This is a genomic window from Mycobacterium sp. 1165196.3 (assembly GCF_001673415.1).
GTDB classification, from domain to species: Bacteria; Actinomycetota; Actinomycetes; order Mycobacteriales; family Mycobacteriaceae; genus Mycobacterium; species Mycobacterium europaeum_A.
Map to the genome: position 1 here is coordinate 1 of NZ_LZLU01000167.1, position 55,675 is coordinate 55,675.

A 55,675-nucleotide genomic window follows, 5' to 3' on the forward strand; every position below is an offset into this window, starting at 1 on the left:
AATTCATAAAGAACGAACCAGGTGTGCGACGACCGCTCGCCGATGCGGCAGTAGGCGATCGTTTCCTTCTCCCCGTCCAGGCCGGCGTCGGCGTAGAGCTTGGCCAGCTCCTCGTCGGACTTGAAGGTGCCGTCCTCGTTCGCGGCCTTGCTCCACGGCACGTTGATGGCGCCGGGAATGTGGCCGGGCCGCTGGCTTTGCTCCTGCGGCAGGTGCGCGGGCGCCAGGATCTTGCCGGAGAACTCGTCCGGGGAGCGCACGTCGACCAGGTTCTTGACGTTGATGGCCGCGATGACGTCGTCGCGGAACGCCCGGATGCTGTTGTCCGGCGCGGCGGCCGTGTACGACGTCGCCGGCCTGCTGACGGGCTCGTTGGTCAGCGCGCGACCGTCGAGCTCCCACTTCTTGCGGCCGCCGTCGAGCAGCTTGACCTTGTCGTGCCCGTACAGCTTGAAATACCAGTAGGCGTAGGCGGCGAACCAGTTGTTGTTGCCGCCGTAGAGGATCACCGTGTCGTCATTGGAGATGCCGCGCTCGCTGAGCAGCTTGGAGAACTGCTGGGCGTCGACGAAGTCGCGTTTGACCGGGTCCTGCAGATCGGAACGCCAGTCCAGCTTGATCGCGCCGGGGATGTGGCCGGCGTCGTAAGCGCTGGTGTCTTCGTCGACTTCGACGAAGACGACGCCTGAGGCGTCGAGATTGCTCTCAGCCCAGTCGGTGGAGACCAGGACGTCGGAGCGTGCCATGGAGTGGATCCTTTCAATCGCTTGTGTTACAGCAGGTCAGGTGGGACGCGCGGGGCGCCGGAGGCGGGCGACCAGCGGGTAGAGCTGGCAGCCCAGGCAGATGCCGAAGGCCGCGTTGAGGAACGCGGCGGCCAGAGCGGCCGCGGTGGCGATGACGCCGACCGGGACGGCGCCGGCGGCGAATCCGGCGACGCCCAGCACGGCGAAGATCAGGCCGACGAGTTGGGCGAACTTCAGCGGTGAGGTCGGTTCGCGGTCCTGCACCGGCCCCAGCCGGGGCGCGACGACGGAGGCGAAGATCCGGCCGTATGGATGCTTGCGCGGCCCCCCGACCGCGCCGATCGCGAAGATGACGGCCTGAACGGCCAGGATCACCGCCGCGGCCGCAGCGCTGGCCGCCGAGACGGCGAGCGCCAGTACCAGGACTGCGGTGGTGACCCAAGCGGCGAATCGTGGTCCGCGCACGTCGACCAGGTCGGGCTGCGCGGTGGTGTTGCTGCTCGGCAAGGTAGGAACTCCTCGATACCCCTATTGCTGACGGAAACGAATGGAGACGTGCCACGGTGTGTATCCCGGGCCGCTCCGAGTGCTACGCAGAACGCGGCTACTCAGCAGCAACAGCAACAACAACAGCCCGCGGTGCGGCACAGTTCAACTGCGCGACGCTGGATGAGCATGGGCTCGAGGCGGGCTGACACGTCGGTCAGCTTACCCAATGACACCGCGGTCAAGCCAACAGCGGTTTCAGCGCGGACCGCAGGTCCGCGGCGTTGGGCACTCCGGAGGTGCGGTAGCGCTGCCGGCCCTCAGCGTCGAAGATCAACGTCGTGGGCAGGGACAGGACCGAATAGCGGCGTGCGGTCTCGGGGTTTGCATCCAGGTCGATCTCGACGTGGGCCACGCCGTCCAGGTCGCCGCAGACCTGCTCCACGACCCGGCGGACCCGATCGCACGGCCCGCACCACGGCGCGCTGAAATGCACCACGGTCGGGTCGCTGCGGGATAGCCCCAGCGCCGCGATGTCGGCGTCGGCGTCGGCGTCCGGCTTGGCGTCGATTTCCCGGATGGTTCCGGAGCGACGGGTCAGCAACCAGCCGGTGAGGCTTGCCGCCGCGAGCACCGCGACGATCACGACAACTGCGGTCATGACTGTTTAAACCCCGCGAGGGTCACGGTTACTCCGCGGGTGATGCCCTCGATGATGACGTCGGATCCGCGGGCCCCCTCGGTGGTCGGCGCGACGCCGAAGGGCAGCCGCTGATCGGGCAGCCGGCCGCTGAACGCATGCAGCACCGCGTCCCGCTTGTCCGCCGGCACCGTCTGGTTGGCGGTGTCGGATCCGGTCAGCACGCCGGTCGGGGTGAAGACCAGCGTCGCCGGGTCGTCCGGGGCGATGGAGAGGTCGACTGAGACGCTGACGCGCCGATCGAAGCCCGCCGATTTGGGTGTCCCGGTGAACACCAGACCGTGGCTGTCGGAGATGCCCGACGCGGTGACGCCGCCGGTGGAGGTGTTGGTCTCCTTGGGCGGCGCCTCCACCATCAGGTCGCTGATGCCCATGAACCGGCCCAGGTGCGTCGAGTCGACGATGATGCGGCTCTCCAGCTTGCCCACCGCGAGCTTCGCGTCCGGGCCGATCAGCCACGACGCCTGCGCCAGGTCCACCGAGTACATCGTGGCTTCCAGCGTGGCCCGGCCGGTCATCGTGTGGTCGATGGCGTTGGCCTTGATCTCCACCTGGCTGTAGTTGCCGCGCATCGCCTGGGGAAGGAAGGGAAACGCCACGATGGCCACGAACGGGTCGGTGCCCAGCCTGGCCGCCTTGCGGACGCTGGACGACAGCCGGTATTCGGCGTAGATGCTGGTCCCGTAATCGACGCCGATCGCGCCGAGGGCGACTACCGCGACCAGGATCGCCGTCGCGGTCAGAGCAATCAGCACCTTGCGCACCCGCATATTGTGGCGCAACGCCCCCGAGCGGGTGGCCGGCGGACCGGTCGTGGCGGGGCTCACACTGGCCCATCTACCACGCGAAAAAAGCAGGTGACACGTTATCGTTAGATGACCTGGTAACTAACGCTTAATGGCGTTGTGAATTTGGGAGATGCCGTTCCCCCGAGCTGGAGGGGCTAGTTGGAGCTACTACTGCTGACCGCGGAGCTGCATCCCGACCCGGTCCTGCCGTCGTTGTCCCTGCTTCCGCACACCGTCCGGACGGCGCCGCCAGAGCCCTCTTCGTTGCTCGAGGCCGGGACCGCGGATGCGGTGATCGTCGACGCGCGCACGGACCTGTCGTCGGCGCGCGGGCTGTGCCGCTTGCTGAGCACGGCCGGCCGGTCGGTTCCGGTGCTGGCCGTGGTCACCGAGGGCGGGCTGGTGGCGGTCAGCTCCGATTGGGGTCTGGACGAGATCCTGCTGCCCACCACCGGGCCGGCCGAGGTCGACGCGCGGCTGCGGCTGGTGGTCGGCCGTCGCGGCGGGCTCGCGGACCAGGAGAGCGCCGGCAAGGTCAGCCTCGGCGAGTTGGTGATCGACGAAGGCACCTACACCGCCCGGCTGCGGGGCCGCCCGCTGGATCTGACCTACAAAGAATTCGAACTGCTCAAGTACCTGGCGCAGCATGCCGGGCGGGTGTTCACCCGCGCGCAGCTGCTGCACGAGGTGTGGGGCTACGACTTCTTCGGCGGCACCCGCACCGTCGATGTGCACGTGCGTCGCCTGCGGGCCAAACTCGGCCCCGAGTACGAGGCGCTGATCGGCACCGTGCGCAACGTGGGTTACAAGGCCGTCCGCCCGGCGCGCGGCCGCACGCCGGTCGCCGAGCCCGAGGACGCCGACGGCGCCGAATCCGAAGCCGAATCGCAGGACGTCCAAGATCCGCTGGTCGATCCGTTGCATACGCCGCAGTGACCTCGCCCGACTGGCGTCGCACGCTGACCGTCGAAGAGCAGCAGGGTGTGCGCGAACTCGTCAGCGCGGCAACGGAATACGACGGAGTTGCGCCCGTGGGCGAACAGGTGCTACGCGAGCTCGGGCATGACCGCACCGAGCATCTGCTGATCAGTGGATCCGCCGACGCGATCGTCGGCTATCTCAACCTGAGCCCGGCGCGCGACGGAGAAACCGGCATGGCCGAACTCGTGGTGCACCCGCAGGCGCGCCGGCGCGGTATCGGGTCCACGCTGGTGCGCGCGGCATTGGCCAAAACCGGTGCGGGCAACCGGTTCTGGGCGCATGGCACGCTGGAACCGGCCCGCGCGACCGCATCCGCGCTCGGCCTGACCCCGGTGCGGGAACTGATGCAGATGCGGCGCTCGTTGCGCGATCTGCCCGACACCGTGCCGGCGGTGCCCGGGGTGGAAATCCGCTCCTACGCGGGCCCCTCGGATGACGCCGAGCTGCTGCGGGTCAACAACGCCGCGTTCGCCTATCACCCCGAGCAGGGCGGCTGGACCGACGTCGAGCTGGCAGAGCGGCGCGACGAACCGTGGTTCGACCCGGCGGGCCTTTTTCTCGCGTTCGGCGACGCCCGAAGTGATCGGCCCGGCACGCTGCTGGGCTTCCACTGGACGAAGGTGCACCTCGATCGGCCCGGCCTGGGCGAGGTGTACGTCGTGGGCGTCGATCCGTCGGCACAGGGCCGCGGACTGGGCCAGGCGCTGACCTCCGTCGGCATCGAATGGCTGGCGCGGCGCCTGGCCGACACGGAAAGTTCAGCCGACCCCACCGTGATGCTGTACGTGGAGTCGGACAACGTCGCCGCGGTGCGCACGTATGAGCGCTTGGGCTTCACCACCCATAGCGTCGACACCGCATACGCGGCCGTACCGGCGGCCAACTGACCGCGGGTACGAGCGCCGACGGCCCGGATCGTTAATCTGGTCCTGGTTGCCCAGACGTTGCTGTGGCCGGCGTCGGCGCATAGTTTGGCCGTCGCCTGGCAACCTCACATAAGAATGGCCAGCGACACCCACGTGCGCCCGCAACGCATCAAGAAAGCGAGATCGGTGAGGCTCGACAGGCAGGGCAGGGCGCTGGCCGCCGTGGCGCTGGCGACGGCGCTCGGTGCCGGAGCGCTGACCGCCTGCGGTAGCGATGAGAACCGCCGCGGTGCCACCCCGCCCAGCGTCTCCGGCGTCACCGGAACGCCGCCGTGCGATGGAAAGAACAAGCTGACGGCGGAGGGCTCGACCGCCCAAGAGAACGCGATCACGGTGTTCAACCAGGTCTGGGGCCAGTACTGCCCGGGCAAGGCCCTGGCCTACAACCCGACCGGATCCGGTGCGGGCCGTGAGCAATTCATCGCCGGGCACGTCGACTTCGCGGGCGCGGATTCACCCTTGGTCGCCGACCAGATCGGCCCGGCCGCGAAACGCTGCGACGGGAATCCGGCGTGGGATCTGCCGCTGGTCTTCGGTCCGATCGGGATCGTCTACAACCTGCCCGGAAATCCGGGGCTGGTGATCAACAGTGACGCGCTGGCCAAGATCTTCACCGGCAGGATCACCAGCTGGAACGACCCGATCCTGGTGGCCCTCAATCCGGGCACGGCGCTGCCCGACACCAAGATCACGCCGATCTACCGGACCGACTCGTCGGGAACCACGGACAACGTTCAGAAGTATCTGACCGCGGCCGCGCCGCAGAGCTGGTCCAAAGGGGTCGGCACCGAATTCCAGGGCGGGGTCGGGGAGGGCGCCGCGAAGTCGGCCGGCGTCATCCAGGCGGTGCGGGCCACCCCGGGCGCCATCGGATACGTCGAGAAGGGCTTCGCCGACCAGGCCCGCATGCCCTACGCCAAAATCGCCACCCGCGGCGGCGTCATTCCGCTGACCAACGACACGGCGGGAAACGCCGTCAAGGCGGCCAAATTCCTCGCCGAGGGCCATGACCTGGTGCTCGACCTCAACGCCATGTACGGCTCCGAGGAGCCGGGTGTCTATCCGTTGCTGCTGGTCACCTACGAGATCGTCTGCTCGAAGGGCTACGACCCCCAGACCTCCGCGGCCATCAAATCGTTCCTCGCCATCGCCGCCGGTAGCGGACAGGGCGAACTGGCGAGGGCCGGGTACGTGCCGCTGCCCGATAAGGTCAGGGAACGACTGGTTACGGCGATCGATGCGCTGCAGTAGCCAAGTGGATCGGGTTTCGAGGAGCGACAGCAGGACTGTGACGGGATCACAGTGACGGGGTTTTCCGGGGTGAATCCCAATGACGCGGGTTCGGGTGCGGTCGTCGCCGCGCCGTTTCCGGAGTCGCAGGCGACGCCGATCAGCCCCTGGGGCGAGGGCCGGCCCCACGTGGGGGACCGGATTTTCCGCTGGCTGGCGCAGTCGTCGGGCGTGCTCATCATCGTGGTCATCGCCGCGATCGCGGCCTTTTTGCTCGGGCGCGCGATACCGGCGCTGCACCGCAATCGGGAGAACTTCTTCAGCTACGGCGGCACCTGGTCCACCACGGACACCTCGGCGATGCACTTCGGCATCGCCAGCCTGGTGCCGGTCACGGTGTTCGTCTCGCTGTTCGCGTTGATCCTGGCCATGCCGGTCGCGCTGGGCGTGGCCATCTTCATCACGCAGTACGCGCCGCGGCGGGTCGCCACCCCGCTGGCCTACTCGGTCGACCTGCTGGCCGCGGTCCCGTCGATCATCTACGGCGCGTGGGGTCTGTACGTGTTGGCGCCGCAGCTGCGCCCCCTCGCCACCTGGCTCAATCGCTCGCTGGGTTGGTGTTTTCTGTTCGCCAACGGCAACGCGTCGCCGGCCGGTGGTGGCACCATCTTCACCGGCGGGATCGTCCTGGCGGTGATGATCCTGCCGATCATCACCGCGGTCACGCGCGAGGTGTTCGTCCAGACGCCGCAAGACCAGATCGAGGCCGCGCTGGCGCTCGGTGCCACCCGTTGGGAGGTGATCAAGACGGTCACGCTGCCGTTCGGGCGGTCGGGCTATGTCAGTGGCTCGATGCTGGGACTGGGCCGCGCCCTGGGTGAGACCGTGGCGCTGCTGATCATCCTGCGCGGCACCCAGTCGGCGTTCGGCTGGTCGCTGTTCGACGGCGGCTCCACCTTCGCGACCAAGATCGCCGGCGCGGCGGCCGAATTCGACGACCGATACAAGGCCGGCGCGTACATCGCCGCGGGCCTGACCCTATTCGTGCTCACCTTCGTGGTCGACGCCCTGGCGCGGGGCACCGTCGCCGGGGCGGCGCGAAAGGGGGCGCAATGACCTCGATGTTGGACCGCCCGCTCAAACCGCGGACCTTCTCGCCGGTCAGCCGGCGCCGCCGTATCGCGAATACCATTGCGACGCTTCTGGTTTCACTGTCGCTGCTGGTGGCCGTGACCCCGCTGGTGATGGTGTTGTGGTCGGTGGTCGCCAAGGGGCTCAAGACCATTGCGTCGACCACGTGGTGGTCGCACTCGCAAGCGGGGATGACGGCATTCGTCTCCGGTGGCGGCGCCTACCACGCGCTGGTCGGCACCGTGCTGCAGGGATTGATCTGCGCCGCCATCTCAGTCCCGATCGGGTTGATGGTCGCGATCTATCTCGTCGAGTACGGCGGCGGGACCCCGCTGGGAAGATTGGCCTCGTTCATGGTGGACATCCTCAGCGGTGTGCCGTCAATCGTTGCCGCGCTGTTCATCTACGCGTTGTGCGTGGCGACACTGGGGATGTCGCGGTCGGAGTTCGCGGTGTCGCTGGCGCTGGTCTTGCTGATGCTCCCGGTGATCGTGCGCGCCACCGAGGAGATGCTGCGGATCGTACCGGTGGATCTCCGCGAGGCCAGTTACGCGCTGGGCATCACCAAGTGGAAAACCATTGCCCGGGTGGTCATCCCCACCGGGCTGTCGGGCATCGTCACCGGGATACTGCTGGCGATGGCCAGGGTGATGGGGGAGACGGCGCCGCTGCTTATCCTCGTGGGGTACGCGCAGTCGATGAACTTCGACATATTCAGCGGGTTCATGGGGACATTGCCCGGCATGATGTTCAACCAGACGTCGGCCGGTGCGGGCCTGAACCCCATCCCCACGGATCGGTTGTGGGGCGCCGCATTAACCCTCATCCTGGTGATCGCCATCATCAATATCGCGGCCCGAGTGATAGCGAAATTCCTGGGCGCCAGGAAGTCATAGGCAGGAGCACTAAGTGGCCAAACGGTTGGACCTCAAGGGCGTCAACATCTATTACGGATCGTTTCACGCGGTCTCGGATGTGACGCTGTCGGTTCTGCCCCGCAGCGTGACCGCGTTCATCGGGCCCTCGGGGTGCGGCAAGACGACGGTGTTGCGCACGCTCAACCGCATGCACGAGGTGGTGCCCGGTGGACGGGTCGAGGGCAGCGTGCTGCTCGACGACGAAGACATCTACGGCGCCGGCGTCGACCCGGTCGGCGTACGCCGGGCCATCGGGATGGTGTTCCAGCGGCCAAACCCGTTCCCCGCTATGTCGATTCGCGACAACGTGGTCGCCGGCCTGCGGCTGCAGGGGGTCCGCAACCGCAAGGTGCTCGATGAGACGGCCGAGTATTCGCTACGCGGGGCGAACCTGTGGGACGAGGTCAAGAACCGGTTGGACAGGCCAGGAGGAGGACTGTCGGGCGGGCAGCAGCAGCGCCTGTGCATCGCGCGGGCCATCGCCGTGCAACCCGACGTGCTGCTGATGGACGAGCCGTGTTCGGCGCTGGACCCCATCTCGACGATGGCCATCGAAGAGCTGATCAGCGAACTGAAGCAGGACTACACCATCGTCATCGTCACCCACAACATGCAGCAGGCGGCGCGGGTCAGTGACTACACGGCGTTCTTCAACCTGGAAGCGGTCGGAAAACCGGGGCGGCTGATCGAAGTCGACGACACCGAGAAGATCTTCTCCAACCCGAGCCAGAAGGCCACCGAGGACTACATCTCGGGCCGCTTCGGCTAGCCCGATCGTTACTGCGACGCGGATTTCGCTTCTTCCTCGGGCAGCCTGCCGGTCGCCTGGAAGATGACCCGCCGGGCCACCTCGACGGCGTGGTCGGCGAAGCGCTCGTAGAACCTGCCCAGCAGCGTCACGTCGACGGCCGCGGCGACGCCGTGTTTCCATTCACGGTCCATCAGCACCGAGAACAGGTGCCGGTGCAGATCGTCCATGGCGTCGTCTTCTTCGCGGATCCGGGCGGCCTTCTCCGGGTCGCGGGACAACACCACCTCCTGGGCGCTGTTGCCCAATTCGACTGCGATGCTGCCCATTTCGGCGAAGTAGCCGTTGACCTCCTCGGGCAGGGCGTGCTGGGGATGGCGACGACGGGCGATCTTGGCGACGTGCAGCGCCAGCGCGCCCATCCGGTCGATGTCCGCCACCATCTGAATGGCACTCACGATGGCCCTCAGGTCACCGGCGACCGGTGCCTGTAATGCCAGGAGTACGAAGGCGCTTTCCTCGGCGCGCGCGCTGAGCGCGGCGATGGCTTCGTGATCGGAGATGACTTGTTCGGCTAGCACCAAGTCGGCCTGCAGCAGAGCCTGGGTGGCCCGCTCCATGGCGATTCCTGCCAAGCCGCACATCTCGCCGAGGCGCTCGGATAACTCCGAGAGTTGCTCGTGGTAGGCGGTCCGCATATCAACAAGGGTACGGTCTGTCCGCCCGAAACGGGCAGCGCAGCGCCGTCAAAAGCGGTTACTCGCAGGTGGTGTCGGCCGCGTTGGTGACGGTCAGGTCCTCGGGCAGCTTGGCCGGAGCATTGCTCGAGCCGCGTTCGATTTGCAGATTCATCGACGAGCCGCTGGGCGACGGAGTGCTGACCGACTTGAAGTCGGGGCCCAGCACCACCTGCACCACCTGCCCGTAGCCGGAGACCCGCTGCACCTTCGCGTTGGTCAACGAGGACGCGACGGTGGCGGCGGCCTCCTCGTTGCCGGGCGAGAACAGCACCGTCGTCGCGCTCACCGAACTCGGGTAATCGTCGGGTGACATCACGTTGAAGCCGTCCCGCTTGAGCTGGGTGGTCGCGGTGGCGGCCAGACCGCTCTGCGTGGTCGCGTTGGACACCCGCACCGTCACGCCGCTGGGCGAGGTCGTGGTGATCAGCTCGTGTTGGGCCTCGGGCGCCGGCGCCGGCGACTTCTTGGTGGTGGGCGCCTTCGAGGGCCCCGTCGTCGGGGAGGCGCTCAAATTCTGTGCGTTCTGGTCGTTTTCTTCGGGCAGCGGATCATCGTTGATGATGGCATCGAACAGTGCCCGCATGTCGGCGATCCGCGGCGGCTCGTCGCCGTTCTGGTCGGTGACACCGGTCGGGACGGTGACGAAGGTGACGTGCCCGGCCGCGATGCCCTGCAGCGACTGCCCCAGTTGGACCAGGTCCTTGGACTGGACGTTGTCGACGACGGTGTTGCCGATGATCATGTTGACCACGTTGTTGAGCTTGTTGAGGTCGAGCAGGGTGTCCGCGGAGATCAGCGACCGCAGCAGCGACGACACGAACAGTTGCTGGCGTTTGATGCGGCCATAGTCGCCGTTGACTTCGGTGGTGACCTGGCGGGCGCGCACGTAGTTCAACGCGGTCGAACCGTCGAGAACCTGCCGGCCACCGTGTTCGAGGACGGTGCCGAGCTCGTAGTCGTGCAGCGGGGTGCTCGAGCAGACCTCGACGCCGCCCAGGGCATCGACCATTTTCGCGAAACCGGCGAAATCGACGGCGATGAAGTGGTTGATGCTCAAGCCGGACAGTTTCTGGATCTCCTTGACCAGGCACTTGGGGCCGCCGAAGGCGAAGGCGGAGTTCAGTTTGGTCTCGGTGTAGATCGTCTTCGGCCCGTAGGTCTTGGTCTTCGGGTCGTAGAGGGGGCCGTACTTGCCGGTGTCGGGATTCCACGCCTCGCACTGCATCGGGGTGATGGCCAGGTCGCGGGGGAACGACACGGCCACCACGCGTTTCCGGTTGGCCGGAATGTTGACCAGCATCACCGAGTCCGACCGTTCTCCGTCAGCGTCGTCGGTGGTGCCGGCGCCCATGTTGCCGTTGTCACCCGTGCGGGAGTCGAGGCCGACGATCAAGAAGTCCTCGTCGCCGTACTGGCCGCCCGGGTCGCGGATGTCGCTGGAGTTCCGGTCGAGCGCGGCGACGTTGTTGAGCCGGGCGTTCTTCGACGCGCTCCATTGCCACGCCCCACCGGTCATGGCCAGCACCAGCACGGCGGCCAGGGCCGCCGTCGACCGCGCCGCCAGCAACAGCGGACGGCGCCGCCGCCTGGGCTCCGCGGTCTCGATGAATTCTGGGGCGTCGCTGTCGTCCGCGTCGTCGTCGTTGGGATAGTCGGCGGCCTCGAGGGCTCGAAGCTCGGCGACCGCGTCCAGGGAGTAGGCCAGGTCGTCGATCACCTGCGTTGTCTGCAGCTCGATCGGCAGGCCCGGCTGGTCCCCGCTCGGCTCGGGCTCCGGATCCTCGGGAGCGGCGCGGTGGTGAACGGGCCGGTCGGGGGCGCCGATCTTGGCGATCAGGTCCGCGACGCTGACGCCGCCCCCGGCGTGAGATCCACCCCCGTCGGTGTCGTCCACGGGCGCCTCGACGGGCTCGATGCCGGTGTCGGGCTGCCACCGGTGCAGGCTGTCGTCGGCCGGTGGTTGGAAGAATCGCTCCCAGGGCGCGGCGCCCAACGGCGCCGGGTCCGGCGCGATCGGGCGGGCGTGCGCCCCGCCCGGGCCATGCCGACCATTACGAGTGGCGTCGTTCTCGGCGTCACTCATGTCCTACCGGCCTCCGAAGCTCTGATGCAGACGTCAGCGTGTGCGTGCGTAGTGTCAGCGCAGCGCCGCGTTGTGAGCGCTGCTGCTGGTGCCAACCATTTTTTGCCGCCCTCGTGCAGTGGCACGAACCCATCCGCTACCCGAGCGCATGCAACAAAGCCCACATGCTACTGAGTTATCGGTCCGGACGCGATCTCGAGTCGGTCGATTCAGCCCCCGGAGTGCATGACGTCGGCGCCCGCCGGGACCGTGCAGTCGTCCGGGTCGGTCAGCCACCCTTCCGGCAGCACTACCCGCGCCGGTGAGCCCTGCCGGCCGCGCGGGCCCGTCGCCTCGTCCGGGAACGGCACCGTGCCGTCCAGCCGGTCGAGCAGACGGTCCAGCTCGTCGAGCGTCTTGACCATCGCTAGCGCCCGGCGCAGCTCGGAGCCGGCCGGGAAGCCGTGTAAATACCAGCCGATGTGCTTGCGGATGTCGCGCATGCCCTTGTCCTCGCCGAAGTGCGCGGCCAGCAGCTGCCCGTGCCGTCGCACGATGTCGGCGACCTCGCCCAGCGTGGGCGGCGTGGGCGGCGCGCTGCCGGTGAAGGCGGCCGACAGCTCGGCGAAAAGCCACGGCCGGCCCAGGCAGCCGCGGCCGATGACGACGCCGTCGCAGCCGGTGCTGGCCATCATCGTCAGCGCGTCGCTGGCGTCATAAATGTCGCCGTTGCCGAGCACCGGGATCGTCTGCACATGCTGTTTGAGCCGGGCGATCTCGTCCCAGTCGGCGGTCCCGGAGTAACGCTGCGCCGCCGTGCGGGCATGCAGCGCGACGGCGGCCGCCCCTTCGGCTTCCGCGATGCGGCCGGCATCGAGGTGCGTGTGGTGCTCATCGTCGATGCCGATGCGGAACTTGACGGTCACCGGTATGTCGGTGCCCTCGGTGCCGCGCACCGCCGCGGCGACGATCTGGCCGAACAGTCGCCGCTTGTACGGCAGCGCCGATCCGCCGCCGCGCTTGGTCACCTTGGGCACCGGGCAGCCGAAATTCATGTCGATGTGATCGGCCAAGCCCTCGTCGGCGATCATCTTGGCGGCGGCGTAGGTGGTGGCGGGGTCGACGGTGTAGAGCTGCAGCGACCGCGGCGACTCGTCGGGGGCGAACGTGGTCATGTGCAGCGTGGCGGGATGACGCTCCACAAGCGCACGCGCCGTGACCATTTCGCAGACGTAGAGCCCGCTGACGGTGCCGACCTTGGCAAGCTCTAGTTCGCGACACAGCGTCCGGAAAGCGACGTTGGTCACGCCCGCCATCGGAGCCAGAACCACCGGGCTGGCGAGCGCGATGGATCCGATGCGCACCGCTTGGTTACCGCCGGCTCATGGTCAGCGTGCCCGCGGTCTTGTGCAGCTCGAACGCGGTGGTCCGCTTGCCCGTGCGGGCTTCCCGCTCGAGCTGACGTTGCTTGGAAATCTCGAACTTCTCGCAGGTCGCCTCGAGTTCCTTGATCAGCAGCGCGAGATCGTCGCGCATGGCGGCCGCCTCGCCGGTGAAGTCCTCGCGCTCGAAGATGCGCCATTTCTTCAGCACCGGCATGACCACGTCGTCGAGGTGGATGCGCGGGTCGTACACGCCGCCGACGGCGATGGCGACGGCCTTGCGGCGGAACTCGGGCACCTGGTAGCCGGGCATCTGGAAGTTGCGCAGCACCTTGTGCAGCGACCTCATCGCCTGGTTGGGCGCGGCGGCGAACCCGGCGTCGCTGACGTCCCGGTAGAAGATCATGTGCAGGTTCTCGTCGGCCGAGATCTTGGCCAGCAACTGATCGGCGATGGTCTCGTTGCAGGCCCTGCCCGTGTTGCGGTGCGAGATCCGGGTGGCCAGCTCCTGGAACGTCACGTAGATGACCGAGTCGAAGAGGCTCTCGGCAAACAGATCGGCGCGAACCTGGTGGTTCTGGCCGGGGCTGAAGCCGCGGTTCACCACCTCGATGCGCAGCTTCTCCAGTTCGACGGGGTCGACCGCGCGGGTCACCACCAGGTAGTCGCGCAGCGCGATGCCGTGCCGGTTCTCCTCGGCGGTCCAGCGGTTGACCCACTGGCCCCACGCGTTGTCCAGGCCGAAGTTCATCGCGATCTCGCGGTGATAGGACGGCAGGTTGTCTTCGGTCATCAGGTTCTGCACCATCGCGATCTGGGCGACGTCTGACAACTTCGACTGACCGGGCTCCCAATCCTGCCCACCGAGCGCGTAGTAGTTCTTACCGTCCGACCACGGGATGTAGTCGTGCGGGTTCCAGTTCTTGTGCATGCTCTCGTGCCGGTTCAGGTATTTCTCGACGAACGGCTCGAGCTCGTGCAGCAGCTGTAGGTTTGTCAGCTCCGCTGACATAGGGCCTCCAGTTATCTGTGTCGATGGGTAGCAGTCAATATATCTGTGTACTTCAGTAGCATCAAGTTCCTCGTCCGGCGCGCCAGGTGACGTTTTGATGCCGGTTTCGAGGGTCCGGTTCGGTAGGTCTAGTTGTACGGCTTGCCGATGCGGCGGAATTGAAAACGCGTCACTGCGACTTGCCGAGCTCGTTGGCCGGGACGTAGGGCGCGGCGCTGATATAGAGCATGTTGATGCAGTAATCGATGAACTGCGTGCGGCTGGCACCCAGCTGCCCATGCAGGTAGGCGGTGAACAGGCTCGACAGCCCGCCCACCAGGCTGGTCGCGATCATCTTCTGCAGCACGGCGTCGCCGATGCGGGACAGCTTGCGCTGCAGCAGGTCGATGAAATTGGGCATCCACTCGGCCCCGGAGCGGGTGAGCACCGGCTCGACCGCCGGCGCCAGCAACAGCACGCGTCCGCGGACCGGGTCGTCGACCATCAGCTCGACGAATCGCTCGACGGCCTCGCGCGGGGTCGTCGCCGAGGTCAGTGTGTCCATCGCGCGCCTGCACACATCGTCGTAGACCGCGCGCACGAATTCGTCACGGTCGGCGAAGCTTTCGTAGAAGTAGCGCTCAGTCAGCGCGGCCGCGCGGCAAACCGCGCGCACGGTCAGCGCCGGCCCACCGGGGCTGCCCAGCAACTGCACCCCGGCGCTGATGAGGTTGTCGCGGCGAAGCGCGAGACGGCTCTCCAAGGGGACGCCGGTCCAGCGTCCCCGTCGTTGACCCGTCTGCACATCGCTCCTAAGCTCTAAATTGACAACGGTTGTAGTCAGATTTTCACGATACCTACAGGGATCCAATAGTGACTCAAGATACGTCCGCATCGCGCCCTCTGACCAGCGACGAAGCGCGCAGCGACGGGACCGGTACCGCTGAGCAGTCGGTTTCGAGCGACTCGCCCGACGGCGTCGGCGGGGGCTGCCCGGTATCGCCGGCGGGATACGACGCGCCACCCGCACCGCTGGGACCCGATTCGCTGACCTGGCGGTACTTCGGTGACTGGCGGGGCATGCTGCAGGGACCCTGGGCGGGATCGATGCAGAACATGCACCCGCAACTGGGCGCGGCGGTCATCGACCACTCCACCTTCTTTCGCGAGCGCTGGCCGCGCCTGCTGCGCTCGCTCTATCCCATCGGGGGTGTCGTCTTCGACGGGGACCGCGCGCCGGTCACCGGCGCCGAGGTCCGCGACTATCACACCGACATCAAGGGGGTCGACGAACAGGGCCGGCGCTACCACGCGTTGAACCCCGACGTCTTCTATTGGGCGCACTCCACCTTCTTCATGGGCACCATTCACGTCGCCGAGCGATTCTGCGGCGGAATCACCGAGGAGCAGAAGCGCCAGCTGTTCGACGAACACGTCGAGTGGTACCGCATGTACGGCATGAGCATGCGGCCGGTGCCTAAGTCGTGGGAAGAGTTCCAGGTCTATTGGGACCACATGTGCCGCAACGTGCTGGAGAGCAACTGGGCGGCGCGGGCCGTGCTCGACCTGACCGAGTTGCCGAAACCCCCCTTCGCGCAATGGATTCCGGACGCGCTATGGGCGGCCCAGCGCAAACTGCTGGCGCCGTTTTTCGTCTGGGTGACGGTCGGCCTGTACGACCCGCCGGTGCGCGAGCTGATGGGCTACCGGTGGTCGGCCCGCGACGAATGGTTGCACCGGCGCTTCGGTGACCTCGTTCGCGGGGTGTTTGCCCTGGTGCCGAGCAGGTATCGCAAGCACCCACGGGCGCGCGCCGGTCTGGACCGCGCCAGCGGGCGGATCCCCCTCGATACGCCGCTGGTGCAGACGCCGGCGCGCAATCTGCCGCCCGAAGACGAGCGCAGCAACCCCAAGCACTACTGCCCGATGGTCTCCTGAGCCGCTTGGGCGACGGACGCGCTACGCGTGGGCGTGACCGTGGACCTCTTCCAGGCCCGCCTGGTGCACGTGCGCGTGGGTGTGTTCGGTCCCGTCGGCGTGAGCGTGTGAGTGTTCGTGCTCGACGTGCTCGTGCTCGTGGGTGGTGTGCGCGTGGGCGTGGGTGACGTCGCCGTGCTGGTGTTCGTGCGCGTGCGGCGCGTCGTGAGTGTGCTGTTCGCTCATCGCTGTTCCCTCCTTGGGTCAAATGCCTTGTGGCTGCTGCCCGCTCAGCGTGCGGCGCTGTGCCGCCGGTTCGGCGGACGGGACGGCTCGGCGACGGCCGTCAGTCCGCCGTCGCCGCGGTGGTGACCGGGGACGCCGGGGCCGGCGTGCTCGGCGTTGAACACCGCATCGATGACGAGTTGACGGACGTGGTCGTTTTCCAGGCTGTAAAAAATCGTCGTGCCCTCCCGGCGGGTGCGGACCAGGCGGGCCATCCGCAGCTTCGCGAGGTGCTGGGAAACCGACGGCGCCGGCTTGCCCACGTGCTCGGCGAGTTCGTTGACCGACATCTCGTGGTCGGTCAACGACCAGAGCACCTGCACGCGCGTGGCATCGGCGAGCATCCGGAAAACCTCGACGACCAGGCTGGCCTGGTCGTCCGGCAGCCGGCCTTTGCCATTATCTGCATGCATACGCAAATACTAGCGAAGCCCGGTCGGGCTGCCAAGGACACGGTTCAGCAGGACGGGACGACCGTCGCCCGCCGTCCGCCGTTGCGCTCGTTCCAGAACCGGTAGACCTCGACGGCGTCGTCGTTGGGCTCGTAGCGCATCGGCAGGCGGCGCCGGTCCCATTGCTTCGCGAATTCGTCGTAGAACGTGGACAATTCGAAATACTTGCGGTCGTCCACGTAGTACTGCTCGTAGGTCTCACGGGTGGTCAGGAAAACCACTTCTTTGGGTGAGCAGTAATACAGCGAGCCCAGGCACATCGGGCACGGATGGGCGAGCACGTAGATGGTGGCATCGACGAGGTGCTCGGTGCCCATCTTCATGCACGCCTCGCGGATGGCGAGGATTTCCGCATGCGCGGTGGGGTCGTTGGTCTGGGCCACCTTGTTGGCGCTCTCGGCGAGCACGTCGCCGTCCTGGACGATCACCGTCGCGAAGGGGCGGCCCCCGTCTGCCACGTTTCGGCGCGCCAGGTCGATCGTCCGCTGTGCGAAATCGGTCACGGGCCCTCCTGAAACGGGAGCAGATAACTCGCAGAGTAGCCCCGCACGGCGGAACCCGAGCTTGTGATACTAACTAGATTGTCTATCTTTTTCCGGACCCGGTTTCAAAGGGGGCACCATGGCGCGCGCCGAACGTGATCGATGGGATCTGGCGACCAGTGTCGGGGCGACGGCGACCATGGTGGCCGCCCAGCGGGCCCTGTCCTCGGACGCGAAGTTGATCGACGACCCCTACGCCGCGCCGCTGGTTCGGGCGGTCGGTATCGACGTCTATGTCCGGTTGGTGAACGGCGAAATCGCGCCCGGCGGCAACACGGAGTTCGATCCGCAGCGAATGGCGCGCGGGATGGCCTGCCGGACCCGGTTCTACGACCAATTCTTTCTGGACGCCACCCGCAGCGGCATCGGCCAGGTGGTGATCCTCGCGTCGGGGCTAGATTCCCGGGCCTACCGGCTGCCCTGGCCGACGGGCACCGTCGTCTACGAGGTCGACATGCCGGAGGTGATCGAGTTCAAGACCCTGACGCTGGGTGACCTGGGGGCCGAGCCGACGGCCGAGCGTCGCACCGTGGGCATCGACCTGCGCGACGACTGGGCCTCGGCCCTGCAGACGGCCGGATTCGATCCGCAGGCGCCCTCGGCATGGAGCGCCGAGGGTCTGGTGGTCTACCTGCCCGACGACGCCCAGGACGCGTTGTTCGACAACGTCACCGACCTGAGTGCCCCCGGCAGCCGCCTCGCCTTCGAATTCGTGCCTGACACTGCGGTTTTCGCGGACCCGCGGTGGCGCGCGCACCACGACCGGATGAGCGAACTCGGGTTCGAAATCGACTTCAACGATCTCGTGTACCACGGCCAGCGCAGCCACATCGTCGACCACCTGGGCCGGCGCGGCTGGCAGACCACGTCACAGACCATCGCGGAGTTGCATGCGGCCAACGGGTTTGTCTACGCCGACGACGACGTCGCCGCGGCCTTCGCCGATGTCACCTACAGCAGCGCGGTGCTCGGGCGATGATTACGGTGCGCGCAGCGGCACCGCGCGCAGTGTGGTGCCCCCACCAGGGCTCGAACCTGGGACCTGCGGATTAAAAGTCCGTAGCTCTACCAACTGAGCTATAGGGGCCGCGAAGATTCAGGATACTTGGACCGAAAACGAGGCTCGTTTGAGGATTGGGCACACCGTGACCTAAGCTGACGTGGCTCCCAACGAAACCACGTTGCGAGTACCCCGGAGTGATTCGGTTCTGGCCCCCATCGTCTAGTGGCCTAGGACGCCGCCCTTTCACGGCGGTAGCACGGGTTCGAATCCCGTTGGGGGTACGCGACGCGGTGACGCGGAGCAGCAGCAAGGCCCTGTGGCGCAGTTGGTTAGCGCGCCGCCCTGTCACGGCGGAGGTCGCGGGTTCGAGTCCCGTCAGGGTCGCCAAGCGCGGCGAGGCACTCGCTGCCTTCCGGCCAGGTAGCTCAGTCGGTACGAGCGTCCGCCTGAAAAGCGGAAGGTCGGCGGTTCGATCCCGCCCCTGGCCACCACGGATATGCGACTTCTCGATGTTGCGCGGCGTCAAACCACGTAGGGCGCAATCAGAGTGGTCGCGCCCAACACCACCAGCCCGATCAGGAACGCCACGATCGTGAACCCCATTACCTGACGGACATTCAGTTTCGCGATCGCGAGCAGCGGCAGCAACCAGAACGGCTGGATCATGTTCGCCACCCCCTCGCCGACGGCGACCGCCATGGACATCAGCCCGAGGTAGGCCGGCGAAGTCTGACCGACCGCCCGCGCCGAATCCACCGCGATCGGGCCCTGCACGGCCCAGTGCCCGCCGCCGGACGGCACGAACAGGCTGATGATCAGCGAGCCGATGAAGGTCAGGAACGGCAGCGTGTACTGCGTCGCGCCGCTCACCAGCCCGTGGGCCAGCAGCGTCTGCAGGGGCACGGCCTTGCCGCCGGCGTGCGCGGGCGCATACCCGAGCAGAGCAACCAGACCCCCGTAGAGCGGGTACTGCAGCAACAGCGGACCGGACACCTTGGCTGCGCCCGTGAAGGCCCGGATGAACCGGATCGGCGTGCGGTGCAGCAACGCACTGGTGATCGTGAACAACATGATCATCGACGAGATGTTCAGCGCAAAACCGCTGAGGCAGAAGTAGGCAACGCCCGCGGCGAACACGAGGACGTTGAGAATCCACTGGTTTTCCAGCCATTCGGCGAACGATCGCATGCCCTCGGCCTTGGCCTCGGACCGGGCCTCCGAGCCGCCCTCCTCCTCGAACACCGCGGGATCGGGCGCCAGGCGCTGCGTTGGCTGCATGCGCCAGATCGCAAGCGCGAGCAGCGCCAGCACGACGAGCACCGACAGCCAGCTGTAGGGCTCGAAGATCGTCAGCTTGAGCGGCACCGTGGCCCCAGTCATCTTGTGAATGACGTTGATTGGGCTGCCGTCGTCCGTGTTCGCCAGCGCGATCGACGACGACAGTCCCTGCGTCCAGACGATGAAGCCCATGAACGCCCCCGCGATGAGGTAGCCGAAATGTGTGTCGGTGCAGCGCTTCGCGACCTGGCGGGCGATCAGCGCGCCCGCGACCAGCCCGAGCCCCCAGTTCAGCAGCGACAGTGCGGCGCTCACGCCGAAACAGAGCAGGGCGCCCTGCACCTGGTTGCGCGGCTTGCTCGCGATGTGGACGATGGCCCGCTTCAGCACCGGCGCCTCGGCGAGCGTGTAGCCGGTCACCAGGATCAGGACCATCTGGAAGGCGAAGGTGAAGATGTTCTGCGATCCCCACACGCCGCCGTACCACGCCCTGAGCATGCCGCCCGCCGAGGCGCCCTTGACCAAGAGCGCCACCAGCGCGGCGACGATGACGGTGAGGATGACCGCGAACAGGTAGGGGTCGGGCATCAGCCGTTCGACGTATCGGACACAGAGCGCGGTGAAAGCCTGGATGACGCCGCGTCGTCCGGGTTCGGGTTCTTCTCCTGACGCCGTTGGCCGTTCGGCCTCGGGCGTCTCGGTCGCGGCCTTGGGTTCTTCGCTCGTCGTCATCGACCTGCCCTCGCGTTCTCTGGCCAGCTCGCGTTCGACCGCGCGCATTGGCTGATCGTAATGGCGGAACCGATGAGGTCTGAACCTGACGGCAGATGTCGTGGCTATGAACTGTCCGTGGCCACCACGTTGCGATCCGGGGCGACGGCGTGCCCGGGCCGCCGGCCGCCGGCGCCTGCGGCTACTTGAGCATGCTTCCGGCGTCGACGGTGACGGGAAGCCCTGTGATGTACCGTGATTCGTCGGATGCCAGGAACAGCACGGCGTTGCTGATGTCCACCGGCTCGACCCAGCCGACCGGCAGTACGTGCATGAACTGCGCGGCGACCTTGAGGTCGTCCGGGCCGGGGTTCTCCAGATCGGGCCGAAACAGCTTCATCGTCCCCTCGTTCATGAACATCGGCGTGTTCACGTTGGTCGGGTGAACGGAGTTCACCCGGATGAAGTGCTGGCCGAGTTCCACGGCGAAGGCTCGCATCAAGCCGACGACGCCGTGTTTTGCGGCGATGTAGTGGCCGGTGTGCGGGTAGGCCTTCAGGCCGCCGACCGAGCTGGTCAGAATGATCGACCCGCCCTTGCCCTGCGAAATCAGATGCGGCACACCAGTTTTGACGGTCTTCCAGACGCCGGAGAGGTTGACGTCGATCATGTCTCGCCAGTCGTCTTCACTGGTCTTGTCCAAAGTCTGTCCGCCGTTGCCGATTCCGGCGTTCGCGCAGATGATGTCCAGGCGGCCGAGCTGTTCGACTCCGCTGTCCACCACGGCCTTCAGGGCGTCGTAGTCGCGCACGTCGACCTCGGCGGTCACGATGCGCCGGTCGAGGCCCTTGATCAGGTCGGCGGTCTCGGCCAGGTCGTCGGGCGTCGAGGGTGGGATCTCGCTGCTGCTGCTGATCGGTGCGCAGATGTCGACGGCGATGATGTCGGCGCCCTCCTGCGCCAGCCGCACCGCGTGGCTGCGGCCCTGGCCCCGAGCGGCGCCGGTGATCAACGCGACCTTGCCCTCAACTCTTCCGCCCATGACTGCACCTCACTGATCCGGGAGCCCGGGACGACGTGGCCCGGCGCGTACCTGTCCGTCGACTTTCGATTTAGTCGATCGATCAGGAAGGGTGGCACCATTTGGCCGCAGTGTCAACACTCGCGGGTGCGACCGTGGGATCGGGTGTCACGCCACGGACGCGGTCGGTGCCGCTGTGGCGGAAGCGTCGGGCAGTCCTAGCGAGTCGGCGCCGCGGGCGCTTTGAGCAAGCGCATCCGGCGTTCGACGAAGGCGCGTAACTCGTCGTGGCCCTGGGTGACGCCGACGGCATTCTCATTGCACAGGCTGCGCGCCACCTGCGCGATCAGCATCGAAATCGCCACCGGGGGATATTCCTCGAGGTCGATCTGGTTGGCGCGCAGCACCATCGTCACAGCGGCCGTCTCGATGTCGCGGACCCGCTCGGCATAGGCCTTGAGTTCGGCGCCAATTGCCTTGCGGTGGTTGGCCAATGCCATGAACTCGGCGTTCAGCGTGGTGACCGCGGAGTCGCTGTTCATCACCCACAGCGCTCGCAGTGGGTCGTCCTCGGTCAGCAGGGCCCGCATGCGCGTCAGTGCGGTCTCGGCACCGGCGCGCAGCACCTCGACGAACAGATCGTCCATCGTCGGGAAGTAGTAGTAGACCAGCGCCTGCTTGACGCCGGCCTCCGCCGCCACCCGCCGCGACGTCGCCGCGGCATAGCCCTCCTCGCGCATGATTCGGGCCGTGGCCTCGATCAGCTTGCCGCGCGCCCCCGCGTCGGCCCCCCTCCTGTTTTGGCGACTCGCCGCCGGGTTGGGCGCGGCCGATTTGCTTGACCGGCCTGGTCGATCCGTGGTAGGCATACCGCATCCTAACAATTTGGTCGATCGATCAGTTTGGATGATCGCAAGCACGAGTCAATCGGGAGGCAGCGGCCGATGACGACCGCACACCTGCGTGTCCGGGTGGATTCCCGGCTCTGTGAGGCGCACGCCCTGTGTGTGGAGATCGCCCCCGAGGTTTTCGACCTCGGCGACGATGTCGCAACCTGCGAGGAGGAACCCGGTGAAGCGTTGCGCCACAGCGTCGAAGCCGCCGTGGCCGCCTGCCCGCGCCAGGCCATCAGCGTGGTCGCAGAGGACGCGTGACGCGCGGCTTTCTAGCCCGGAAAAGGAATCGAAATCATGACTGACCTCGCCGACGTCGATTACTTCACCGACGCCGACATCGCGCAAGATCCGTATGCCTACTGGGACTACCTGCGTGGCCAGGGGCCGGTGTTCCGCGAGCCCCACTACGGGGTCGTGGCCGTCACCGGGTACCAGGAGGTCCAGGCCGCCTTCAAAGACGTCGCCTCGTTCTCCGCCGTCAACGCGATCGGCGGCCCGTTCCCGCCGCTGCCGTTCACCCCGGAAGGCGACGACATCAGCGAGCTGATCGAAGCCCATCGCCACGAATTCCCCATCTTCGAGCACATGGTCGTCATGGACCCGCCCGAGCACGAGAAGGCGCGCTCCCTGCTCGGCCGGCTGCTCACCCCGCGCCGGCTGCAGGAAAATAAGGACTACATCTGGCAGTTGGCCGACCGGCAGTTCGACGAGTTCATCGCCAACGGCCAGTGCGAGTTCCTCGGCGAGTACGCCAAGCCGTTCGCGACGCTGGCGATCGCCGATCTGCTGGGCGTTCCCGACGAGGACCGTGCCGAGATTCGCCGCAATCTCGGGGCCGGTAACGCGCCGGGCGCCAGGGTGGGCGCGCTCGATCACGAACCCGTGGGCAGTAACCCGCTGCAGTACCTCGACGACCTGTTCAGTGCCTACATCGCCGACCGGCGAGAACGACCCCGCGAAGACGTGCTGACCGGCCTGGCGACCGCCACGTATCCCGACGGCTCGACCCCGCCGCTACTGGAGGTGGTGCGACCGGCCACCTTCCTGTTCGCGGCCGGCCAGGAGACCGTGACCAAGCTGCTGAGCGCGGCGGTACAGGTGCTCGGTGATCAGCCCGAGCTTCAGGCACGGCTGCGTGCGGATCGGAGCCTGATCGGCTCGTTCATCGAAGAGGCGTTGCGCATGCAGAGCCCGACCAAGGTCGACTTCCGGCTGGCCCGCAAGACCACCACCCTGGGCGGGGTGCACATCCCGGCCGGCACGGTCCTCATGCTGTGCCTGGGAGCGGCCAACCGTGATCCGCGAAAATTCGAGAATCCCAACGAGTTTCAGGTTGACCGGAAGAATGTCCGCGAGCACATCGCCTTCGGTCGCGGAATCCACACCTGCGCTGGCGCACCGCTTGCGCGGGTGGAAGGTCAGATCACCATCAACCGGCTCCTGGACCGCACCAGCGATTTCAGGATCAGCGAGGCCAAGCACGGGCTGCCCGCCAACCGGCAGTACCTCTACGAGTCGACGTTCTTGCTGCGCGGGCTCAAGGAACTGCACATCGAGTTCACCCGGGCCGACTGACGCTGGGTGTCGCCTACTAGCCGGAGGAACGTCCGCATTGTTGTAATGCGGCGCGCAGGATCGCGTCGGCGAGTATGAACGCGGGCTTGGCGCGGTCGGCACCCTCCACGGGCAGGTTTGCCGCGCGCCGCAGCACCATGAGGGCCAACCCGCTGTGCGTGGCGTAGGAGACGATCAGCAGGTTGGCGCACGCGTGCGCCCCCTGCACCGTCATCACGTGCTGGCGTTTGCCTTCCCACCCGGGCCAGTTGAAATCGGGCGGTCGCTGCAGCGATGACCAGTTCACGTTGATGGAGGTGACATCGCCGAGCAGAGGCGTCAGTACCGCAACGAGCTCGGGCAATTCATTGGTGATGCGATCCGCGCGCGGCCACCACGCGCCGTCGATATCCCGGCCGAGTTCGCGAGCCACCGAGAGCCGGATGGGAGTGGATTGGCGCCGGGTCCTGACCGCGAAGCTCATCGGAGATACCGCAGCCGGCAGATTGCGCACCTGGTCGCGGCGCCGCCGCGGGCCGCAACGGTCGCAAAATTGTCGTGTCGTGTCCTGGCCGGGCTTGCACAACCCATGGGCGGTTCCTTCGCGCTCGGCGTCGTCGGGCCACGGACGCAGACCGACGGAGGAATCACATTGCCCGTGGGGTGTCGCCCGCGGCGATCGTGCGGTAGACCACCGCTGACAACGAACGGCTCGATTTCGACGCTACGCCACCCTTGGCCCACCCGGACGATCGGGTGATCGGCGCCAGCGCGCAAGCACGACACGGCCTTGGCCGGCCAACTCTGGGGAATTCGCCCGGCGGATGACTTTGTCATTGCCGCTGGCACGAAATCCCTTGCGGTGCAAGGGATGAGAAAACAGTGCTGCCATCCGCCCCGGTAGGGCGGGATGACGGGTAGGCTGGTGGCAACTGCGAGGATGGGTTACATGGCAATAGAGAACTGGTGCGACGCGGTCGAGATCCACCCATCGCAGATCCGGGTCGGTGACGTTATCGGCACGCGGCGCCCCACCGAATTGCGGCTGACGGTCAAGATGATCAGTGCTCCGCAGAGTGGTCCGGGGCAGTGGACGTTTTTCAGCCGAGACGACAACGGTCAACAGCGGACCAGTACGTTCGGAGAAGGCGAATTGGTCCGCAGGTACGCCAAAGCATCTTGACGTCCACGCACCCCACCGCCGATCAGCGACGTTGAGTGGTGGAGCCGTCGGTGTCGGGCCGATCGGAAAACGTCGGGTGCTCCACCGGTTTTGCGGAGCTTTCGCCCGAGGCGACATGCTTCGGTGCCTCGGGGTGGGAAAACAGGTTCGACTGGTCCATGGGCTGTCCTTCCGAATGAAAAGTTCGGCCGATACGCACTGTTACTGGCGTCGGACGACGATCGAATCGCACGGCGACCTCATTCGTGGTTCGTTCGCGATTCGCGGTGACCGCAAGAACGCGGTTCCTCTCCACTGTACAGGCAGCGGGCGAGTACACGCCGTGTTCAGGTGAAATGCGGCCTGGGCGCCGCTTCCGCCGGTCGCGGGGTGCCATCTTCGGGGTCGATATGCAGATGAAATAGCAAGCGCCACAACTAGTTTCGAAATGGCGCAGGTTCGTGCTACCCTGGGCAGGCATGGGTGTGTTTGGTACATCCGCATTTGATGAGAGAAGTAAGTAAATGACACAGGGAACTGTGAAATGGTTCAACGGTGAAAAGGGCTTCGGCTTCATCACCCCTGACGACGGCACGAAGGATCTCTTCGTCCACTACTCCGAGATCCAGGGCAACGGCTACCGCTCACTCGACGAAAACCAGCGTGTTCAGTTCGAGGTGGAGCAAGGTGCCAAGGGACCCCAGGCGGTAGGAGTCAGCGCCGTCTGAAATTCACATACGTCACGGTGGGCTGGTGCGAATACCTTCGTACCAGCCCACTGCTTTTCTGACGTCTGGACGCCGGTAGCGACGACATCTGGCGCCTCACCCGATCCGGGCCGGCCGACCGGGATAATGACCGCATGCGTCTCACCTGGGTGCTGCGATCGACCATTGCGGTGTCGCTGGTCTGGGTGGGCGCCGCACTAACGCCACCGGCCTCGGGCGATCCCGATATCCCGCCGGTCGGCGACGCCGCGCGAGCGGCCGGTTTCGTGGACATCCGCAGCGTCGTTCCCGATGCGGTCCTCGATCTGCGCTACGCAACGACGAACAATTTCACCCACACGCAGTTGTATCCCTCCGACGCCAGATGCCTTGTGCACCAATCGATGGCGCCCGGCCTTGCCGCCGCGGCCGGCGCCCTGCGCCCGCAGGGCCACCTGCTGGTGTTCTGGGACTGCTATCGCCCGCACGAGGTTCAGGTCAAGATGTTCCACCTGGTTCCCAACCCCGCGTGGGTGGCACGCCCGGGTCCGTACGCGCACAGCCACGAGTCGGGGCGCTCGGTGGACGTGACGTTCACGACGGCTCAGCAGCCGTGCTCGTCCGGGCTGCATGCCGGCGGGCTCTGCCTGGCCGACATGGGCACCGACTTCGACGACTTCACCTCTCGGGCAACCGCTTTCAATACCCAAGGCATCAGTGCCGACGCGGTGGCGAACCGAGCCGCGCTACGGAACGCGATGAACTACGGCGGGTTGAAGGTGTATTCGGGGGAGTGGTGGCATTTCGACGGCCCGGGCGCCGGTGTCGACCAACCGATTCTCGACGTGCCCGTCGACTGATCTGTCTCAATAGATGAGACAGAAATACCATATTATGGGCGGTACGCGTAGTCTTCCAGGCGAGCCACGCAGGCAAGGAAGGCCACCATGGACGACGAACACCGAGCGGCCTACACGCACGGACACCACGAGTCGGTGCTGCGCTCCCACCAGCGACGCACCGCCGAGGACTCCGCGGCCTACCTGCTGGCGCACCTGAAACCGGGGCTGTCGGTGCTCGACGTTGGTTGCGGGCCCGGTACCATCACCGCCGACCTGGCCGCGCGGGTCGCGCCCGGTCCGGTCATTGCCGTCGATCAGGTCCCCGATGTGCTCGGCGTGGCCCGCGCCGAGGTCGAGCAACGGAAGCTGTCCAACGTCTCGTTCGGGACCGCCGACGTGCACAAGCTCGAATTTCCCAACGGCACTTTCGATGTCGTGCACGCGCATCAGGTGCTGCAGCACGTGGCCGATCCGGTGGCGGCGCTGCGAGAGATGCGACGGGTGTGCGCGCCGGGCGGCATCGTGGCGGCCCGGGATGCCGACTACTCGGGTTTCGTCTGGTATCCCGAGCTGCCGGCGCTCGACCTGTGGCGCGACCTCTACCAGCGCGTCGCGCGCGCCAACCGTGGCGAACCGGACGCGGGGCGGCGTCTGCTGTCGTGGGCGCAGCAGGCGGGATTCACCGACATCACGCCCACCGGCAGCCTGTGGTGCTATGCCACGCCCGCGACTCGCGACTGGTGGGGCGGAATGTGGGCCGACCGAATCCTGCACTCCACCGTGGCCCGCGACCTGGTACGCCTCGAGCTGGCCACCGGTGCGCAGCTCGAAGAGATCTCCGCCGCGTGGCGCGAATGGGCCGCCGCCCAAGACGGTTGGATCGCCATACCGCACGGCGAAATCCTTTGCCGCGCGTAGGACTCAGTCGAGGAACAGGTCCGGAATCGGTTGGTCGCCGCCGCCGTAGCGGGACAGGTCCGCGACTCCGGCGGAGTGCAGAACATCGGCGTCGATGTAGCAGTTGCCGGTGGCCTCCCGGCTGGGGCGAGAGACGATCTCGACGGCCGCGTCGGCCATGATCTCCGGGCTGCGCGACGACTCGGCCAGCTTGTCTCCGTCGGCCATATTCGCCACCGCGGCGGTGGCGATATAGGTCTGCGGCCAAAGGCAATTCACGCCGATCCCGGCGTCGCCGAATTCCGCAGCCCAGCCCAGCGACAGCAGCGTCATCCCGTACTTGGACAGCGTGTAAGCGGGGTGGGCCCCCAGCCAGCGCGGGTTCATGTTCACCGGCGGCGAGATGGTCAGCACGTGCGGGTTGGCCGATTTCTCCAGATGCGGCACGCACGCCTTGGTCAGCAGGAAGGTGCCCCGCAGGTTGATCTCCTGCATCAGGTCGTACTTCTTGGCCGGCAACGTGGCGGTCGGTTCCACCGCGATGGCGCTGGCGTTGTTGACACAGACGTCGACGCCGCCGAAGCGCTGCACCGCCGCATCCACCACCCGCTGCACGTCCTCTTCGCGGCGGACGTCGCCGACGACGGCCAGCGCCTTGCCGCCGGCGGCCTCGACCTCGGCGGCTGCCGTGTGAACGGTGCCGGGCAGGCGGGGATGCGGGGTGTCGGTCTTGGCGAGCAGCACCACGTTGGCGCCCTGCCGGGCCGCACCGATTCCGATCGCCAGCCCGATTCCGCGGCTGCCGCCGGAGATGACGACGGTGCGATCGACGAGCGAACCGTTGGGCATGGAGTCTCCTTTTACCTGGTCAACCGTATGGTATTGGCATTCTCTTTTTTTGCAAGTACGTTATTCACCGATGGATAATACGGCCCACACTCCGTCTGGTATCCCGCTGCAGCCCGTCTACGGGCCGGGGGACGTGCACGCGGAGCCTCCGCAGCCGGGGGAGTTCCCCTTCACCCGGGGTAACTTCGCGTCCGGCTACCGCGGCAAGCTCTGGACCTTCCGGCAGTACTCCGGCTTCGGCACCGCCGAGGAATCCAACCGCCGCTACCGCTACCTGCTGGAGCAGGGCGGGACGGGGCTGTCGGTGGCGCTCGACCTGCCCACCCAGTGCGGGTACGACTCCGACGACCCGGAGTTCGGCGAGGAGGTCGGCCGCGTCGGCGTCGCGGTGGACACCCTGGCCGACTTCGAGATCCTGTTCGACGGCATCCCGCTGGACAAGCTCAGCACGAGCATGACGATCAACGGAACCGCGGCGATCCTGCTGGCGTTCTACGTCGCCGCCGCCGAGAAGAAGGGAATCCCGCGGGCCAAGCTCACCGGCACCATCCAGAACGACATCCTCAAGGAGTACGCCTCGCGCGGTACCTGGATCTGGCCGCCGGAGCCGTCCCTGCGGCTGATCGCCGACACCATCGAGTTCTGCGCGGCCGAAGTTCCGCGGTTCAACGCGATTTCGGTGGCGGGGGCGCATTTCCGCGATGCCGGGGCCAACGCGGTGCAGGAGATGGCGTTCACCCTGGCCGACGGGGTGACCTATTGCGACACCGTGGTCGAGCGCGGCCGCATGACGATCGACCAGTTCGCGCCGCAGATCTCGTTCTTCTTCTACACCCACGGCGACTTCTTCGAGGAGATCGCCAAATACCGTGCGGGGCGGCGACGTTGGGCGACGATCGTGCAGGAGCGCTACGGGGCGAAAACGGCCAAGGCGGCGATGTTCCGCTTCGGTTGCGTCTGCGGCGGCGCCTCGCTGTACGCGCCGCAGGCCCACAACAACATCGTCCGGGTCGCCTACGAGGCGATGGCCGCGGTGCTGGGCGGTGTCCAGTCGATGTTCACCGCGGCCTGGGACGAACCGTTCGCACTACCCACCGAGGAAACCACGACCCTGGCGCTGCGCACCCAGCAGATCCTGGCGCACGAGACCGGGGTGGCCAGCGTCGCCGACCCGCTCGGCGGCTCCTACTTCGTCGAGGCGCTGACCGATGCCACCGAGGAGCGCATCATCGAGATCATGTCCGACCTCGAGCGGCACGGCGGGATGGTCCAGGCCATCGAGGACGGTTACCTGCAGGGCCTGATCGCCGACGAGGCGTTCAAGCTGCACCAGGACGTCGAAGCCGGCACCCGGCCGGTCGTCGGGGTCAACCGGTTCGTGACCGAGGAGCCCGAGCACGACGTGGTCACCTACGAACTCGACGCGGAGGGCCGCGACCTGCAACTCAAGCGGCTGTCCAAGGTCAAGGCCGAAAGGGATTCGGCCGCAGTGGAATCCACGTTGGCCGCGCTGTCGCGGTCGGCCGAGGGAGACGACAACCTGATGCACAAGCTGATCGATTGCGCCAACGCGTACTGCACGGTCGGGGAAATGGTGTCCGCGCTCAAGGCGGTCTGGGGCGAATTCCAGCAACCGGTGGTGTTTTAGATGACGGCCCGCATTCTCGTCGCCAAACCCGGCCTGGACGGGCACGACCGCGGCGCCAAGATCGTCGCCCGCACCCTGCGTGACGCCGGTTTCGAGGTCATCTACACCGGCATCCGGCAGCGCATCGAAGACATCGCGTCCATCGCCGTCCAGGAGGACGTCGCCGTCGTCGGCCTGAGCATCCTGTCGGGTGCGCACCTGGCGCTGACCGCCCGGACCATCGAAGCGCTGCGCGCCGCCGATGCGGCCGACATCGCCGTCGTCGTCGGCGGGACGATCCCGCACGCGGACGTACCCAAGCTGCTATCGGCCGGTGCGGCAGCGGTATTCCCCACCGGGACACCCCTGGAGAACCTGGTGCGCGAGATCCGCAAACTGACCGACACCCCCGAGCCAGCCCTGGAGGAACCGTGCGCGTCGGAGTAATGATCGGCGCCGAGCGTGGCGATATGGCCCGCAAGGTGGACAGGCTGGTCTCCGACATCGAATGGGCCGAATCCGCGGGCCTGGACACGGCGTGGATGCCGCAGGTACCCAACGACTTCGACTGCCTGACCATGGTGTCGCTGATGGCCGCCCACAGCTCACGCATCGAGCTGGGCACCGCCGTGGTGCCGCTGCAGGCCCAGCACCCCATCGCACTTGCCCGCCAGGCCCTCTCGACACACGCGGTGGCCGGCGGCCGGCTTGCCCTTGGTGTCGGGCCGTCGCACCACTGGATCGTCCGCGACATGCTCGGCCTGCCGTACGAGAAGCCGGCCGCCTACACCCGCGACTATCTGCAGGTGCTCAACGCCGCCATCGCCGGACCGGGAGACGTTGACGTCGAGAATGATTCGTTCACCGTGCACAACCCGCTGGCGATCGGGGCCGACACCCCGATGCCGGTGCTCGTCGCCGCGTTGGGGCCGGTGATGCTTCAGATCGCCGGTGAACTGGCGGACGGCACCGTGCTGTGGATGGCCGACGAGCGCGCGATCGGCGATCACATCGCACCGAAGATCACCAAGGCCGCCGCCGACGCCGGCCGTCCGGCGCCGCGCATTATCGCGGGCATCCCGGTATGCCTTTGCGAGCCTTCGCGAGTCGACGAGGCCAGGGAGCGGGCCAACCGCATCCTGGGCGAGGCGGAGGTGTCGCCCAACTATCAGCGCCTGCTGGACCGCGGCGACGCCCGCGACGTCGGTGACCTGTGCGCGGCCGGTGACGAGGAACTGATCCTGGGCCGGATGCGCCGGTTCGCCGACGCCGGCGTGACCGATCTGTCGGTGCGGCTGCTGCCGATCGGCGACAATCGCGACGAGCTGGTCGCCTCCAAGCGGCGCACCCGCGAAATGATCGCCTCACTCGCCGCGGAATTGCGTTGACCGCAAACCACTCCGGGCCGCTGGCGGGGGTCCGTATCCTCGAGGTCGGCACCATGCTGGCGGGACCGTACGCCACCATGCTGCTCGCCGACCTCGGCGCCGACGTCACCAAGATCGAACCCGCCGGCGGCGAGATCTCCCGCAGCGTCGGCGCCACCTACTTCGCCAGCCTCAACCGCAACAAATCCAGCATCACGCTGGACCTCAATTCCGATGCGGGGCAGCAGCGGTTGGGTGAACTGGTCGCGGACTCGCACGCGCTGCTGGTGAACCTGAAACCCTCAGCCATCCGCAGGCTGGGCCTGACCTACGACTCGCTGCGCCGGCACAACGAGAAGATCGTCTGCGTGGCGATCACCGGCTTCGGGCTCTACGGCGGCGACGACCCGGCGTTCGACTACGTGGTGCAGGCGGGCGTCGGCACCGCCGCCCTGACCGGCGACCCGGACGGTCCGCCGGCGCTGCCCGGCTACTCGTCGGCCGATAACTCCACCGGAATGACCGCGGCCCTGGGGCTGTTGGCCAAGATCATCTCGGGCACCGGCGGCCAGGTGGATGTGTCGCTGCGCGACGTCATGCTGTCCCAGCTGAACTACCACGCGTCGGCCTATCTCAACGGCGGCGTCGTACCGCAGCGCCGCCCCTACGGGGCGCATTCGTATTATGTTCCGGCTCAGCTCTTTCCGACCGCTGACGGGTATCTGGCGCTGTTCATCACCCACGACGGCTTTTGGAAGTCTTTCGCCGCGGAAGCCGGCATCGGCGGCTTCGAGACCATGGCCGAGCGAGTCGCGCGCCGCGACGAAGTGCTGGCCGTCGTCACGGCGATGCTCGCCACCGACAGCGCGATCGGCTGGGAGGGGCGACTGCGCCCGCTGGGGGTTCCCGCCGCCGCGGTCCGGAGCCTGCCTGAAGCGCTCGAGGCCACGCCGGAAGTGATTGTCACGGCGGGTGAATTCCGGTTGGTGGGCAGCCCGATCCACGTCTCGGGGTATGAGCCCGAGTACCGTCCGCCGCCGGAGTTGAGCCAATAGGCCCCTCCGCCGAGCGTCGAATGTGAAGCCAGTTTCACGTTCGGGTCCGAGCGTGAAACCAACTTCACGTTCGGCGTCAGGCGCCCGGCCCGGTGAGGGGCTCGGCCGGCCCAGACCCTGCACGCCGCGACGGCCCAACTCGCCCAGGCTTATCCGGACAGAATCGTGCTGGGGTTAGGCGTCGGCTATCCGGAGCAGGCGGCCAGCGTCGGCCGCGACTACGGGAGCCCGGTGGCCACCATGCGTGACTATCTGCAGGCGATGGACGATCCCACAGTGGTGCTGCTTGGGCCCATTGGCGGTGAATTCGGCGCAGGCATTGACCAATTCGAAGAGTTGGCTCCGGCGCTTCACGCGCTCGGGCGCGTCACCTGATGCGCCCTTGTGTCCGAAAGGCCGACCCGCCTCCGGGCTGACCCCCGGGCTACGTCAGCTACGCGAGCTGCTTCTCCGCGTACAGGCGCGCCCACTCGGCACGCGACCGGATCGACACGTCGACGTCACTTCCCTTGGCGCGCAGGGCCTGCACGGTGGCCTGCTCACGGGGGGTCCGGGCGAACGGATCCCAGCCGAAGAACCGGCAGGCGTTGCCCCAGGTGATCTTGTTGATGTCGGCGTCGTCGGCGCCGGCGGCGTTGAGCTCGGCAAGCACCTGCTCGGGCGCGTCCGGCCAGAAGCAGTCCGAGTGCGGGTAGTCGCACTCCCAGGCGATGATGTCGATGCCGATCTCGTGGCGCAGCTTCAGTGACGTCTTGTCGGTGACATAGCAGGCCAGCGAGTGTTCACGGAAGACGTCGCTGGGCAGCTTGTCGCCGAAGTCACGGCGCAGCCATTTCTGGTTGGTGTAGTGACGGTCGCTGCGATCCAGATAGAACGGGATCCAGCCGATACCGCCTTCGGAGAAGGCGAATTTCAGGTCGGGATAGTTGCGCATGGCCGGGCCCCACAGCAGATCTTGGGCGCACATCGCCGAGACCTGGGTGGCCAGAATGATCAGGTTGTCGATCGGCGCATTCGGTGCCATGCTGATCGCCCCGAACCCGGTGCCGATGTGCAGGCACATCACCACGTTCTCCTCGGACAGCGTGCGGAACACCGGACCCCAGTAGTCCTCGTCGTGGTAGCTCGGAAGTCCTTCCAGGTGCGGCAATTCCGGCATCGTCACCGCGCGGCAACCCTTCGCCGCGACGCGGCGGATCTCGGCGCACATGCCCTCGGGAGTCCAGGTCGGCAGGATCGCGATCGGGATGAAGCGGTCCGGATAGGAGCCGGCCCATTCGTCGATGTGCCAGTCGTTGTACGCCGACACCATCACCAGGGTGACGTCCTCGCGGGTCATGTTGAGGTGGCGGGCCGAAAAGCCGGTGAACGTCGGGAAGCACATCGATGCGAGGATGCCGTTGCGGTTCATGTCGCGGACGCGTTCGTGGACGTCATAGACGCCGGGGCGCATCTCGGCGAAGCCGGCGGGATCGCGGCCCCATTCCTCGGCGGGCCACGACACCACGGCGTTCAGACCGCTGACGCCCTGCGGCCTGCCCTGGTACATCCATTGGTCGACGCCCTTGTCGTCGGTGACGACGACGGGTGCCTCTTCCTTGTACTTGGCGGGAACGTGCCGCAGGAACATGTCGGGCGGTTCGACCACGTGGTCGTCGATGCTCACCAAGATCAGGTCGTCGACCTTCATCAAGCAGTCCTCTCTGGCACAGCGATTCGAGCCGAAGTCGGCTAGCCGCTGTGCTCCGTGGTGGTCTCGAGCAGTCGGGGAATCGGCGCCGGGTCGAGCTGCAGGGCGTCCGACATGTGCAGCTGCCCGGCGTTGGCGATCATGTTGTCCAGAATCGCCTGCAGATCGTCGCCCTCGATCTCGTAGATGGCGACGTAGGGTCCGTCGCCGTCGACGGGCCGCAGCCGGCGCGCGGAGACGAACCCGTCCAGGGCCACCAGCTCACCCAGGTGCACCTCGTCGTACCAGGTGTTGTATTCCTGTTCGCGTTCGGGCGAGCTGGGTCGGCTCTCCACGAGGATGATGCCCTTGGCCATCGTCGCCACCTCTCTGGCTGCTACTCGTAGCGCACCGTGACCGAGTCCGTGTCCGGAACGCCCTGGCACGTCAGAATGTAGCCCTCGGCGACCTCGTCCTCCTCGAGAGCGTCGTTGACCCGCATGGTGGCGTGGCCCTCTTCGAGCTTGGCCATGCAGGTGCCGCAGTTGCCGGCCTCGCAGCTGAACGGCGGCTCCAGCCCCGCGCGACGGGCGCTCTCCAACAGCGTCTCGCCCGGGACCCTGGGCACCGAGACCTTCTTGCGGTCGAGGTGAATCGTCACCGTCCCGGCACCGGAGCCGTTTGTTGCCGGATCTATCACCCCTGGGGTCTCCTCGATGATCCGGGTGACCGTCACTGAGACCGCCCCCTCTCCCGTATTTGCATTCTTCAGTATAGAGAATACTATTCTCACGAAGCGATAGCATCTTCTCAAGACTGTATGGATGTCGGGTAAGCCCGGTCTGTCAGGGAAGGACGGGACGTGACCGAGCCGGCGGCGCTCGTGTTCGAGGAACGGCGATTCAGCGCGCCCGAACTCGACGCGTTGGCCGACGGATGGGCTGCAACCCTGGCAAAAGGCGGTGTCGCCGCGGGCCAACGCGTCGCCGTCATGGCCTCCACCCGGCCGGAATTTCTTGCCGTGGTGCTCGCGATCTGGCGGCTGGCCGCCGCGGCGGTACTCATCAGCCCCGCGTGGAAGCGCGACGAGGTCGACCATGCGCTCGCGCTGACCGAGCCCGCGCACGCCGTCGGGGACCACCCGGTGCTGGCCGGCCTGATGCCGATGCTGCACCTCGACGAGCCGGCCGCGCCCGCGGAGCCGATGGCCGCGTCACCGCCACCCGGGGCCGACGCGGCGCTGGTGTTCAGCTCGGGCACCACCGGCCTGCCCAAGGCCGTCCGGCACACCCACGCCTCGCTGGACGAAGCGGTGCGGCACTGGCGCCAAGCGCTGCAACTGACTCACCGCGACCGGATCCAGGTCGCCACGCCGCCCTCGCACATCCTCGGGCTGCTGAACCTGCTGACCGCGCTGAAGGCCGGCGCCGGTGTGCGCCTACATCCCCGGTTCGACATCGAGCGGGTGCTGCAGCACATCGAAAGTGACCGCATCACAGTGGAAATGGCCGTCGCTCCCATTGCGTTGGCCATCGCTTCACATCCCAGCCTCGAGTCCTATGACCTGTCCTCGCTGCGCTACATCATGTGGGGGGCCACGCCGGTCAACGCACACGTCGCAGAGACGGTGACCCGGCGCACCGGTGTCGGTTGGCTTCCGGCGTACGGGACCACGGAATTGCCTGTCGTGGCGTGCAATCCGATCGAGGACCCGCGCCTGGACACCGTCGGACGGGCGGTACCCGGTGTGGACCTACGGATCGTCTCACTGGAAACCGGCCAGCCGGTCGGCCCCGGTGAGGTCGGGGAGATCCAGGCCCGCGCGGCGTCGCTCATGGCCGGCTACCTGCCGGCGGACGCGACCTGCGAGGCGATCCGTGACGGGTGGTACCGCACCGGAGATGTCGGCTGGCTCGACGCCGGCGGGTGGCTGCGGATCACCGACCGCCTCAAAGAGATGATCAAAGTGCGCGGCTTCCAGGTCGCCCCCGCCGAAATCGAGACGGTGCTGCACAGTCATCCGGCCGTCAAAGACTGCGCGGTGTTCGGGATTCCGGACGGCCTCAACGGCGAAGCCGTCGTCGCCGCGGTCGCGACGTCCGCGCCGGTCGATGCGACAGACCTGACCGCCATGGTGGATGAGAAACTGGCGTCCTATAAGCAGCTGAGCCGAGTGGTGTTCGTTCCCGACATTCCCCGCCTGCCTTCGGGCAAGGTGCTGCGCCGAGTTCTGAAGGAGCGTTATGGATGTACGTCTGACAGCTGAACAACAGCAATTACGGGACGCCGCAGCCAAACTGGCCGACGACCTCGGGCCGGCCGTGGTGCAGGATCTCGACGACCACACGCGAATCACTCGTCTGGACAAGCAGATCGAGAACACCGGCTGGCGGTCGTTGCGTTCCGACGGGGCCTCCGGCGTGGAGGTAGCCATCGTGGCCGAGGAATTCGGCCGACGGCTGGTTGACACCCCCTTCCTCGGCCCGGTGCTGGCCGACGATCTGGGCCGCCACGCCGGTGCGGACGTGTCCGCGGCCACCGTCGCCTTCGGCGATCGCGTGATCGACGCCCGCGGCGCACGGCGCGCCCTATGGCTCTCGGGGGGCACCGTTCTTGCCGGTGATGTGCAAATCGCACCGGAGAGCGTCGATCTGACGCGGGCCGACGCGACGATCACGGGATCGCCTCAGACGCTGGCGGAAGTGTCCTCCGCTGTCGCCGAGCAGTGGCGAGCCCTTGCCTTGGTCACCACCACGGCCGACCTGGTCGGCATCGCGAGGGGCGCCCACGCCCTCGCGTGTGACTACGCGAAAATTCGTGAGCAGTACGGCAAGCAGATCGGCTCCTATCAAGCCATCGCCCACCTGCTGGCCGAAAGCCTTGCGCTGATCGAAGGTTCGGTGAGCGTGCTGCGGCATGCGGCGTGGGCGGTCGACGAGCTGGCTCCCGCCGAAGCCATTCGGGCCGCCCAGATCGCCAAGGTCTACTGCGCGCGCGCCACCCGCACCGTCTGCGAGACAGCCATCCAGGTGCACGGCGGTATCGGCAACACCTGGGAATGCGTGGCGCATGTCTATCTGCGCCGCGCCCTCACTTCGACCGAGCTGTGGCCGGTCGCGTTGAAGGAGATCGATTTTGGACTTTCGTGACTCACCCGATGAAGCCGCCTTCCGGGACCGGCTGCGCACCTGGCTTGCCGCACACGCCAAGGAATTCTCCGGCTCCGGTGACGAGTATTGGGCGCGCATGGCCGACTGGCACCGCGCCCTCTACGACAACGGCTTCTTCGGCCTGTCCTGGCCACGCGACTGGGGCGGTCAGGATCTGGCGCCCGTCTACGACGTCATCGTCGACGAGGAGCTGGTGCGGGCCGGTGCCCCGCCGCGCCCCAGCGTTGGCTATCTGGTGTACGGCATCGGTGAACACGCCAGCGACGACCTGCGAAAGCGCTTCCTGCCCGGCATCATCAACGGCACCGAGCGCTGGTGCCAGGGCTTCAGCGAGCCGGGCGCCGGTTCGGATCTGGCGTCGCTGACCACCACCGCTCGCCTCGAGGGCGACACGTATGTGGTGAACGGGCACAAGATCTGGACTAGTTATTCCGACGTGGCCGACTGGTGTCTGTTGCTGGCCCGCACCGACCCCGAGGCCAAGCGCCACCGCGGCCTGTCGGCGTTCGTCCTGGAGATGAAACAGCCCGGCGTGCAACAGCGCCCGCTGCAGATGATCAACGGGGTGACCAACGAATTCGGTCAGGTGTTCTTCGACGGTGCCAAGGTGCCGGCGGACCGGATGGTCGGGGCGCCCGGTGACGGTTGGGCGGTGGCCATGACCGTCGTCGGGCACGAACGCGAGCCCTCCACTCTCGGCTACGCGGCGCGCTACGGCAAGCTTGTCCGAGAGTTGTTGTCCCGCAACGACGGCGATGTGCCCGAAGAACTGGCCTGGGCCGCCGTCCAGTCGGATATGCTGACCCACCACGTGCGCCGGCGGCTATCCGAACAGCTCGACGGGGTCTCGCACGGTTCGGAAGGATCGCTGGACAAGCTGTTGATGACCTGGGTGGAACAGTCCGTCGGGCACGCCGCCCTGGCCGTGGCGGGCACCCGGGATCCAGATCTGCTCAGCGCCTACCTCTACAGCCGCGCGCAGAGCGTCATGGGCGGGACGTCGCAGATACAAAAGAACATCATCGCTTCACGAATCTTGGGATTGTAGAGAGTGATCGCGAACGCGGGCGCAGCCCGGGTGAAGCGGGTCACGACCGTAGTAGGAGTGATCGCGAACGCGGGCGCAGCCCGGGTGAAGCGGGTCACGACCGTTGTAGGAGTGATCGCGAACGCGGGCGCAGCCCGGGTGAAGCGGGTCACGACGATCGAAGGAGTCTGACGTGTACGACATGCCTACCGAAATCGACGTTCAGGCCGACGGTGCCTTGCGCATCATCACGCTCAACCGGCCCGATTCGCTCAACTCGGTCAACGACAACCTGCACGTCGGCCTCGCGCGGCTCTGGCAGCGACTCACCGATGACCCCACCGCCCGCGCCGCGGTGATCACTGGCGCAGGCCGGGCGTTTTCGGCCGGCGGTGATTTCACGTATCTGGAGGAGCTGGCGAACGATGCCGACCTGCGCGCCAAGACAATTCGCGACGGACGCGAGATCGTGCTGGGCATGGCGCGGTGCCGGATTCCGGTGGTGGCGGCGGTCAACGGCCCCGCCGTCGGACTGGGCTGCAGTCTGGTGGCGCTCAGCGACATCGTCTACATCGCCGAAGACGCCTATCTGGCCGACCCGCACGTGCAGGTCGGCCTGGTGGCCGCCGACGGTGGGCCGCTGACCTGGCCGCTGCACATCAGCCTGCTGCTGGCCAAGGAATTCGCTCTCACCGGAACCCGTATCGGCGCACAGCGGGCCGTCGAGCTCGGCTTGGCCAATCACATTGCCGACGACCCGGTTGCGGAGGCGATCGCCACCGCCAAAAAGATTCTGGAACTGCCGCAGCAGGCGGTCGAGAGCACCAAGCGCGTGCTCAACATTCACCTGGAGCGGGCCGTGCTCGCCAGTCTGGACTATGCGCTGTCGGCCGAGAGCCAGTCGTTCCTGACCGAGGACTTCCGGGCCAACGTCGCAAAGTTCAACGCGGCCAAGAAGAACTGAGGTGTAGCGGCGCGACGGCCTCACGAGTCATGCCGGCGCAGGAAGTCACGCATCACCGCGTCGAACTTGTCGGGTTCCTCGATGAACGGCATGTGAGCACTGGATTCGAACAACTCGAACCGTGAACCCGCTATACGGCGGTGCATCTCCCACATGTGTTCGGGAACGCATTCGTCGTACTTGCCCGCGAGAATCAGTGTCGGGAGGGTGATTTCATGGAGCCGGTCGACCACATCCCAGTCCCGGATGGTGCCGACGATGTGAAAGTCGCTGGGGCCGAACATGGTCTCGAAGATCTCGGTGCCCATGTTCCGGAACGCATCCTCGAGCTCTGGCGGCCAGGGGCGCACCCGGCACAGATAGGTTTCGTTCCAGGTCCGGATGGCGGCCTGATAGTCGGGAGAGTGCGTGGTGCCGGCGGCTTCATGGCGGTCGATGGCGGCTTGGGTGGCCGGATCCAGCTCGGATTTCAAGCGCCCCACCATCTTCGCGAACTCCGGGATGGACGCGATGCTGTTGGAAATGATCAGGCTCGCCGTCCCGGCGGGGGCCGCGTCGAGCGCGTACTGCTGGGCCAACATTCCGCCCCAGGAGTTACCGAACAGATGGAAGCGGTTCAGGCCCAGGGCCCGCACCACCGCGTCCACCTCCGCCACCGAGCGCTGCATCGTCCAAAGCTCGCGATCGGGTGGGCATTCGGAGTGCCCGCAACCGAGCTGATCCCAGAAGATGACCTCGCGCTCTGTCGCCAACCGCGCCAGCGACCGCAGGTAGTCGTGCGGCAGGCCAGGCCCGCCGTGAACGACGAGCAATGGAAGACCCGCGCCGCCTCCGGTCCGCTTGAACCACACGTGGCCGCCCGGGACCGCGACCATGCCCTGAGTCATTCATCCACCATCGCAAATCGAGGGGTTTCGCGCACTGTGACGCCGTTGACACGGGGTTGTCTCGTGGCGCTGATTTGAGTCAGGGCGGCGGTGACGGGGCGAAGAAGATTTCTTTGACCTCGCGCAGCGCGTAGAACACGAGCACGTAGCCGGCGAGGGGGTCCGCCCACCACCAACCGGCGATGCTGTTCAGCAGCAAGCCGAGGAGCACCGCGGCCGCCAACAGGCCGTCGACGAGCGTGACGCGGCCCTCAGTGGTGAGCACGGGGTTGCTCAGGGCGGCACCGGTTCGGGCCTTGCCGGCCGCAAGCGCGAACATCGTCACCGCGGTGATCGCCGTCCATGCGATACCCAGGCGCGAGGGCTCAGGGTGAAAGCCGGTGACGAGGACCATCGTCGACTGCACCACCAGGTAAATACTTAGCGCCGCAAAGGCGGCGCCGATGAGCCGCAACGCTTTTCGTCGACGGGCCGCTCCTGTTCCCGACAGCTCCCAGATCACCACCGATGAGGCGCCGATCTCGATCAGCGAGTCCAGACCGAACCCGGCCAGCGCCACCGATCTGGCCGCGATGGCGGCCGACGCGAGGATAACGATGCCAACCACGTTCCAGGCCAAGGTGGCGTATTCGAGGGCAAATCCGCGCCGCAGCAGAGACCGGCGGGCGGCCTCGTCCAAGTGGCTCATCGCAGTCAGTCTCACATACCGGCATACCGCCATGGCCGATATCGTCGAAGGACGGTGCAGGAAACCTCGACGTCGCCGGGCGTGGTTGCCGCAGCAGCCGCGTTCCCGGCAGGATTTCCCAGTGCAGGAGCTGCGGGGCCAAACGGGGAGGAACGGCAATGACGAGTGTTGACAATCCGATTCCGGCGCAAGACCTTTCGGGAATCGTCGGGCACCGCTTCATCTACACCTACGCCAACGGTTGGCAATACGAGATGTACGTCAAGAATGCCACCACCATCGACTACCGGATCCACTCCGGGCACGTCGGCGGCCGCTGGGTCAAAGGCCAGCACGTCAACCTCGTCCAACTCGACGATGACAGCTTCAAACTCTCGTGGTCCGAACCCACCGGCACCTGCGTGGCCGTCAACGTCTTGCCCGCCAAACGCCGCGTTCACGGGGTCATCTTCTTTCCCCAGTGGATCCGGCAGCACGGTGAGCGCACCGTCTGCTTCCAGAACGAACACCTGGATGAGATGCAGGCCTACCGGGATCAAGGCCCGACCTACCCGATCTACGAAGTCCCGGAATTCGCCTACATCACCCTGTTCGAATACGTCGGTGCCGACGACGAGAGCGTCATCGACACCGGTCCCGAACATCTGCCCGCGGGATGGGCCGACCGCACCAACTGATCGGTGGGCGATTGTTGCGACTCGCACTCTCGCAATGAGAGAATACGATTCTCACTGGACGTGCGAGTGCCGCTGCGGCCCCGTACCCGCTGGCTGAACTGGAGAACGACCCGTGTCTGAAGCCGTCATCGTGTCCGCCCTGCGCACCCCCATCGGCACCGCTCGCAAGGGCACGCTGCGCGATACCAGTGCGTTCGACCTGGCCCACCACGTCGTGAGCGAGGCCGCCAAGGATCTGGACCCGACGCAGGTCGACGACGTGATCCTGGGCGAGGGTCTCTACGGCGGGGGCGTGCTCGCCCGCCACGCCGCCGTCACCGCCGGGCTGACGCAGGTGCCCGGATTGGCCAACAACCGGCACTGCGCGGCGGGGCAGGCGGCCGTGCAGACCGCGGCCGCCGGCGTGCGCGCGGGCATGGACCAGCTCGTCATCGCCGGGGGCGTGAACTCGGCGTCGACGTCACCGCGGTCGCGGATGCAGGTGGACGGCGAGTGGGTCGACTGGTTTCCGCCGACCCACCCGGACCGGCCCGACGCCCCCAACATGGACATGTCGATCACCGTGGGCTGGAACGCCGCGGTCAAGGCCGGCGTGAGTCGCGAGGAGATGGACGCCTGGGCGCTGCGCTCACACCGCAACGCCATCGCCGCCATCGACGAAGGCCGCTTCAAAGAGGAGATCGTGCCGATCGAGACCCCGCACGGGTTGTTCGCTGTCGACGAGCACCCGCGCCGGGAGACCAGCATGGAGAAGCTGGGCGCGCTCAAGCCGCTGCACCCAGAAATCGAGGGCTTCTCGATCACCGCCGGCAATGCCTGCGGCGCCAATGACGGCGCCGCGGTGCTGACGATCGCCAGCGACCGGCTCGGGTTGCCCGCGCTCGCCACCATCCGGTCCTGGGCATCCGTCGGCGTCGACCCTGCGATCACCGGCCTGGCGCCGGTGGAAGCGATACCGAAAGCCCTTAAGCGAGGCGGATTTTCGATCGCCGACGTGGACCTGTTCGAGATCAACGAAGCGTTCGCCGCGATGTGCGTGGCCACCATCAAGCTGCTCGAGCTCGACCCCGACAAGGTCAATGTCAGCGGCAGCGGTTGCTCGCTGGGCCACCCCGTCGCGGCCACCGGCGCCCGGGTGTTGGTCACCCTGGTGCACGAATTGCGCCGCCGCGGCGGCGGCATCGGCGTCGCGGCGATGTGTGCGGGCGGCGGGATGGGCGCGGCGACGGTGATCGAGGTCGCGGCTCCATAATGCGTACATGATCATCGCTGATCTGATTGCCCGCGCGCGCAACGGATCTCCCCGTGCGGTCGGTCGCCTGCTCAGCCTCGTCGAGGGCGACCAGCGCGACGAGGTCTTGGCGAATATCGGGTCATCGCCGGGCGGCATGGGCCCGGTCGTCGGCATCACCGGCCCCCCGGGGGCGGGAAAGTCGACGACGGTCGCCGCGCTGGTCAGTGCCTACCGCAAGCGCGGTTCCCGGGTGGCGGTGTTGGCGGTGGACCCGTCGTCCCCGTTCAGTGGGGGTGCGCTGCTGGGTGATCGAATTCGGATGGCCGCGCATATCAACGACTCCGACGTCCTGATCCGTTCGGTGGCCACCCGTGGGCACCTGGGCGGCCTGGCCGCCGCGGTTCCGGCGGCCATCCGGTTGTTGGGGGCGATCGGGTATGACGTCGTCCTGCTGGAGACGGTGGGGGTGGGCCAGTCCGAGATCGAGATTGCCGCCGTCGCCGACCCGACGGTCGTCATCCTCAATCCCGGTGCGGGCGACGCGGTTCAGGCCGCCAAGGCGGGCGTGCTGGAAGTCGCCGACATCGTGGCGGTCAACAAGGCGGACCGCGACGGTGCCGAACAGACGGTTCGGGATCTGCGGGCCGAAACCAGTGCCCCGATCGTCTCCCTGATCGCCGCCCGGGGCGAGGGCATCGACGACCTGATGGCCGCCATCGAGGACCATCGCCGCACCGACAGCCGTGCCCGCCGGCTGGCGCGGGCGCGGGCGCAGATTCTCTCCCTCGCGCAGACCAGGCTGCGGACCCAGCCGGATCTCGACCGGCTCGCCGAGGCGGTCGTCGACGGCGACCAGGACCCCTACACGGCCGCCGATCAGCTGATCTCACCTCCCACACCCCGGACCGACTGAGCCCGGCTGTCCCCCAATCGGGGGAACGGGCATTCATCACGTTTGCGGGCCGATCGGCGGAGGTGCCACCCGCGCAATCGCCCTACGTTGAGGTCGTGTTTCACGCGGCGGCCACCTCGGCCAGCGAGTTAGGAGATCCGGCATGACGCACACCCCCCAGCCTTTGGCAGCGCTCGACCGTGATGACCACCTGGAGCTGTATCGGCGAATGTGGGTACTGCGACTGCTCGACATGGCGTTGGAGGAGCTCGAAGTCGACGGCCTGATCGACGACGCCACGCGAACCGAATTCGGCCAGGAGGCGGTGGCGATCGGCGCGGTTGCGGCTCTGCGGCCCGGCGATCTCGTCAACGCCACCACCCAGCAATTCCGGCACGCCCAGCAGGTCGGCCTGGCCCTTCCCCTAGGCCCCGCCATCGCCGACATGATCGGCCCGCGGCGCCGTGTCGGCGCCGGGGTCGCCGACTGGAAACGGTCGATGGCCAACGAAAGCGCTCTGGGGCAATCGACCATGTTCGCGCTGGGTGACGCCAACACGCAGCGCCTGACCGGCGAGGGCAACGTCAGTTTGTGTGCCGTCGGAGGCCGCGACACCCACTCCGTCGAGTTCACCACGGCCGCAAAGATTGCCGTGCAATGGCGGCTGCCGGTGGTGTTCGTCGTGGAAAATATCCGCGGTGGAACGAACGCGCGCCGGTGCGCCTACGAATTCGACGCGATGCCCATGCTGTCGGTCGACGGCAGGGACGTTGTGGCGGTGGCCGACTCGGTCGCCGAAGCGGTGCACCGCGCGAGCGCCGGTGACGGCCCCGCCCTGGTCGAGGCGATCACCTATCAGACGAACCACCCCATTGCCGTGGATCCGTTGGTCTTCGCACGCCGCCAGCTGATCGCGGCCGGCGGCAGCGGCGATCACCTCTGCGAGGTGGAACGCGGGGCACGCCACCTGATCGCCGAGGCCATAGCGTCGGCCAAAGCAGTGGTGCGGGCGCGGCAGATCGCGTCCACGCCCAAGCCGAATCCCTGGTCGGCCGCTAGCTGAGCAGACCTTGCCGCATTGCCTCGGCGACGGCGGCCGCGCGATCGCCGACGCCGAGCTTCTCGTAGAGGCGTTGCACGTGCGTTTTGACCGTCGACGGCGCCACGAAGAGCTCACCGGCGATCGCGGGGATGCTTTGACCGCGGGCGATCCGGTTGAGCACCTCACGCTCGCGCGCACTGAGCACGGGTGCCGACGGCTCCGCACGCTGCCGGATCTCCGCGGCAAGACCACCGACGAGCGCCGGTGCCACCACGTCGCGGCCCTGCGCGCAGTCGAGCACGGCCTTGACGATCTCACTGCGCGTCGAGTCCTTGAGCACGAACCCGGCGGCGCCCTGTTGCAACGCCTGGTACACGATCGCCGACTCGTCGTGCGCGGAGATCAGCAGCACCCGGGTGGGCAACCCCTGCGTTCGCACCGCCGCCGCCACCTGGGCGCCGTCCAAGCCGGGCATCCGGTAGTCGAGCAACGCGACGTCGGGCACGTGCGACTTGATCAATTCCAATGCGGCAGAACCGTCTTCCGCCTCACCGATGACGTTCACCGAACCGCTCGACGACAGGGCCCGCACCACGCCCTCGCGAAAAAGTGGGTGATCATCGCCGACGACCACGCGCACCTTTTCCGGGCTAGCCGCGCCGACCATGGCGACGAGTGTAGCGGTTTGCGGAGCAGCGACGTTCGCGATCTCCGGACGGCACGATGAGTCATTTTCCCGTTTGCTTCGGGGTGACGGACGCGGATGAGTACGGTGATCGGGTGGCGGTAGCCGGTGACGCAGAGCTGGAGCGGGTGCGCACGGTTCACCAGTTGCGCTCGTACCGCATCGGCTCGGTGCTGCGCATCGGAGTGGTCGGCCTCATGGTCGCGGCCATGATCATCGGCACCAGCCGATCGGAGTGGCCGCAGGAAAGCGTCCTGATCGTCCTGTACGCACTCGTCGCGCTCTGTGCATTCGGGCTGGCCTTCGCCCCTTTCCGACGCTGGGTCGGGATGGGCCGACTGGTCGCGATCGGCCGGCTGGAGCCGTTTGCGTTCACCGTCATCGACATCGTCGCGCTGACGGTGTTTCAGCTGTTGTCCACCAACGGGATCTACCCGCTGCTGATCATGGCCATGCTGCCCGTCCTGTTGGGGCTGGACGTCTCCTCCCGCCGGGCGGCGGTGGTGTTGATCTTCTCCATGCTCGGGTTCGCCACTGCCGTGCTGCAGGATCCGGTGATGTCGAGGGGGGACAGGTTGGCCGAGGCGGGGTTTCGGTTCCTGCTCTATGCATTCCTTTGCTGCGCGGCCTTTCTGGTGGTGCGCATCGAGGAGCGCCACACCCGCTCGGTGGCCGGGCTGAGCGCGCTGCGGGAGGAGTTGCTGGCCCAGACGATGAACGCCTCGGACGAGGCGGCGCGCCGGATCTCGGAATTCATACACGACGGGCCGCTGCAAGACATCCTGGCGGTGCGCCAGGAGCTCGTCGAATTGGATGCGGCGTTCGAGGGCGACGAGCGGGTCGGCCGGGCGCTGGGGGGCTTGCAGCTGGCCTCGGAACGGCTGCGGCAGGCCACTTTCGAGCTGCATCCGGCGGTGCTCGAGCAGGTCGGGCTGGGGGCCGCGGTGCAGCAGCTCGCCGAGTTCACCGCGCAGCGTTGCGGCATCGACATCAGCACGGAGATCGAATACTCGGGGCGCCGCGACATCGACGCCGTCGTGTTCGGGGTGGCGCGCGAGCTGCTGTCCAACGTGGTCCAGCACGCTCAGGCCCGGCAGGCGACGGTCATGCTCGGGGTCACCGACCGGACCTGTGTCTTGCATGTGGTCGACGACGGTGTGGGGTTGCGCCAGGAGACGGTGGCGCGGCGGCTGGGCGAGGGGCACATCGGGCTGGCATCGCATCGAGCTCGGGTGGAAGCCGCCGGGGGAGCCTTGATGTTTCTCGATGCCCCGGTGGGAACCCATGTCTGCGTCGAAGTGCCGTTGAGGAATTGACCGCTCCGCGCACTCGTGAACGGCACGCATTAGGTGAATTCCATCCGCGCTAGCACCGGCGCTATCACGAACGAAAGTCACCTACTGGTTCGGCGGAGGTTCACCACGGAGCGCCATCACCGTGCCCATGGTGAACGGTTTGCGCCACCGCGCTCGGCGGCGCCCATCGATATAACCCCTATTTCAGGTCGACCGACTTCCCGGTGGCGGCCGCATGGCCCGCACGGTAGCCGAAAACCATTGCCGGGCCCAGTGTTCCGCCGGCGCCGCCGTAGGCCCGTCCGGTCACGCCGCCCATCGCGTTGCCCGCGGCGAAAAGACCCGGTATCGGCTCGCCGCCGACGTGCAGGACGCGGGCGTCGTGATCGGTGCGGGGGCCGCCCTTGGTGCCCATTGCGCCGATGCTCACCGGCACCGCGTAGAAGGGCGCGGTGTCGATGGGGCCCAAGGTCTTACCGGCCGGGGTGGTCGCGCTGTCGTCGCCCCAGTAGCCGTCGTACGCGCTCGAGCCGCGACCGAAGTCGGGGTCCGCGCCGCCGGCTACGTGACGGTTCCAGCTCTCGACGGTGTGGGCCAGACCGTCGGCGTCGATACCGGTCTTGGCGGCCAACTCGGCGAGGTCTGCCGACTCGCAGAACCAGTCGGGGACGGGCTGCCCCGGCTCGATACCGAGAAATCCATAGCGCTGCAGGTGAATCGAATCGAACACCATCCATCCGCGGTCGTTGACGTAGCCGCCGCGAGGGTCCAGGTAATGAAAGGCGCCGGCCATCGAGTTGTAATCGCAGGCCTCGTTGACGAAGCGGCGGCCGGCCGAGTTGACGATGATGCTGCGCGGCCGCGTCCTTTCCAGTCGCACGCTGCGGCTGCGGGGCTTGCCCTCGATGGTGTCGCCCGGGATTTGCACGATCGGTACCCACCACGCTTCGCCCATGTTGGCCAGGTCGGCCCCCTGCTCCATCGCCATGCGCAAGCCGTCACCGGTGTTGTTGGGCGGCGAGACCGCCCCGTGCATGGGGCCGCGCAGAAAGGCTTGAGTCAGAGCGGGATCCCACTCGAAGCCGCCGGTGCCCAGGATGACGCCATGCCGAGCGCGAACAGTGATCGTCCCGTCCGGCAGGGCCACGCGCACTCCGGTGACTTCTCCGTCCTCGGCGATGAGACCTTCGGCGCGGGCATTGGTGTGTGGGGTCACCCCCGCATCCAGCAGGCCCTTGAGCAGTCCCGCGATCAGCGCGGTGCCGGCCACGCACAGATGGCTGGTTCGTTCGTCGATCGCCGCGTGCAGGCGCGCCCTGGTCTCGGCATCGAAACCGACGTTGGACCAGTCGGCCGGGAAAGACGTGATGCGAGTTGCCCATTCGCCCAACTGAGCCAGGTCGAAGGGGGCGGCGCTCAGCGACCTGCCACCGGCCGGTTGTCCGCCCGGTAACTCGGGACGATAGTCGGGAAAGCCGGTGGCGATCTCGAACTGAAGACCGCTGTGCGCCTCGATGAAGTCGAGCATCGCCGGCCCGGTGCGAACGAACGTTTCCACCAGCTCGTCGTCCATCGAACCGAGCGACTGCGCGCGCAGATATCGCAACGCGTCAGCCGGGGTCAATTCGCCGTCCGGAGAACGGTTGTGGGCGGGGATCCACACTATGCCACCCGACACGGCCGTGGTCCCGCCGACGGTCGAGGCCTTTTCGTAAACCTCCACCGAGGCACCCGCCACGGCTGCGGTCAGCGCGGCCGTAAGGCCGGCACCACCACTGCCGAGCACGACGACATCGGCTTCGTGGTCCCATGACATGGACTGCTATCCCTTCGGCTCAGTGGCTAGCTTAGGAGCTCCGACAACTGCTTGGCGGCTTTCACGACCGCGTCCTTCCCGCGCATCACCACGTCTTCTCGGTGTGAGATGAGGTTGATGCACGTCGGTGGCGAGGGCACCGGGCGGCGCACCCCGACGGCCAGGCCGTAGGTGTTCGGTTCGATCTCGCCGTAGGTCGTCACCCAACCACGTTCGCGCGCACGGGAAACCAGCTCCCGTTCGCCCGGACGCGGAGGCATGCACGCGAGCAAGGCGATCCCGGCCGCGCCGCGGTCCAGCGGATATCGGCTGCCTTCGTGAAACGAGAGCTGGTAGGCGACGTGGCTGGGCACGATCACCGCGATCGCCACCTGCTGGTCGCCTTCGGCGATGAGCAGCGACACGGTCGTGCCGAGCTCGTCGGCCAGCGCGCGCAGCGTCGGCAGACTCACCTGGCGCACATTGCGGTCGAAGGAAGCGCCGAGCACGGCCAGGCCCGCCGCCGGACGGTAGCGCCCGTCCTCTCCCTTGGCCACCAGCCGGAACTCGGCCAACGTCGTGAGCAGTCGGTAGGCGATGGTGCGGTGCACCCCGACCTGGTCGGCGAGCTGCTGCACTGTCAACCCGCTGGGCGAGTCCGCCACCATCTGCAGCGCGGTCAGGCCCCTGGCCAGGGTCTGCGAGCCGGTACCCGAGCCCGTCACAGCCTTGACAGACCTTCCCGTGAGAGCGAAGCTCTATATATAACGCACATCAGTGTGCGATATTAGCACACTAGGTAAGCCGAACACGAGAACGAGATTTCCCCGATCTGGAGGCCGGACAGCACCGTGGCGGAGTTCGAGAGCATCTGGAGCGATCTGCAGGGCGTCGCGTTTGAGCAGGGCTACCTCGACGCCGGAGGAGTGCGGACGCGCTACCTGCGAGCCGGTGATCCCGGGAAGCCGGTGTTGGTCTTGTTGCACGGATCCGGCGGACATGCCGAGGCCTATGTGCGCAACCTGGCTGCGCACGCCGAGCATTTCTGGACCTGGTCGATCGACATGCTCGGCCACGGGTACACCGACAAGCCGGGCCACCCACTGGAAGTCGCCCACTACGTCGAGCACCTGATGGCCGTGCTGCGCACCATCGGTGTCGACCGTGCCTACCTCAGCGGCGAATCGCTCGGCGGCTGGGTGGCCGCACGCGCGGCCATCGACCATCCGGATGTGGTTGAGCGGCTTGTGCTTAACACCGCCGGTGGCTCCCAGGCCGATCCCGTGGTGATGCAACGGATCATCACGCTGTCCATGGCGGCCGCCGAGGACCCGACCTGGGAAACGGTGCAGGCGCGCATCAAATGGCTGATGGCCGACAAGTCCAAGGGCTACGACGACCTGGTCGCCAGCCGCCAGCGCGTGTATCGCCAACCGGGGTTCGTCTCGGCGATGAGCGACATCATGGCGCTGCAGGATCCCGAGATCCGGGCGCGCAACATCCTCGGCCCGGACGAATACGGCTCGATCGTCGCCCCGACGCTGGTGCTGTGGACCAGTGACGATCCGACCGCCGACGTCACGGAGGGGCGTCGCATGGCGTCGATGATCCCGGGCGCCCGCTTCGAGGTGATGCCCGGTTGTGGCCACTGGCCGCAGTACGAGGACGCCAAGACTTTCAATCGCCTGCATCTCGATTTCCTGCTGGGCCGGTGATGGTCGCACCAAAGCGGGAGGTGGGTGACATCGAAACCGATGTCCTGGTCGTCGGCGCGGGTCCGGTCGGGTTGACCCTCGCCAACATCCTTGGCCTGCAAGGTATCCGCACCATGGTGGTCGACGAGCGGGACACCCTCATCGACTATCCGCGCGGCGTCGGACTGGACGACGAGGCGTTGCGGACCTTCCAGTCGATCGGACTCGCCGACCGGGTGCTGCCGCACACGGTGCCCAATCAGATCTTGCGCTTCGTCGACGCCAAGCGCCGCGTGCTCGCCGAAATGGCCCCGCCGGACGCACGTTTCGGCTGGCCGAAACGAAATGGCTTCGTGCAACCCCTCGTCGACGCCGAATTGTTGGCCGGCTTGGACCGCTTCGAGCACGTCCAGGTGCGCTGGGGACGCCCGATGACCGCATGCCAGGAAAGCGCCGACGGGGTGACCGTCGAACTCGGCGGCGGTGGTGACAACGACGGCGACACCGCACGCCTGCGGGCCCGTTACGTGGTCGGGTGCGACGGCGGCCGCAGCATGACCCGCCGGGTGATGGGGGTGTCGTTCGACGGGACGACGTCATCGACGCGCTGGCTGGTGGTCGACATCGCCAACGACCCGCTTGGCCACCCGAACAGCGAGGTCGGCGCCGACCCCGAACGCCCGTACGCCTCGATCTCGATCGCCCACGGAATTCGCCGCTTCGAGTTCATGATTCACGCCGACGAGACCGACGAACAGGCCGAAGATCCGGCGTTCCTGACCCAGATGCTGGCCCGGATGGTGCCTCACCCCGACCGGGTCGACGTCATCCGGCGCCGCGTGTATACCCACCACTCGCGGATCGCCGGCGCGTTCCGGCGGGGCCGGCTGCTGCTGGCCGGCGACGCCGCCCACCTGATGCCGGTGTGGCAGGGGCAGGGTTACAACAGCGGAATCCGGGACGCGGCGAACCTCGGTTGGAAGCTCGCCGCGGTGGTGAGCGGGCGGGCCGACGACAAGCTGTTGGACACCTACGACGTGGAACGCCGCAAGCACGCCCGCGCCATGATCGACCTGTCGACCATGGTGGGGCGGGTGATCTCGCCCACCAACCGCCGGGTGGCGAACGCGCGAGATCTCCTGATCCGGTCGGCGTCAATCGTGCCGTCGCTCAAGCGATATGTGCTGGAGATGCGGTTCAAGCCGATGCCGCGTTATGAGCACGGAGCCGTCGTGCACGCTGCGCCGGGACGTGCCGATTCGCCGGTGGGAACGCTGTTCATCCAGCCGCGCGTCGACACCCGAGATCGGCAGGACGTGTTGCTCGACGATGTGCTTGGTTCTTGGTTCGCCGTGTTGTGCTGGAACAACAACCCCCGCAAAATCCTCGGCGACGTCGCGTTCGCGAACTGGAAAGCGTTGGGCGCGCGCTTCTTCGCGCTCCGACCGGCGACCCAGCTGCACTGGGCGGGGCACGACGACCCCGATGTCGTCGTGGTGGGTGATCGGCATGGCGGCCTAAAGTCCTGGTTCGACACGCACTCGGAGTCGGTGCTGTTCCTGCGCCCCGACCGGTGCGTCGCGGGCGCCTGCATCGCTCAGCGCGCGCCGGACCTGAGCGCCGCGCTTATCGATGCGCTCACACTCACGCCGCGAGGGGGTGAATTGCAAAATGGCACTGGCTCTGTGCTGTATGTCGCACAGCCCTCTCCTGAATCTTCCGGGGCCGTCGCGGGACCTGCTTGATGACATCGAGGGCGCAATCGCGCAAGCCCGGCGATTCGTCGAAGACTACGACCCCGAACTGGTCGTCAGTTTTTCCCCGGATCACTACAACGGCTTCTTCTACAAGGTGATGCCGCCCTTCTGCATCGGCACCAGCGCCCGCGGAGTGGGGGACTACGGCACCCACGCCGGCCCGCTCAACGTGCCGGAAACCCTCGCGGCCGACTGCGCGAAGGCGGTCCTCGACGCTGGCGTCGACGTCGCGGTATCGGCCAGCATGGACGTCGACCACGGGACGGTCCAGCCGCTGGAGAAGCTGTTCGGCGACGCCACCTCGCGTCCGGTGATACCGATCTTCGTCAATGCGATCGGGGTACCGCTGGGCCCGATGCACCGTTGCCGCGCCCTGGGTACCTCCGTCGGCAATTACCTTGCCACCCTGGACAAGCGCGTCCTGATTCTGGGATCCGGCGGGCTGTCGCACAGCCCGCCGGTGCCGAGCTTGGCGACCGCGCCCGCACCGGTGCTGGAGCGGATCGTGCACGGCCAGCCGATGACGTCCGAGCAGCGCCAGGCCCGGCAAGCCGCCGTCATCGACGCGGCCAAGAGCTTCGCCGCCGGTGACAGTGAGCTGCAGGCACTCAACCCGGCGTGGGACCACCGCTTCCTGGAGATCATCGACGGGGGATGGCTGAGCGAACTGGATGGATGGTCGAATTCGTTCGTCGCTCACGAGGGCGGCAGCTCCGCACAGGAGATCCGCACGTGGGTAGCGGCATTCGCGGCGCTGGAAGCGGTGGGGCCCTACGAAACCACCGGGCGCTACTACAAACCCGCGCCCGAACTGATCGCCGGGTTCGCCATCAGAACGGCACTTCCGAAATGACGGCGGCCTCGGACGATTTCGATCACGTCGTCGATGTACTCATCGTCGGATCCGGCGGTGGCGGTATGACGGCCGCACTGACGGCCCAGGCGGCCGGCCTCGACGCGTTGGTGATCGAGAAGTCCTCGCACTTCGGCGGTTCCACCGCTCTGTCCGGCGGCGGCATCTGGGTCCCCGGTGCCCCCGCGCAGCGGCGGGAGGGCTATGTGCCCTCGCCCGAGGGCGTCGTGGAATACCTCAAACGGATCACCGACGGCCTGGTCAGCGAGGCACGGTTACGGCAGTACGTCGAGACGGCACCACAGATGCTGCAGTTCTTGGAGCAACTGTCCGGATGGTTCGAATTCGTCTGGAAGCCCGGCTATGCCGACTACTATCCCGAGTTGCCCGGGGGCTCCGAACTGGGCAGCACCATCAACGTGCCGCCCATCGACCTGCGGAAGTTGGGTGCCGACGAGCAGAAGCTGCTGCAGCCGCTGGCGCTGGCACCGAAGGGAATCTGGCTGGGCCCCAAGGAATTGCGCACGTTCTACCGCATCAGGCAGTCATGGGCAGGCAAGGGTGTGCTGCTCAAATTGATTTCGCGGATGGTCCGGGCCCGGGTGTTCGGCGAGCGGATGGCCGCCATCGGTCAGTCGCTCGCGGCCCGGCTCCGGCTGGCGCTGCGGGAACGCGGCATCCCGCTGTGGCTGGAGTCGCCGATGGTGCGACTGCTCACCGATTCCGAGGGGGCGGTCACCGGAGCGGTGGTGGAACGCGAGGGCGACACACAGCGCATCGGCGCACGTATGGGCGTCATCCTGGCGTCGGGGGGATTCGACCACGATCTGGCCTGGCGCAAAGAACTTCTGCCCGAGGTGGACCAGGACTGGAGCTTCGGCAATCCCGCGGCGATGGGCGACGGTATCCGCGCCGGCCAACAGATCGGCGCCGCAACGGATTTGCTGGACGAAGCCTGGTGGTTCCCGGCGATCCAGTGGCCGGACGGCCGGATGCAGTTCATGCTTAACGAGCGGATGATGCCGGCCCAGTTCATCGTCAACGGTGCGGGCAAGCGCTTCATCAACGAGGCGGCTCCCTACATGGACTTCGGCCACGCCATGATCGAGGGCCAGAGGTCCGGCATCACCCACATCCCCTGCTGGCTGATCACCGACCACAGATCGTTCAATCGCTACGTCGTCGGTGGACACCTGCCCATACCGAAAATTCCGGGGGCGCCGGTGCCCACCGGCCGCAAAATCCCATCGGCCTGGCTGGAATCCGGTGTGGTCAAGGCGGCCATGTCATGGGACGAGATGGCGGCCAAGATCGGCGTGCCCGCAAGCCAGCTGACCGAAACTGCCCGCCGCTTCAACGAACTCGCCCGCAAGGGACACGACGACGATTTCAACCGCGGCGACAGCGTGTACGACAACTACTACGGCGACCACACCCTGCCCAACCCGAACCTGTACCCCCTCGGCGATCCGCCGTACTACGCCTTCCGGATCGTGCTCGGCGACCTGGGCACCTCGGGCGGTCTCCTGACCGACGAGCACGCCCGCGTGCTGCGGACCGATGGCACGGTGGTGCCCGGCCTCTACGCAGTGGGTAACACCTCCGCACCGGTGATGGGCCGCAGTTACGCCGGTGCCGGGGCGACCATCGGCCCAGCCATGACCTTCGGCTACGTCGCAGCGAAACACGTTGCGGCACAAGCAGCCAACCGAGCCGCTAATACTCATAGGAGGTAACGATGAAAATTTCGCTGTTTTACGAATTCGCCCTGCCGCGGCCCTGGGCGCCCGACGACGAACACGTCCTGCTGCAGGACTGTCTCAACGAGGTCGAGGCCGCCGACAAGGCGGGCTTTTCCACCGTGTGGCTGACCGAGCATCACTTCCTCGAGGAGTACTGCCACTCGACGGCCCCGGAGATCTTCCTGGCCGCGGCCAGCCAGCGGACCAAGAACATCCGGCTGGGGTTCGGCATCATGCACCTGCCGCCGGTGGTCAATCACCCGGCGCGGGTGGCCGAGCGCATCGCCACGCTCGACCTGCTGTCCAACGGCCGCGTCGAATTCGGCACCGGGGAATCGTCGTCGGTCGGTGAGCTCGGCGGATTCAACATCGACCCCGCCGACAAGCGGGCGCAGTGGGAAGAGGCCCTCGAGGTCTCGATCCGCTGCATGATCGAAGAACCGTTCACCGGGTTCAACGGCGAGCATGTCCAGATGCCGGCACGCAACGTCGTCCCCAAGCCGCTGCAAAAGCCGCACCCGCCGGTGTGGGTCGCCTGCACGCGGCCGGCCAGCGTGCAGATGGCGGCGCAAAAGGCCATCGGCGCTTTGAGTTTCGCCTACACGGGTCCCGGTCCGCTGACCGAGCGGGTGAACGGCTACTACAAGGAGTTCGAGGAGAACGGCGTCCCGGTCACCCCCCGCATCAACCCGAACATCCTGGCCATCGGCGGCGACCTGTCGATGATGGTCGCCAAGACCGATGAGCAGGCCCTGCAGCGGCTCGGACAGGGCGGCGGATTCTTCTCGTTCGGAATCATGCACTACTACATGACGGGGGTGCACACGCCGGGGCGCACCGGGGTGTGGCAGCGCTATCTCGAAGAGGTGGAAAAGGATCCGACGCTGGCGTACGGCCCCGGCCGGGGTGCGATCGGATCGCCGGCCACGGTGCGCGAGTTCCTCCGCGGCTACGAAGAAAGCGGCGTCGACGAGATCATCCTGCTGCTCAACCCGCGCAGCCACGAGGGCACCATGGAATCCATCGAGCTGATGGGCTCCGAGGTGCTTCCCGAGTTCATCGAGCGCGACGCGAAGGCCGTGGCGGAAAAGGCGAAGCGGCTGGAGCCCGTCATCGAGAAGGTGGAGTCGCGTCGCCCGGAATCGACCGCACCGCAATTCGACGAGGATTACTCGTTTGGTGGGCTCCCGACTGGCCGCGGCGGTAAGTTCACCGCCAGTGAGATCCCCGAAGCCATGGCGGAGATCAACGAAGGCCGCGTGCAGGCGGCGCAGCGCGCGAAGGAACAGCAGAAGTAAACCGGAGAATTTCGAGGCGAGCCTTGGGAGCAATCGACGAGCTGTGGCGCTACGACGGTCGCCGTGCGGTGGTCACCGGATGTGCCTCCGGCATCGGCGAACACGTGGTGCGGCAGCTCAGCGAGCTCGGGGCCGAAGTCATCGGCCTGGACAAGCGACGGCCGGACTTCGCGATCGACGGGTTCCACGAGGTCGACCTGGCTGACCGGACATCGATCGAGTCGGCGGTAGCCGACGTGACCGGTCCGGTCGACGCGTTGTTCAACGTCGCCGGCGTGTCGTCCGGGATCGGCGACCCGCTGCTGGTGGTGAC

The 55,675-nt window shown here is 67.0% G+C and carries 60 protein-coding genes, 4 tRNA genes and 1 pseudogene (1 of these 65 cut by a window edge); 37 read left to right on the forward strand and 28 right to left on the reverse strand.

The window, feature by feature from the left end; all coding sequences use genetic code 11:
* From A5659_RS17660 to lmeA, 5 genes are all read right to left on the reverse strand, one after another.
* A partial coding sequence (locus A5659_RS17660) for a sulfurtransferase (protein ID WP_067023356.1) occupies positions 1–746 on the reverse strand: 746 nt, incomplete at its 3' end.
* A 36-nt stretch (positions 747–782) separates the two neighbouring features.
* The gene (locus tag A5659_RS17665) at positions 783–1,253 is read right to left on the reverse strand and encodes a DUF4395 domain-containing protein (protein WP_067182975.1); all 471 of its coding nucleotides are present in this window, start codon (positions 1,251–1,253) and stop codon (positions 783–785) included.
* A 101-nt stretch (positions 1,254–1,354) separates the two neighbouring features.
* Entirely contained in the window at positions 1,355–1,468 is a 114-nt protein-coding gene (locus A5659_RS29000) for a putative leader peptide (RefSeq protein ID WP_369827468.1), read from the reverse strand.
* A 5-nt stretch (positions 1,469–1,473) separates the two neighbouring features.
* Positions 1,474–1,893: a thioredoxin family protein gene (locus A5659_RS17670; protein ID WP_067182980.1), complete on the reverse strand. Its 420-nt coding sequence runs from the start codon at positions 1,891–1,893 to the stop codon at positions 1,474–1,476.
* A complete protein-coding gene (gene lmeA, locus A5659_RS17675; RefSeq protein WP_066865536.1) occupies positions 1,890–2,702 on the reverse strand; it encodes a mannan chain length control protein LmeA in 813 nt (270 codons plus the stop codon). Before lmeA ends, A5659_RS17670 begins: the two co-directional genes overlap by 4 nt.
* A gap of 177 nt (positions 2,703–2,879) precedes the next feature.
* Between lmeA and A5659_RS17680 the strand changes: the two genes are divergently transcribed.
* From A5659_RS17680 to pstB, 6 genes are all read left to right on the forward strand, one after another.
* Positions 2,880–3,656, forward strand: a complete 777-nt coding sequence (locus A5659_RS17680) for a response regulator transcription factor (RefSeq protein WP_066865540.1) — start codon at positions 2,880–2,882, stop codon at positions 3,654–3,656.
* On the forward strand, positions 3,653–4,588 hold the full coding sequence (gene mshD / locus A5659_RS17685) for a mycothiol synthase (RefSeq protein WP_067182983.1): 936 nt from the start codon (positions 3,653–3,655) through the stop codon (positions 4,586–4,588). Before A5659_RS17680 ends, mshD begins: the two co-directional genes overlap by 4 nt.
* A gap of 165 nt (positions 4,589–4,753) precedes the next feature.
* Complete coding sequence (pstS, locus tag A5659_RS17690) at positions 4,754–5,878, forward strand: phosphate ABC transporter substrate-binding protein PstS (protein ID WP_066865852.1); 1,125 nt, start codon at positions 4,754–4,756, stop codon at positions 5,876–5,878.
* A gap of 51 nt (positions 5,879–5,929) precedes the next feature.
* On the forward strand, positions 5,930–6,973 hold the full coding sequence (gene pstC / locus A5659_RS17695) for a phosphate ABC transporter permease subunit PstC (RefSeq protein WP_067141453.1): 1,044 nt from the start codon (positions 5,930–5,932) through the stop codon (positions 6,971–6,973).
* Positions 6,970–7,884 carry a phosphate ABC transporter permease PstA gene (gene pstA, locus A5659_RS17700; protein ID WP_066865552.1) on the forward strand — a complete coding sequence of 305 codons (915 nt, stop codon included), beginning with the start codon at positions 6,970–6,972 and terminating at the stop codon, positions 7,882–7,884. Before pstC ends, pstA begins: the two co-directional genes overlap by 4 nt.
* Before the next feature lie 13 nt (positions 7,885–7,897).
* Complete coding sequence (gene pstB, locus A5659_RS17705; RefSeq protein ID WP_066865555.1) at positions 7,898–8,674, forward strand: phosphate ABC transporter ATP-binding protein PstB; 777 nt, start codon at positions 7,898–7,900, stop codon at positions 8,672–8,674.
* Positions 8,675–8,682: 8 nt separating this feature from the next.
* Here pstB and phoU read toward each other — a convergent pair whose 3' ends face one another.
* The 5 genes from phoU to A5659_RS17730 all read right to left on the reverse strand — a co-directional run bounded on the left by phoU (position 8,683) and on the right by A5659_RS17730 (position 14,633).
* On the reverse strand, positions 8,683–9,351 hold the full coding sequence (gene phoU, locus A5659_RS17710; protein WP_064951288.1) for a phosphate signaling complex protein PhoU: 669 nt from the start codon (positions 9,349–9,351) through the stop codon (positions 8,683–8,685).
* Positions 9,352–9,409: 58 nt separating this feature from the next.
* Positions 9,410–11,476, reverse strand: coding sequence for an LCP family protein (locus tag A5659_RS17715; protein ID WP_067182986.1), 2,067 nt, complete (start codon positions 11,474–11,476; stop codon positions 9,410–9,412).
* A gap of 209 nt (positions 11,477–11,685) precedes the next feature.
* Positions 11,686–12,819 carry a tRNA dihydrouridine synthase DusB gene (dusB, locus tag A5659_RS17720; protein ID WP_066865560.1) on the reverse strand — a complete coding sequence of 378 codons (1,134 nt, stop codon included), beginning with the start codon at positions 12,817–12,819 and terminating at the stop codon, positions 11,686–11,688.
* A 7-nt stretch (positions 12,820–12,826) separates the two neighbouring features.
* Positions 12,827–13,849, reverse strand: coding sequence for an acyl-ACP desaturase (locus tag A5659_RS17725; RefSeq protein ID WP_066865563.1), 1,023 nt, complete (start codon positions 13,847–13,849; stop codon positions 12,827–12,829).
* 169 nt (positions 13,850–14,018) lie between these two features.
* Positions 14,019–14,633, reverse strand: a complete 615-nt coding sequence (locus tag A5659_RS17730) for a TetR/AcrR family transcriptional regulator (RefSeq protein ID WP_156749257.1) — start codon at positions 14,631–14,633, stop codon at positions 14,019–14,021.
* Positions 14,634–14,701: 68 nt separating this feature from the next.
* On the opposite strand from A5659_RS17730, the gene A5659_RS17735 reads away from it, so the two are divergent.
* Positions 14,702–15,766, forward strand: a complete 1,065-nt coding sequence (locus A5659_RS17735) for an oxygenase MpaB family protein (protein ID WP_067182992.1) — start codon at positions 14,702–14,704, stop codon at positions 15,764–15,766.
* A 21-nt stretch (positions 15,767–15,787) separates the two neighbouring features.
* Here the strand turns inward: A5659_RS17735 and A5659_RS17740 are convergent, their stop codons facing one another.
* The 3 genes from A5659_RS17740 to A5659_RS17750 are packed head-to-tail and all read right to left on the reverse strand — an operon-like array spanning position 15,788 to position 16,985.
* Entirely contained in the window at positions 15,788–15,991 is a 204-nt protein-coding gene (locus tag A5659_RS17740; protein ID WP_066865572.1) for a zinc transporter Slc39a7, read from the reverse strand.
* Between the two features lie 44 nt (positions 15,992–16,035).
* A complete protein-coding gene (locus tag A5659_RS17745) occupies positions 16,036–16,443 on the reverse strand; it encodes a metalloregulator ArsR/SmtB family transcription factor (RefSeq protein WP_067182995.1) in 408 nt (135 codons plus the stop codon).
* 44 nt (positions 16,444–16,487) lie between these two features.
* Positions 16,488–16,985 carry a nucleoside deaminase gene (locus A5659_RS17750; RefSeq protein ID WP_066880617.1) on the reverse strand — a complete coding sequence of 166 codons (498 nt, stop codon included), beginning with the start codon at positions 16,983–16,985 and terminating at the stop codon, positions 16,488–16,490.
* 118 nt (positions 16,986–17,103) lie between these two features.
* Between A5659_RS17750 and A5659_RS17755 the strand changes: the two genes are divergently transcribed.
* Positions 17,104–18,003, forward strand: coding sequence for a class I SAM-dependent methyltransferase (locus tag A5659_RS17755; protein WP_067182998.1), 900 nt, complete (start codon positions 17,104–17,106; stop codon positions 18,001–18,003).
* 32 nt (positions 18,004–18,035) lie between these two features.
* On the opposite strand, the gene A5659_RS17760 is transcribed toward A5659_RS17755, so the two are convergent.
* Positions 18,036–18,111: transfer RNA gene (locus tag A5659_RS17760), tRNA-Lys, on the reverse strand.
* Between the two features lie 124 nt (positions 18,112–18,235).
* On the opposite strand from A5659_RS17760, the gene A5659_RS17765 reads away from it, so the two are divergent.
* The 3 genes from A5659_RS17765 (at position 18,236) to A5659_RS17775 (ending at position 18,518) form a co-directional block, all read left to right on the forward strand.
* Positions 18,236–18,308: transfer RNA gene (locus A5659_RS17765), tRNA-Glu, on the forward strand.
* A 29-nt stretch (positions 18,309–18,337) separates the two neighbouring features.
* Positions 18,338–18,414 (forward strand) — tRNA-Asp (locus A5659_RS17770).
* A gap of 27 nt (positions 18,415–18,441) precedes the next feature.
* A tRNA-Phe gene (locus A5659_RS17775) sits at positions 18,442–18,518 on the forward strand.
* Positions 18,519–18,549: 31 nt separating this feature from the next.
* Here the strand turns inward: A5659_RS17775 and A5659_RS17780 are convergent.
* The 3 genes from A5659_RS17780 to A5659_RS17790 form a co-directional block, all read right to left on the reverse strand.
* Positions 18,550–19,893: a TIGR00366 family protein gene (locus A5659_RS17780; protein ID WP_369829383.1), complete on the reverse strand. Its 1,344-nt coding sequence runs from the start codon at positions 19,891–19,893 to the stop codon at positions 18,550–18,552.
* 325 nt (positions 19,894–20,218) lie between these two features.
* Positions 20,219–21,058 carry a mycofactocin-coupled SDR family oxidoreductase gene (locus tag A5659_RS17785; RefSeq protein WP_067022272.1) on the reverse strand — a complete coding sequence of 280 codons (840 nt, stop codon included), beginning with the start codon at positions 21,056–21,058 and terminating at the stop codon, positions 20,219–20,221.
* A 197-nt stretch (positions 21,059–21,255) separates the two neighbouring features.
* Positions 21,256–21,801 carry a TetR/AcrR family transcriptional regulator gene (locus tag A5659_RS17790; RefSeq protein ID WP_082976101.1) on the reverse strand — a complete coding sequence of 182 codons (546 nt, stop codon included), beginning with the start codon at positions 21,799–21,801 and terminating at the stop codon, positions 21,256–21,258.
* Between the two features lie 195 nt (positions 21,802–21,996).
* Between A5659_RS17790 and A5659_RS17795 the strand changes: the two genes are divergently transcribed.
* Entirely contained in the window at positions 21,997–22,191 is a 195-nt protein-coding gene (locus tag A5659_RS17795) for a ferredoxin (protein ID WP_066865861.1), read from the forward strand.
* A 36-nt stretch (positions 22,192–22,227) separates the two neighbouring features.
* Positions 22,228–23,508: a cytochrome P450 gene (locus A5659_RS17800; RefSeq protein WP_067183004.1), complete on the forward strand. Its 1,281-nt coding sequence runs from the start codon at positions 22,228–22,230 to the stop codon at positions 23,506–23,508.
* Between the two features lie 16 nt (positions 23,509–23,524).
* Here the strand turns inward: A5659_RS17800 and A5659_RS17805 are convergent, their stop codons facing one another.
* Entirely contained in the window at positions 23,525–23,971 is a 447-nt protein-coding gene (locus tag A5659_RS17805) for a DUF5994 family protein (protein ID WP_066865606.1), read from the reverse strand.
* A 465-nt stretch (positions 23,972–24,436) separates the two neighbouring features.
* On the opposite strand from A5659_RS17805, the gene A5659_RS17810 reads away from it, so the two are divergent.
* Entirely contained in the window at positions 24,437–24,670 is a 234-nt protein-coding gene (locus A5659_RS17810) for a hypothetical protein (RefSeq protein WP_066865864.1), read from the forward strand.
* A gap of 22 nt (positions 24,671–24,692) precedes the next feature.
* Here the strand turns inward: A5659_RS17810 and A5659_RS28210 are convergent, their stop codons facing one another.
* Positions 24,693–24,830 carry a hypothetical protein gene (locus tag A5659_RS28210; protein WP_197498060.1) on the reverse strand — a complete coding sequence of 46 codons (138 nt, stop codon included), beginning with the start codon at positions 24,828–24,830 and terminating at the stop codon, positions 24,693–24,695.
* Between the two features lie 343 nt (positions 24,831–25,173).
* Between A5659_RS28210 and A5659_RS17815 the strand changes: the two genes are divergently transcribed.
* The 3 genes from A5659_RS17815 to A5659_RS17825 all read left to right on the forward strand — a co-directional run bounded on the left by A5659_RS17815 (position 25,174) and on the right by A5659_RS17825 (position 27,116).
* Entirely contained in the window at positions 25,174–25,377 is a 204-nt protein-coding gene (locus A5659_RS17815; protein ID WP_066865609.1) for a cold-shock protein, read from the forward strand.
* Between the two features lie 134 nt (positions 25,378–25,511).
* Positions 25,512–26,216 carry a M15 family metallopeptidase gene (locus tag A5659_RS17820; protein WP_067138931.1) on the forward strand — a complete coding sequence of 235 codons (705 nt, stop codon included), beginning with the start codon at positions 25,512–25,514 and terminating at the stop codon, positions 26,214–26,216.
* Positions 26,217–26,303: 87 nt separating this feature from the next.
* Entirely contained in the window at positions 26,304–27,116 is an 813-nt protein-coding gene (locus tag A5659_RS17825) for a methyltransferase domain-containing protein (protein ID WP_067183008.1), read from the forward strand.
* Positions 27,117–27,119: 3 nt separating this feature from the next.
* Here A5659_RS17825 and A5659_RS17830 read toward each other — a convergent pair whose 3' ends face one another.
* Positions 27,120–27,944: an NAD(P)-dependent oxidoreductase gene (locus tag A5659_RS17830; protein ID WP_067183011.1), complete on the reverse strand. Its 825-nt coding sequence runs from the start codon at positions 27,942–27,944 to the stop codon at positions 27,120–27,122.
* Positions 27,945–28,014: 70 nt separating this feature from the next.
* Here A5659_RS17830 and A5659_RS17835 point away from each other — a divergent pair, with 70 nt between their 5' ends.
* The 5 genes and pseudogenes from A5659_RS17835 to A5659_RS27805 all read left to right on the forward strand — a co-directional run.
* Positions 28,015–29,592: a methylmalonyl-CoA mutase family protein gene (locus A5659_RS17835; RefSeq protein WP_066865620.1), complete on the forward strand. Its 1,578-nt coding sequence runs from the start codon at positions 28,015–28,017 to the stop codon at positions 29,590–29,592.
* Entirely contained in the window at positions 29,593–30,018 is a 426-nt protein-coding gene (locus A5659_RS17840; RefSeq protein ID WP_067022262.1) for a cobalamin-dependent protein, read from the forward strand. It begins immediately after the preceding gene.
* On the forward strand, positions 30,003–30,959 hold the full coding sequence (locus A5659_RS17845; RefSeq protein WP_067183014.1) for an LLM class F420-dependent oxidoreductase: 957 nt from the start codon (positions 30,003–30,005) through the stop codon (positions 30,957–30,959). The genes A5659_RS17840 and A5659_RS17845 overlap by 16 nt, the downstream gene beginning before the upstream one ends.
* The gene (locus A5659_RS17850; protein ID WP_067183017.1) at positions 30,956–31,993 is read left to right on the forward strand and encodes a CaiB/BaiF CoA-transferase family protein; all 1,038 of its coding nucleotides are present in this window, start codon (positions 30,956–30,958) and stop codon (positions 31,991–31,993) included. The genes A5659_RS17845 and A5659_RS17850 overlap by 4 nt, the downstream gene beginning before the upstream one ends.
* 99 nt (positions 31,994–32,092) lie before the next feature.
* Positions 32,093–32,269 (forward strand): annotated as a pseudogene (locus A5659_RS27805) (LLM class flavin-dependent oxidoreductase); the annotation flags it as partial.
* 157 nt (positions 32,270–32,426) lie between these two features.
* On the opposite strand, the gene A5659_RS17860 reads toward A5659_RS27805, so the two are convergent.
* The 3 genes from A5659_RS17860 to A5659_RS17870 are packed head-to-tail and all read right to left on the reverse strand — an operon-like array spanning position 32,427 to position 34,398.
* Positions 32,427–33,683, reverse strand: a complete 1,257-nt coding sequence (locus tag A5659_RS17860) for an amidohydrolase family protein (RefSeq protein ID WP_066865638.1) — start codon at positions 33,681–33,683, stop codon at positions 32,427–32,429.
* 41 nt (positions 33,684–33,724) lie between these two features.
* The gene (locus A5659_RS17865) at positions 33,725–34,039 is read right to left on the reverse strand and encodes a DUF4286 family protein (protein ID WP_066878053.1); all 315 of its coding nucleotides are present in this window, start codon (positions 34,037–34,039) and stop codon (positions 33,725–33,727) included.
* Positions 34,040–34,059: 20 nt separating this feature from the next.
* A complete protein-coding gene (locus A5659_RS17870; protein WP_067183021.1) occupies positions 34,060–34,398 on the reverse strand; it encodes a 2Fe-2S iron-sulfur cluster-binding protein in 339 nt (112 codons plus the stop codon).
* Positions 34,399–34,524: 126 nt separating this feature from the next.
* Here A5659_RS17870 and A5659_RS17875 point away from each other — a divergent pair, with 126 nt between their 5' ends.
* From A5659_RS17875 to A5659_RS17890, 4 genes are all read left to right on the forward strand, one after another.
* Positions 34,525–35,928 carry a class I adenylate-forming enzyme family protein gene (locus A5659_RS17875; protein WP_067183024.1) on the forward strand — a complete coding sequence of 468 codons (1,404 nt, stop codon included), beginning with the start codon at positions 34,525–34,527 and terminating at the stop codon, positions 35,926–35,928.
* Positions 35,906–36,811: an acyl-CoA dehydrogenase family protein gene (locus A5659_RS17880; RefSeq protein WP_067183028.1), complete on the forward strand. Its 906-nt coding sequence runs from the start codon at positions 35,906–35,908 to the stop codon at positions 36,809–36,811. The genes A5659_RS17875 and A5659_RS17880 overlap by 23 nt, the downstream gene beginning before the upstream one ends.
* Positions 36,798–37,880: an acyl-CoA dehydrogenase family protein gene (locus A5659_RS17885; protein ID WP_066878034.1), complete on the forward strand. Its 1,083-nt coding sequence runs from the start codon at positions 36,798–36,800 to the stop codon at positions 37,878–37,880. The genes A5659_RS17880 and A5659_RS17885 overlap by 14 nt, the downstream gene beginning before the upstream one ends.
* A gap of 172 nt (positions 37,881–38,052) precedes the next feature.
* Entirely contained in the window at positions 38,053–38,823 is a 771-nt protein-coding gene (locus A5659_RS17890; RefSeq protein ID WP_066865654.1) for an enoyl-CoA hydratase/isomerase family protein, read from the forward strand.
* Positions 38,824–38,843: 20 nt separating this feature from the next.
* Here A5659_RS17890 and A5659_RS17895 read toward each other — a convergent pair whose 3' ends face one another.
* Together A5659_RS17895 and A5659_RS17900 are read right to left on the reverse strand one after the other, a co-directional pair.
* Complete coding sequence (locus A5659_RS17895) at positions 38,844–39,698, reverse strand: proline iminopeptidase-family hydrolase (RefSeq protein ID WP_082972358.1); 855 nt, start codon at positions 39,696–39,698, stop codon at positions 38,844–38,846.
* A gap of 91 nt (positions 39,699–39,789) precedes the next feature.
* Positions 39,790–40,398: a cation transporter gene (locus A5659_RS17900; RefSeq protein WP_067022248.1), complete on the reverse strand. Its 609-nt coding sequence runs from the start codon at positions 40,396–40,398 to the stop codon at positions 39,790–39,792.
* Positions 40,399–40,556: 158 nt separating this feature from the next.
* Between A5659_RS17900 and A5659_RS17905 the strand changes: the two genes are divergently transcribed.
* From A5659_RS17905 to A5659_RS17920, 4 genes are all read left to right on the forward strand, one after another.
* Entirely contained in the window at positions 40,557–41,075 is a 519-nt protein-coding gene (locus A5659_RS17905; RefSeq protein ID WP_067022246.1) for a phenolic acid decarboxylase, read from the forward strand.
* A 112-nt stretch (positions 41,076–41,187) separates the two neighbouring features.
* Positions 41,188–42,327 carry a thiolase family protein gene (locus A5659_RS17910; RefSeq protein ID WP_067183030.1) on the forward strand — a complete coding sequence of 380 codons (1,140 nt, stop codon included), beginning with the start codon at positions 41,188–41,190 and terminating at the stop codon, positions 42,325–42,327.
* A 7-nt stretch (positions 42,328–42,334) separates the two neighbouring features.
* Entirely contained in the window at positions 42,335–43,222 is an 888-nt protein-coding gene (meaB, locus tag A5659_RS17915; RefSeq protein ID WP_066878024.1) for a methylmalonyl Co-A mutase-associated GTPase MeaB, read from the forward strand.
* A 163-nt stretch (positions 43,223–43,385) separates the two neighbouring features.
* Positions 43,386–44,264 carry a thiamine pyrophosphate-dependent enzyme gene (locus tag A5659_RS17920; RefSeq protein ID WP_197498062.1) on the forward strand — a complete coding sequence of 293 codons (879 nt, stop codon included), beginning with the start codon at positions 43,386–43,388 and terminating at the stop codon, positions 44,262–44,264.
* Here A5659_RS17920 and A5659_RS17925 read toward each other — a convergent pair.
* Entirely contained in the window at positions 44,257–44,910 is a 654-nt protein-coding gene (locus A5659_RS17925) for a response regulator transcription factor (protein WP_067183037.1), read from the reverse strand. The genes A5659_RS17920 and A5659_RS17925 overlap by 8 nt on opposite strands.
* Positions 44,911–45,023: 113 nt before the next feature.
* On the opposite strand from A5659_RS17925, the gene A5659_RS17930 reads away from it, so the two are divergent.
* Entirely contained in the window at positions 45,024–46,244 is a 1,221-nt protein-coding gene (locus A5659_RS17930) for a sensor histidine kinase (RefSeq protein ID WP_156749259.1), read from the forward strand.
* A gap of 178 nt (positions 46,245–46,422) precedes the next feature.
* On the opposite strand, the gene A5659_RS17935 is transcribed toward A5659_RS17930, so the two are convergent.
* Entirely contained in the window at positions 46,423–48,039 is a 1,617-nt protein-coding gene (locus A5659_RS17935) for an FAD-dependent oxidoreductase (protein WP_067183043.1), read from the reverse strand.
* Positions 48,040–48,065: 26 nt separating this feature from the next.
* Positions 48,066–48,743, reverse strand: coding sequence for an IclR family transcriptional regulator (locus A5659_RS17940; RefSeq protein WP_066865690.1), 678 nt, complete (start codon positions 48,741–48,743; stop codon positions 48,066–48,068).
* A 126-nt stretch (positions 48,744–48,869) separates the two neighbouring features.
* Between A5659_RS17940 and A5659_RS17945 the strand changes: the two genes are divergently transcribed.
* The 6 genes in view from A5659_RS17945 to A5659_RS17970 are tightly spaced (at most 23 nt apart) and all read left to right on the forward strand, a layout consistent with a single transcriptional unit that may run on beyond the window.
* Positions 48,870–49,733: an alpha/beta fold hydrolase gene (locus A5659_RS17945; protein ID WP_066865693.1), complete on the forward strand. Its 864-nt coding sequence runs from the start codon at positions 48,870–48,872 to the stop codon at positions 49,731–49,733.
* Positions 49,733–51,457 (forward strand): bifunctional 3-(3-hydroxy-phenyl)propionate/3-hydroxycinnamic acid hydroxylase, encoded by a 1,725-nt coding sequence (locus A5659_RS17950; RefSeq protein ID WP_067019663.1) that lies wholly within the window; start codon positions 49,733–49,735, stop codon positions 51,455–51,457. The genes A5659_RS17945 and A5659_RS17950 overlap by 1 nt, the downstream gene beginning before the upstream one ends.
* Entirely contained in the window at positions 51,405–52,322 is a 918-nt protein-coding gene (locus A5659_RS17955) for a 3-carboxyethylcatechol 2,3-dioxygenase (protein ID WP_066865700.1), read from the forward strand. Before A5659_RS17950 ends, A5659_RS17955 begins: the two co-directional genes overlap by 53 nt.
* Positions 52,319–54,058 carry an FAD-binding protein gene (locus tag A5659_RS17960; RefSeq protein WP_067183046.1) on the forward strand — a complete coding sequence of 580 codons (1,740 nt, stop codon included), beginning with the start codon at positions 52,319–52,321 and terminating at the stop codon, positions 54,056–54,058. The genes A5659_RS17955 and A5659_RS17960 overlap by 4 nt, the downstream gene beginning before the upstream one ends.
* Positions 54,059–54,060: 2 nt before the next feature.
* Positions 54,061–55,362, forward strand: a complete 1,302-nt coding sequence (locus A5659_RS17965) for an LLM class flavin-dependent oxidoreductase (RefSeq protein WP_066878004.1) — start codon at positions 54,061–54,063, stop codon at positions 55,360–55,362.
* A gap of 23 nt (positions 55,363–55,385) precedes the next feature.
* A protein-coding gene (locus A5659_RS17970) for a coniferyl-alcohol dehydrogenase (protein ID WP_066865709.1) crosses the window boundary here: on the forward strand, positions 55,386–55,675 show its 5' end (the start). Its footprint extends 538 nt past the window's final position; the window shows 290 of its 828 coding nt (coding positions 1–290); it begins with the start codon at positions 55,386–55,388; its stop codon lies off the right edge, out of view.

Bases quoted from the DNA above. Each gene is read 5' to 3' on its own strand.
- A5659_RS17950 (WP_067019663.1), top strand. From the start codon at position 49,733: ATGGTCGCACCAAAGCGGGAGGTGGGTGACATCGAAACCGATGTCCTG.
- A5659_RS17820 (WP_067138931.1), top strand. From the start codon at position 25,512: ATGCGTCTCACCTGGGTGCTGCGATCGACCATTGCGGTGTCGCTGGTC.
- A5659_RS17905 (WP_067022246.1), top strand. From the start codon at position 40,557: ATGACGAGTGTTGACAATCCGATTCCGGCGCAAGACCTTTCGGGAATC.
- lmeA (WP_066865536.1), bottom strand. From the start codon at position 2,702: ATGCGGGTGCGCAAGGTGCTGATTGCTCTGACCGCGACGGCGATCCTG.
- A5659_RS17935 (WP_067183043.1), bottom strand. From the start codon at position 48,039: ATGTCATGGGACCACGAAGCCGATGTCGTCGTGCTCGGCAGTGGTGGT.
- A5659_RS17895 (WP_082972358.1), bottom strand. From the start codon at position 39,698: ATGGTCGCGGTCCCGGGCGGCCACGTGTGGTTCAAGCGGACCGGAGGC.
- A5659_RS17925 (WP_067183037.1), bottom strand. From the start codon at position 44,910: ATGGTCGGCGCGGCTAGCCCGGAAAAGGTGCGCGTGGTCGTCGGCGAT.
- A5659_RS17880 (WP_067183028.1), top strand. From the start codon at position 35,906: ATGGATGTACGTCTGACAGCTGAACAACAGCAATTACGGGACGCCGCA.
- A5659_RS17825 (WP_067183008.1), top strand. From the start codon at position 26,304: ATGGACGACGAACACCGAGCGGCCTACACGCACGGACACCACGAGTCG.
- A5659_RS17960 (WP_067183046.1), top strand. From the start codon at position 52,319: ATGACGGCGGCCTCGGACGATTTCGATCACGTCGTCGATGTACTCATC.
- A5659_RS17815 (WP_066865609.1), top strand. From the start codon at position 25,174: ATGACACAGGGAACTGTGAAATGGTTCAACGGTGAAAAGGGCTTCGGC.
- A5659_RS17835 (WP_066865620.1), top strand. From the start codon at position 28,015: ATGGATAATACGGCCCACACTCCGTCTGGTATCCCGCTGCAGCCCGTC.
- A5659_RS17860 (WP_066865638.1), bottom strand. From the start codon at position 33,683: ATGAAGGTCGACGACCTGATCTTGGTGAGCATCGACGACCACGTGGTC.
- pstA (WP_066865552.1), top strand. From the start codon at position 6,970: ATGACCTCGATGTTGGACCGCCCGCTCAAACCGCGGACCTTCTCGCCG.
- A5659_RS17785 (WP_067022272.1), bottom strand. From the start codon at position 21,058: ATGGGCGGAAGAGTTGAGGGCAAGGTCGCGTTGATCACCGGCGCCGCT.
- A5659_RS17955 (WP_066865700.1), top strand. From the start codon at position 51,405: ATGTCGCACAGCCCTCTCCTGAATCTTCCGGGGCCGTCGCGGGACCTG.
- A5659_RS17715 (WP_067182986.1), bottom strand. From the start codon at position 11,476: ATGAGTGACGCCGAGAACGACGCCACTCGTAATGGTCGGCATGGCCCG.
- A5659_RS17965 (WP_066878004.1), top strand. From the start codon at position 54,061: ATGAAAATTTCGCTGTTTTACGAATTCGCCCTGCCGCGGCCCTGGGCG.
- A5659_RS17840 (WP_067022262.1), top strand. From the start codon at position 29,593: ATGACGGCCCGCATTCTCGTCGCCAAACCCGGCCTGGACGGGCACGAC.
- A5659_RS17900 (WP_067022248.1), bottom strand. From the start codon at position 40,398: ATGAGCCACTTGGACGAGGCCGCCCGCCGGTCTCTGCTGCGGCGCGGA.
- A5659_RS17865 (WP_066878053.1), bottom strand. From the start codon at position 34,039: ATGGCCAAGGGCATCATCCTCGTGGAGAGCCGACCCAGCTCGCCCGAA.
- A5659_RS17725 (WP_066865563.1), bottom strand. From the start codon at position 13,849: ATGTCAGCGGAGCTGACAAACCTACAGCTGCTGCACGAGCTCGAGCCG.
- A5659_RS17805 (WP_066865606.1), bottom strand. From the start codon at position 23,971: ATGAGCTTCGCGGTCAGGACCCGGCGCCAATCCACTCCCATCCGGCTC.
- A5659_RS17670 (WP_067182980.1), bottom strand. From the start codon at position 1,893: ATGACCGCAGTTGTCGTGATCGTCGCGGTGCTCGCGGCGGCAAGCCTC.
- phoU (WP_064951288.1), bottom strand. From the start codon at position 9,351: ATGCGGACCGCCTACCACGAGCAACTCTCGGAGTTATCCGAGCGCCTC.
- A5659_RS17745 (WP_067182995.1), bottom strand. From the start codon at position 16,443: ATGCATGCAGATAATGGCAAAGGCCGGCTGCCGGACGACCAGGCCAGC.
- meaB (WP_066878024.1), top strand. From the start codon at position 42,335: ATGATCATCGCTGATCTGATTGCCCGCGCGCGCAACGGATCTCCCCGT.
- A5659_RS17800 (WP_067183004.1), top strand. From the start codon at position 22,228: ATGACTGACCTCGCCGACGTCGATTACTTCACCGACGCCGACATCGCG.
- A5659_RS17810 (WP_066865864.1), top strand. From the start codon at position 24,437: ATGGCAATAGAGAACTGGTGCGACGCGGTCGAGATCCACCCATCGCAG.
- A5659_RS17830 (WP_067183011.1), bottom strand. From the start codon at position 27,944: ATGCCCAACGGTTCGCTCGTCGATCGCACCGTCGTCATCTCCGGCGGC.
- A5659_RS17780 (WP_369829383.1), bottom strand. From the start codon at position 19,893: ATGCCCGACCCCTACCTGTTCGCGGTCATCCTCACCGTCATCGTCGCC.
- A5659_RS17755 (WP_067182998.1), top strand. From the start codon at position 17,104: ATGGCGCGCGCCGAACGTGATCGATGGGATCTGGCGACCAGTGTCGGG.
- A5659_RS17740 (WP_066865572.1), bottom strand. From the start codon at position 15,991: ATGAGCGAACAGCACACTCACGACGCGCCGCACGCGCACGAACACCAG.
- A5659_RS28210 (WP_197498060.1), bottom strand. From the start codon at position 24,830: ATGGACCAGTCGAACCTGTTTTCCCACCCCGAGGCACCGAAGCATGTC.